General features: G+C 69.1%; 33 protein-coding genes. 23 read left to right on the forward strand and 10 right to left on the reverse strand.

The window, feature by feature from the left end:
- The first annotated feature begins 132 nt into the window (after window positions 1-132).
- Window positions 133-684 carry an isochorismatase family protein gene (locus ACFVJX_RS19900; protein ID WP_384126406.1) on the forward strand — a complete coding sequence of 184 codons (552 nt, stop codon included), beginning with the start codon at window positions 133-135 and terminating at the stop codon, window positions 682-684.
- Between the two features lie 141 nt (window positions 685-825).
- On the opposite strand, the gene ACFVJX_RS19905 is transcribed toward ACFVJX_RS19900, so the two are convergent.
- From ACFVJX_RS19905 to ACFVJX_RS19920, 4 genes are read right to left on the reverse strand one after another with little or no spacing between them, the layout of a single operon-like run.
- Entirely contained in the window at window positions 826-1602 is a 777-nt protein-coding gene (locus ACFVJX_RS19905; protein ID WP_384126404.1) for a succinate dehydrogenase/fumarate reductase iron-sulfur subunit, read from the reverse strand.
- Window positions 1599-3512 (reverse strand): fumarate reductase/succinate dehydrogenase flavoprotein subunit, encoded by a 1914-nt coding sequence (locus tag ACFVJX_RS19910; protein ID WP_384126403.1) that lies wholly within the window; start codon window positions 3510-3512, stop codon window positions 1599-1601. The genes ACFVJX_RS19905 and ACFVJX_RS19910 overlap by 4 nt, the downstream gene beginning before the upstream one ends.
- A complete protein-coding gene (locus ACFVJX_RS19915) occupies window positions 3513-4400 on the reverse strand; it encodes a hypothetical protein (protein WP_384126402.1) in 888 nt (295 codons plus the stop codon).
- Window positions 4401-4431: 31 nt separating this feature from the next.
- Window positions 4432-4680 (reverse strand): hypothetical protein, encoded by a 249-nt coding sequence (locus ACFVJX_RS19920; RefSeq protein ID WP_384126401.1) that lies wholly within the window; start codon window positions 4678-4680, stop codon window positions 4432-4434.
- Between the two features lie 328 nt (window positions 4681-5008).
- Between ACFVJX_RS19920 and ACFVJX_RS19925 the strand changes: the two genes are divergently transcribed.
- The 7 genes from ACFVJX_RS19925 (at window position 5009) to ACFVJX_RS19955 (ending at window position 16274) form a co-directional block, all read left to right on the forward strand.
- The gene (locus ACFVJX_RS19925) at window positions 5009-7432 is read left to right on the forward strand and encodes an ABC transporter family substrate-binding protein (protein ID WP_384126399.1); all 2424 of its coding nucleotides are present in this window, start codon (window positions 5009-5011) and stop codon (window positions 7430-7432) included.
- A 558-nt stretch (window positions 7433-7990) separates the two neighbouring features.
- Window positions 7991-9862: a translational GTPase TypA gene (gene typA, locus ACFVJX_RS19930; RefSeq protein ID WP_384126398.1), complete on the forward strand. Its 1872-nt coding sequence runs from the start codon at window positions 7991-7993 to the stop codon at window positions 9860-9862.
- 528 nt (window positions 9863-10390) lie between these two features.
- A complete protein-coding gene (locus ACFVJX_RS19935; protein WP_384126397.1) occupies window positions 10391-12034 on the forward strand; it encodes an ABC transporter substrate-binding protein in 1644 nt (547 codons plus the stop codon).
- Window positions 12035-12184: 150 nt separating this feature from the next.
- Window positions 12185-13111: an ABC transporter permease gene (locus ACFVJX_RS19940; RefSeq protein ID WP_384126395.1), complete on the forward strand. Its 927-nt coding sequence runs from the start codon at window positions 12185-12187 to the stop codon at window positions 13109-13111.
- A complete protein-coding gene (locus ACFVJX_RS19945) occupies window positions 13104-14054 on the forward strand; it encodes an ABC transporter permease (protein WP_384126394.1) in 951 nt (316 codons plus the stop codon). Before ACFVJX_RS19940 ends, ACFVJX_RS19945 begins: the two co-directional genes overlap by 8 nt.
- Window positions 14055-14068: 14 nt before the next feature.
- The gene (locus ACFVJX_RS19950; RefSeq protein WP_384126393.1) at window positions 14069-15127 is read left to right on the forward strand and encodes an ABC transporter ATP-binding protein; all 1059 of its coding nucleotides are present in this window, start codon (window positions 14069-14071) and stop codon (window positions 15125-15127) included.
- Complete coding sequence (locus ACFVJX_RS19955; RefSeq protein WP_384126392.1) at window positions 15120-16274, forward strand: ABC transporter ATP-binding protein; 1155 nt, start codon at window positions 15120-15122, stop codon at window positions 16272-16274. The genes ACFVJX_RS19950 and ACFVJX_RS19955 overlap by 8 nt, the downstream gene beginning before the upstream one ends.
- A 207-nt stretch (window positions 16275-16481) precedes the next feature.
- On the opposite strand, the gene ACFVJX_RS19960 is transcribed toward ACFVJX_RS19955, so the two are convergent.
- From ACFVJX_RS19960 to ACFVJX_RS19980, 5 genes are all read right to left on the reverse strand, one after another.
- Window positions 16482-17585, reverse strand: coding sequence for an ABC transporter ATP-binding protein (locus tag ACFVJX_RS19960; RefSeq protein WP_384126390.1), 1104 nt, complete (start codon window positions 17583-17585; stop codon window positions 16482-16484).
- A gap of 26 nt (window positions 17586-17611) precedes the next feature.
- On the reverse strand, window positions 17612-18637 hold the full coding sequence (locus tag ACFVJX_RS19965) for an ABC transporter ATP-binding protein (protein ID WP_384126389.1): 1026 nt from the start codon (window positions 18635-18637) through the stop codon (window positions 17612-17614).
- Between the two features lie 11 nt (window positions 18638-18648).
- On the reverse strand, window positions 18649-19629 hold the full coding sequence (locus ACFVJX_RS19970) for an ABC transporter permease (RefSeq protein ID WP_384126387.1): 981 nt from the start codon (window positions 19627-19629) through the stop codon (window positions 18649-18651).
- Between the two features lie 87 nt (window positions 19630-19716).
- On the reverse strand, window positions 19717-21504 hold the full coding sequence (locus ACFVJX_RS19975; protein ID WP_384126385.1) for an ABC transporter substrate-binding protein: 1788 nt from the start codon (window positions 21502-21504) through the stop codon (window positions 19717-19719).
- 71 nt (window positions 21505-21575) lie between these two features.
- Window positions 21576-22601 (reverse strand): ABC transporter permease, encoded by a 1026-nt coding sequence (locus ACFVJX_RS19980; RefSeq protein ID WP_384126384.1) that lies wholly within the window; start codon window positions 22599-22601, stop codon window positions 21576-21578.
- A 506-nt stretch (window positions 22602-23107) separates the two neighbouring features.
- Between ACFVJX_RS19980 and ACFVJX_RS19985 the strand changes: the two genes are divergently transcribed.
- From ACFVJX_RS19985 to ACFVJX_RS20010, 6 genes are all read left to right on the forward strand, one after another.
- Window positions 23108-24739, forward strand: a complete 1632-nt coding sequence (locus ACFVJX_RS19985; protein WP_384126383.1) for an ABC transporter substrate-binding protein — start codon at window positions 23108-23110, stop codon at window positions 24737-24739.
- 275 nt (window positions 24740-25014) lie between these two features.
- Complete coding sequence (locus tag ACFVJX_RS19990; protein ID WP_384126381.1) at window positions 25015-25938, forward strand: ABC transporter permease; 924 nt, start codon at window positions 25015-25017, stop codon at window positions 25936-25938.
- The gene (locus ACFVJX_RS19995) at window positions 25931-26911 is read left to right on the forward strand and encodes an ABC transporter permease (protein ID WP_384126380.1); all 981 of its coding nucleotides are present in this window, start codon (window positions 25931-25933) and stop codon (window positions 26909-26911) included. Before ACFVJX_RS19990 ends, ACFVJX_RS19995 begins: the two co-directional genes overlap by 8 nt.
- 13 nt (window positions 26912-26924) lie before the next feature.
- On the forward strand, window positions 26925-27902 hold the full coding sequence (locus ACFVJX_RS20000; RefSeq protein ID WP_384126378.1) for an ABC transporter ATP-binding protein: 978 nt from the start codon (window positions 26925-26927) through the stop codon (window positions 27900-27902).
- Entirely contained in the window at window positions 27892-29280 is a 1389-nt protein-coding gene (locus ACFVJX_RS20005; protein WP_384126376.1) for an ABC transporter ATP-binding protein, read from the forward strand. Before ACFVJX_RS20000 ends, ACFVJX_RS20005 begins: the two co-directional genes overlap by 11 nt.
- 197 nt (window positions 29281-29477) lie before the next feature.
- The gene (locus ACFVJX_RS20010; RefSeq protein ID WP_384126375.1) at window positions 29478-30599 is read left to right on the forward strand and encodes a hypothetical protein; all 1122 of its coding nucleotides are present in this window, start codon (window positions 29478-29480) and stop codon (window positions 30597-30599) included.
- Between the two features lie 31 nt (window positions 30600-30630).
- Here the strand turns inward: ACFVJX_RS20010 and ACFVJX_RS20015 are convergent, their stop codons facing one another.
- Window positions 30631-32721, reverse strand: a complete 2091-nt coding sequence (locus ACFVJX_RS20015) for an alpha/beta fold hydrolase (RefSeq protein WP_384126513.1) — start codon at window positions 32719-32721, stop codon at window positions 30631-30633.
- Window positions 32722-32930: 209 nt separating this feature from the next.
- Between ACFVJX_RS20015 and ACFVJX_RS20020 the strand changes: the two genes are divergently transcribed.
- The 9 genes from ACFVJX_RS20020 to ACFVJX_RS20060 all read left to right on the forward strand — a co-directional run bounded on the left by ACFVJX_RS20020 (window position 32931) and on the right by ACFVJX_RS20060 (window position 42264).
- Window positions 32931-33125 (forward strand): hypothetical protein, encoded by a 195-nt coding sequence (locus tag ACFVJX_RS20020; RefSeq protein ID WP_384126373.1) that lies wholly within the window; start codon window positions 32931-32933, stop codon window positions 33123-33125.
- Window positions 33126-33209: 84 nt separating this feature from the next.
- On the forward strand, window positions 33210-34109 hold the full coding sequence (gene mshB / locus ACFVJX_RS20025) for an N-acetyl-1-D-myo-inositol-2-amino-2-deoxy-alpha-D-glucopyranoside deacetylase (RefSeq protein WP_384126371.1): 900 nt from the start codon (window positions 33210-33212) through the stop codon (window positions 34107-34109).
- A complete protein-coding gene (locus tag ACFVJX_RS20030; protein ID WP_384126369.1) occupies window positions 34106-34552 on the forward strand; it encodes a DUF6113 family protein in 447 nt (148 codons plus the stop codon). The genes mshB and ACFVJX_RS20030 overlap by 4 nt, the downstream gene beginning before the upstream one ends.
- 416 nt (window positions 34553-34968) lie before the next feature.
- Window positions 34969-36894, forward strand: a complete 1926-nt coding sequence (locus ACFVJX_RS20035; RefSeq protein WP_384126368.1) for a hypothetical protein — start codon at window positions 34969-34971, stop codon at window positions 36892-36894.
- 172 nt (window positions 36895-37066) lie between these two features.
- Complete coding sequence (locus ACFVJX_RS20040) at window positions 37067-38002, forward strand: ABC transporter ATP-binding protein (RefSeq protein ID WP_384126367.1); 936 nt, start codon at window positions 37067-37069, stop codon at window positions 38000-38002.
- Complete coding sequence (locus tag ACFVJX_RS20045) at window positions 37999-38739, forward strand: ABC transporter permease (protein WP_384126365.1); 741 nt, start codon at window positions 37999-38001, stop codon at window positions 38737-38739. The genes ACFVJX_RS20040 and ACFVJX_RS20045 overlap by 4 nt, the downstream gene beginning before the upstream one ends.
- Window positions 38740-38753: 14 nt before the next feature.
- Window positions 38754-39917: a sensor histidine kinase gene (locus ACFVJX_RS20050; RefSeq protein ID WP_384126363.1), complete on the forward strand. Its 1164-nt coding sequence runs from the start codon at window positions 38754-38756 to the stop codon at window positions 39915-39917.
- Window positions 39914-40525 (forward strand): response regulator transcription factor, encoded by a 612-nt coding sequence (locus tag ACFVJX_RS20055; RefSeq protein WP_384126362.1) that lies wholly within the window; start codon window positions 39914-39916, stop codon window positions 40523-40525. Before ACFVJX_RS20050 ends, ACFVJX_RS20055 begins: the two co-directional genes overlap by 4 nt.
- Window positions 40526-40887: 362 nt before the next feature.
- On the forward strand, window positions 40888-42264 hold the full coding sequence (locus ACFVJX_RS20060; protein ID WP_384126361.1) for an alpha-amylase family protein: 1377 nt from the start codon (window positions 40888-40890) through the stop codon (window positions 42262-42264).
- Window positions 42265-42310: the final 46 nt, after the last annotated feature.

A 42310-nucleotide genomic window follows, 5' to 3' on the forward strand; every position in this document is an offset into this window, starting at 1 on the left:
CACCGCGCCCTGCGCGGTCGCACCTGAGAACCACCACCCCCAGGGAAACGCCCCCGGAGAAACGTCCCCGGAGAAACGCCCCCAGAGAATCGCCCGCCGAAGAACCAAGCCGAAGAACCAAGGAGCCCCACCATGAGCGCCACCACCCTCGACCCGAAGACCGCACTGGTCGTCGTCGACCTCCAGAAGGGCATCACCGGCCTGCCCACCGCCCACCCCAGCGCCGACGTGATCGCGCACTCCGCGACGCTCGCCGACGCGTTCCGGGCCAAGGGCCTCCCGGTCGTCCTGGTCCGCGTCACCGGCGGTGCCCCCGGCCGCACCGAGGGCCCCGCCCGTTCCGGGAAGCCGGCCGCCGACTGGGCCGAGATCGTCCCCGAGCTCGGCCCGAAGGACGGCGACATCGTCGTCACCAAGCAGCAGTGGGGCGCCTTCTACGGCACCGACCTCGACCTCCAGCTGCGCCGTCGCGGTGTGACCCAGGTCGTGGTGACCGGGATCGCGACCAGCATCGGCGTCGAGTCCACCGCCCGCTCGGCGTACGAGCACGGCTACCACGTCACGATCGCCACGGACGCGGTGACCGACATGAGTGCCGAGGCCCACGACAACAGCGTCGAGCGGATCTTCCCGCGCCTCGGCGAGACCGACACCACCGACGCGATCATCAAGCTGCTGGGCTGACCGCCCGTCGCGGCGGGATCCCAAGGGCTGCCCCCCAATCCCGGGGCCGCCCCCCCCCAATTCAAGGGCTGTCCCCCAATCCCGGGGCCGCCCCCAGTTCAAGGGCTGTCCCCCCAATCCCTGGCGGGACAGCCCGTGGGCTCAGGAGGACGGATCCCGCCGCCGGATCTTGTTCCCCAGCCACACCAGCGGGTCGTACTTGCGGTCCACGGCCCGCTCCTTCAGCGGGATCAGCGCGTTGTCGGTGATCTTGATGTGTTCGGGGCACACCTCCGTACAGCACTTCGTGATGTTGCAGTAGCCGAGTCCGTGCTCCTCCTGGGCCGTGGCCTTCCGGTCGAGCCCGGATTCGGCGGCGGCGTCCAGCGGGTGCATGTCCAGCTCCGCGACCCGCATCAGGAAGCGCGGTCCGGCGAAGGCGGCCTTGTTCTCCTCGTGGTCGCGCACCACATGGCAGGTGTCCTGGCACAGGAAGCACTCGATGCACTTGCGGAACTCCTGCGAGCGGTCCACATCGACCTGCTGCATCCGGTAGTCGCCCGCCTTCACCCCCTCCGGCGGCACGAACGCGGGCACCTCGCGTGCCTTGGCGTAGTTGAACGACACATCGGTCACCAGATCGCGTACCACCGGGAAGGCCCGCAGCGGGGTGACGGTGATCGTCTCCTCGCGGTCGAACACCGACATGCGCGTCATGCACATCAGCCGAGGGCGCCCGTTGATCTCCGCGCTGCACGAACCGCACTTGCCGGCCTTGCAGTTCCACCGCACCGCGAGATCGCCCGCCTGGGTGGACTGGATACGGTGGATGATGTCGAGGACGACCTCGCCGTCGTTGACCTCGACCGCGTAGTCCTCCAGAGCGCCGCCGTCGGTGTCCCCGCGCCACACCCTGAACCGTGCGTTGTAGCTGCTCACTCGTACAGCTCCTCTTCGGCGAGGTACTTGACCAGCTCCTCCTTCTCGAAGAGGGAGAGCAGATCCGGACGGATGGGTTCGGTGACCTTGCGTACGAGGTCGATCCGGCCCTCCAGCGGCGCGGCGGAGACATCGGCCGGCCGGCACAGCAGATTGACCGGGCGCCAGGACCGCTCCATCGCCGGGCAGTCCTCGCGGGTGTGGCCGCCGCGGCTCTCGGTGCGTTCCAGCGCGGCCCGTGCGATGCACTCGCTGACCAGCAGCATGTTGCGCAGGTCCAGGGAGAGGTGCCAGCCGGGGTTGAACTGGCGGTGCCCCTCGACCCCCGCCCGCCTTGCCCGTTCCCGCAGCCCGGCCAGCTTCTCCAGGGCCTGCTCCATCTCGGGGGCCCGCCGGATGATGCCGACCAGGTCGTTCATCGTCCGCTGGAGTTCCTGGTGCAGGGTGTACGGATTCTCCGTCGGCGAGCCGTCGGTGAGTTCCTCCGCACTGAACGGCCGCAGCGCCTCCGCCGCCGCGGCGTCGATCTGCGCCTCGTCCACCACGGGCAGGGCGTCGGCGGATCCGGCGTACTCGGCGGCGTGCAGTCCGGCCCGGCGGCCGAAGACCAGCAGGTCGGAGAGGGAGTTCCCGCCGAGCCGGTTGGAGCCGTGCATGCCGCCCGCGACCTCCCCCGCCGCGTACAGCCCCGGCACGTCGAGGGTGGCCGCGGTGTCGGAGTCGACGGCTATGCCGCCCATCACGTAGTGGCAGGTCGGGCCGACCTCCATCGCCTCGGCCGTGATGTCGACATCCGCCAGCTCCTTGAACTGGTGGTACATCGACGGCAGCCGGCGCCGGATGCGTTCCGCGGACATCCGGGTCGACACGTCCAGGAACACCCCGCCGTGCGGTGACCCGCGGCCCGCCTTCACCTCGGAGTTGATGGCGCGGGCGACCTCGTCGCGGGGCAGCAGCTCGGGAGGCCGGCGGTTGTTGTCCGCGTCCTCGTACCAGCGGTCGCCCTCCTCCTCCGACTGCGCGTACTTCTCCTTGAACACGTCGGGGACGTAGTCGAACATGAAGCGCCTGCCCTCGGAGTTCCGCAGCACCCCGCCGTCGCCGCGCACCGACTCGGTGACGAGGATGCCCTTGACGGAGGGTGGCCAGACCATGCCGGTCGGATGGAACTGCACGAACTCCATGTTCAGCAGGGGCGCGCCCGCCAGCAGGGCCAGTGCGTGGCCGTCGCCGGTGTACTCCCAGGAGTTCGACGTCACCTTGAAGGACTTGCCGATGCCGCCGGTGGCGAGGACGACCGCGGGCGCCTCCAGGACGAAGAACCTGCCGGTCTCGCGCTCGTAGCAGAAGGTGCCGGAGACCTTCTCGCCGTCCTTCAGGACGCGGGTGACCGTGCACTCCTGGAAGACCTTCAGCCGGGCCTCGTAGTCACCGAACTCCCGGTGGTCCTCCTGCTGGAGCGAGACGATCTTCTGCTGGAGGGTACGGATCAGTTCGAGGCCGGTACGGTCCCCGACGTGCGCCAGGCGGGGATACTCGTGACCGCCGAAGTTGCGCTGGGAGATCTTGCCCTCGGGGGTGCGGTCGAAGAGCGCGCCCCAGGTCTCCAGCTCCCAGACCCGGTCGGGCGCCTCCTTCGCGTGCAGTTCCGCCATCCGCCACTGGTTGAGGAACTTCCCGCCGCGCATGGTGTCGCGGAAGTGCACCTGCCAGCTGTCCCCGGAGTTCACGTTGCCCATGGAGGCGGCGATCCCGCCCTCCGCCATCACCGTGTGCGCCTTGCCGAAGAGCGATTTACAGATGACGGCGGTACGGGCTCCGCGCTCCCGGGCCTCGATCGCGGCGCGCAGCCCGGCACCTCCGGCACCGACCACGACGACGTCCCACTGCTGCCGTTCGAGCTCAGTCATTCAGAAAAACCTCGGATCGTCGAAGGCGCCGGAGGCGACGAGATACACGTAGAAGTCGGCGAGCGCCACGCTGATCAGCGAGGCCCAGGCCAGCAGCATGTGATGGGCGTTGAGCCGCCCCACCCAGCCCCACAGCCGGTAGCGCACGGGATGTTCGGAGAAGTGCCGCAGCCGGCCGCCGATGATGTGCCGGCAGGAGTGGCACGAGAGCGTGTACGCCCAGATCAGGGCGATGTTGACGACGAAGACCAGCGAGCCGAGCCCCATGTGGCCCCAGGCGTAGTGCTCGTCGCGGAAGGAGAGCACGGTGTCGTACGTGAGGATCCCGGCGACCGGCAGCGCGGCGTAGAAGAAGTACCGGTGGATGTTCTGCATGATCAGCGGGAAGCGGGTCTCGCCGCTGTACGCCTTGTGCGGTTCGGCGACCGCGCAGGCCGGGGGCGACGCCCAGAAGCCCCGGTAGTAGGCCTTGCGGTAGTAGTAGCAGGTCAGCCGGAAGCCGAGCGGGAAGATCAGGATCAGCAGGGCGGGGGACAGGCCCCACCAGCTGCCGAAGAGTTCCCAGTTCGGCCCGTGCCGCATCGGGGCGCAGCTGTCCGCCAGGCACGGGGAGTAGAACGGCGAGACGTAGGGGGCTGCGTAGTAGTCGGCGTTCGAGAACGCCCGCCAGGTCGAGTAGACGATGAAGGCGAGCAGCCCGCCCGCCGTCACGGCGGGCGCCAGCCACCAGCGGTCGGTCCGCAGATGGCGGGCGGCGATGGCAGCCCGCGAGGCGTGGTGCACCCCCGCCGTCCGGGTCGCTGCTGCGCCACGTGGAGGCGGCTCCGTGCCCGGGGCCGTACCCGGGTCCTTGCCTGAATCCGTGCCTGTTTCCGTACCGGTGGCCAAGGAACTCTCCTAGGGAGTGCCGGACACCCCGCTAGGGGGCGTGCCTGCCGCGGACGCCCAGACCCTCGTCGTCCGAGTCCGTCCACAGAGCGGTGTCGTACGGCGCCTCGGTGATCGTGATGACGCCGTCGTCGGGGTCGGCGTGGCCGTCCGGGGCGAGCGGGTCCGGCGCGGAACCAGCCTCACGCAGCTGCGCGAGGCTCCGCTCCAGCCGCCCGACGGTGCGGACCAGGTCGTCGAGGCAGTGCTGAACTGCCGTCAATTCGTCCTGTAGTGACATGACTTGATCTCACTTCCGCAGTCGCGGGTGGCCATGCTCATGCGCATGCGAGTGTCGCGCGTCACATCCTGTTTGGGAAGGGAGCGGGTCGGCCCGGCTTTCCCGGCCGTGCCCGGCGGGTCCCTGGAACGGCGCATTCCGGCCGGGGCGGGGATCCGCCGCACGGGTGAGGTTTCGGGCTGTTGCGCCGTGTCTGCGCCGCCCCTCGCGCGGGGGCACCTTCAGTGGATGGGCGGAACCAGTGTGATCAACTGCATATGCCACCAAACACGCATAATCCGGTCCATCCGGTTACGGGTGGTCCGGGCCGTCTCCGGAGGTATCAGCCATGGCCCACGTCGGCGTCCCGCGCGGGGCAGCCCGAAAGCGCCGCTCGCTCGCGCTCTTCACCACGGGTGTGCTCACGCTCCCCGCACTGGCCGGCTGCAGCTCGGGCAACGAGGAGGCCGCCAGCGCCGTCGTCCCGCAGGACGTCGCGCCGGCGGCCCGCGCCCAGGTCGCCGACGGGGGCACGCTCAACTGGGCGATCGACGCGATGCCCGCCACCCTCAACGCCTTCCAGGCGGACGCCGACAGTGCCACCACCCGGATCACCGGCGCCCTCCTGCCGACCCTCTTCCCACTGGACGCCAAGGGCCGGCCCCAGCTCAACCCGGACTACCTGGAGTCCGCGAAGGTGGTCGAGCACGAGCCCAGGCAGGTCGTGCTCTACCGGCTCAACCAGCAGGCGGTGTGGAGCGACGGCCGGGAGATCGGGGCGCCGGACTTCGTCGCCCAGTGGCGGGCGCTGAGCGGCAAGGACTCCGCGTTCTGGACCGCCCGCAACGCCGGGTACGAGCGCATCGAGAAGATCGAGCGGGGCGCGGACGACCTCGAGGTCAAGGTCACCTTCGCCAAGCCGTACGCGGACTGGCGCTCCCTCTTCTCCCCGCTGTACCCGAAGCAGGTGACGGGCTCCCCGGACGCCTTCAACGACGGCGCGCGCTCCACCATCAAGGCGACCGCCGGACCGTTTCGCCTGCGTGGCGTGGACAAGGACACGGGCTCCGTCACACTGGCCCGGAACCCGCGCTGGTGGGGCAGTCCGGCCAAGCTCGACTCGCTGGTCTTCAAGGCGGTCAAGCCGCAGGACCGCACCGAGGCGCTGACCCAGGGCAAGATCGATGTCGCCGACATCGACACGGCCTCCGCCGACCGCATCGCCCAGGCAGCCCGGGAAGCCGGCAACAGCGGGGCTCCTGCCAGCGGCCCCGGCTCCGAGCTCACCCCGGCCGCGGCCCTGCGGTCCTGGGCACTGGCCCACGGCTCCGACGAGGAGGTGGCCGCCGAGGCGCAGAAGGCCAGGGACGACAAGGCCCGGGCCGCCAAGGCGTACGCCGCCGCGCAGAGCGATCTGCGCGGCTACGTGGTCCGCAAGTCCCTGGAGCCCGCCTACACCCAGCTCGCGCTGAACGGCGAGACCGGGCCGCTCGCCGACGACCGGGTGCGCCGGGCGGTGGCCCGCGCGCTCGACCGCCAGGAGCTCGTCGACGCCGTACTCAAGCCGCTCGGCCTGCCCGCGACCCCGCTCGGCAGCCATCTGGCGCTGGCCGGACAGCCCGGTTACAAGGACAGCAGCGGTGCGCTGGGCGGCCAGGACACCAACGAGGCGCAGGCGCTCCTGGCCGACGCGGGCTGGACGCGGGAGGGCGCCCTCCAGAGGACGGACGGCACCAAGGCGGGCAGCGAGGGCGAGAAGCAGAAGGACGGCGCGGAGAAGAAGGGAACGGCCGACAAGGAGAAGGCCGACAAGGAATCGGCCGACAAGGCGGACGCGGACAAGTCGGGGGAGAAGACGGCAGCGGAGAAGAAGGCCGCCGAGGAGAAGAAGAAGGACGACGGCAAGTCCGACAGCGCCGCCCGTCGCGAGCCCTCGAAGGACGACGGCCTCTACATCGTCGGCGACGACAGCAAGCCCGGCGAGGCCGAGGGAGCCGTCACCCACATCATCGCCCCGGCCCCCGCCGCCGCCGTGCAGAGCGCCGCCCTGCTGCGCCAGGCCGGCCGACTGGGGGAGACGGGTACATCCGAGGACGCCCCCGCCAGGCTCACCGCCCCGGACCGGCAGCCCGGTGGCGCGGCCGGTGCCTACGCGCCGGCCGGTACCGCGGCCCCCGCCCAGGCCCCGGACGCCGCGCGTGGCCCCCTCGGCAAGAACGGCAAACCGCTGACGCTGCGCTTCGTCCTGCCGTCCGGTCCGGGTTCCGAGTCGCTGCGCGGTGTGGGGGACAAGATCGCGTCGATGCTGGACACGATCGGGATCCGTACCGAGATCACCAAGGTCTCCGACGACAGCTACTTCCAGGACCACGTCGCCTCCGGTGACTACGACCTGGCGCTCTACTCCTGGCCCGCGACCGCCTACCCGGCCACCGACGACCGCCCGATCTTCGCGAAGCCGGTGCCCGCGACCGACGGTTCGCTGCTCGTCGAGCAGAACTACACGCGCGTCGGTACCGACCACATCGACCAGCTCTTCGACCGGGCGGTCTCGGAGCTGGACGAGGGCTCGGCGAGGGACCTGATGAAGCAGGCGGACGCCCGGATCTGGGCCGCCGCAGGATCGATTCCGCTCTTCCAGCGCCCGCAGCTCGTCGCGACCGACAAGAAGCTCGTGAACGTCGGTGCCTTCGGCTTCGGGGTGCCGCACTACCAGGACATCGGTTTCAAGAAGCCGCAGGCCGCCGGAGCCCCGGCCAACCCGAAGAAGTAGCAGGTCAGAGCGGAATCGAAAGCTCAGAACTGGCTCAATTCCCTTGCCCGCCGTCCCTGACGGCGGGCAAGGTTGCGTGCACCTGCTGACCCGGGCAGCCGCTCAGCCTCCCCGGTCCCCGAGGCCCCCGCCTCGGGCACCACCATGGAGGCCACCCGCCGAGCCCCAACTCGGCGCCGTTCGGTTTCGGAGCCCCACCTCCGGAGCCGCTCAGGTCCCGTGTCCGCGCCTTCCGCCGGGGTGCCACGGCCGTGATCACCGGTGAAATGCGCCGGAAGAACCGGCCACGGATGCGGAAAATCGGAGCGGACGCGGGCCTCATCACCACGCCGGCCCGGTGGGCCGGACCGGATATGCGCCGCTCACCGCACCCGTCACGGCTGCCGGCGCGGCGGTCGCCGCGCCTTCTCCCGGCCGGTAAGAGCCGCCCGGGAAGCCCGGGACGCATCGGGCCCGTACCATGGGACTAGCCGTGGCGCGTCCGCCCGGCGGGCGTACGAGGACTCAAGACCGACTAAGACGCCTGAATCCCCGATCCGAGAGAAGCGCAAGCCACCCATGCCCACGCGCCACGACATCCGTAACGTAGCCATCGTCGCCCACGTCGACCACGGCAAGACCACGCTGGTCGACGCCATGCTCAGGCAGGCCGGCGCCTTCGCCGCGCACGCCGCCGAGAACCTCGACGAACGCATGATGGACTCGAACGACCTGGAGCGTGAGAAGGGCATCACGATCCTGGCCAAGAACACGGCCGTCAAGTACCACCCCAAGGATGGCGGCGACGTCATCACCATCAACATCATCGACACCCCCGGCCACGCCGACTTCGGTGGTGAGGTCGAGCGCGGCCTGTCGATGGTGGACGCCGTCGTGCTCCTGGTCGACGCCTCCGAGGGTCCGCTCCCGCAGACCCGCTTCGTGCTCCGCAAGGCGCTGACGGCCAAGCTGCCGGTCATCCTCTGCATCAACAAGACGGACCGTCCGGACTCCCGGATCGCCGAGGTCATCGACGAGACGTACGACCTCTTCCTGGACCTGGACGCCGACGAGGACCAGATCGAGTTCCCGATCGTCTACGCCTGCGCCCGTGACGGCGTCGCCTCGCTGACCAAGCCGGAGGACGGCACCGTCCCGCCGGACAGCGACAGCCTGGAGCCGTTCTTCAGCACGATCCTCTCCGCGGTCCCGGCCCCGGAGTACGACGAGGACGCGCCCCTCCAGGCCCACGTCACCAACCTCGACGCCGACAACTTCCTCGGCCGTATCGCGCTCTGCCGTGTCGAGCAGGGCGAGCTGCGCAAGGGCCAGACCGTCGCGTGGATCAAGCGCGACGGCACGATGTCCAACGTGCGCATCACCGAGCTGCTGATGACCGAGGCGCTCACCCGCAAGCCCGCCGAGAAGGCCGGCCCGGGCGACATCTGCGCGATCGCCGGTATCCCGGACATCATGATCGGCGAGACCCTGGCCGACCCCGAGAACCCGATCGCGCTGCCGCTGATCACGGTCGACGAGCCCGCCATCTCGATGACCATCGGTGCGAACACCTCGCCGCTGGTCGGCAAGGGCGGCAAGGGCCACAAGGTCACCGCCCGCCAGATCAAGGACCGTCTGGACCGCGAGCTGGTCGGTAACGTCTCGCTCCGCGTGCTGGACACCGAGCGCCCCGACGCCTGGGAGGTCCAGGGCCGCGGTGAGCTCGCCCTGGCCATCCTCATCGAGACCATGCGCCGCGAGGGCTTCGAGCTGACGGTCGGCAAGCCGCAGGTCGTCACCAAGCAGGTCGAGGGCAAGACGTACGAGCCCATCGAGCGCATGACGATCGACTCGCCGGAGGAGCACCTCGGCGCCATCACGCAGCTCATGGCGACCCGCAAGGGCCGCATGGAGACGATGACGAACCACGGTTCGGGCTGGGTCCGCATGGAGTGGATCGTGCCGTCCCGCGGCCTCATCGGCTTCCGTACGGAGTTCCTCACCCAGACCCGTGGCACGGGCATCGCGCACTCCCTCTTCGAGGGCCACGAGCCGTGGTTCGGTGACCTGCGCACCCGTCACAACGGTTCGCTGGTCGCGGACCGCGCGGGCGTCGTGACGCCGTTCGCGATGGTCAACCTCCAGGAGCGCGGTGTCATCTTCACCGAGGCCACCACGGAGGTCTACGAGGGCATGATCATCGGTGAGAACTCGCGCTCCGACGACATGGACGTGAACATCACCAAGGAGAAGAAGCTCACCAACATGCGTGCGGCCTCCGCGGACACCACGGAGAACGTGGTGCCCGCCCGCAAGCTGTCGCTGGAGCAGTCGCTCGAGTTCTGCCGCGACGACGAGTGCATCGAGGTGACCCCGGAGACGGTCCGTATCCGCAAGGTCGTCCTGGACCAGAAGGAGCGCGGCCGCTCCGCGTCGCGCGCCAAGCGCTGATCCCTCCGCCGCACGGCAACGGGGCCCTGTACCGCGTACCAAGCGGTGCGGGGCCCCTTGCCGTGCGCTGGCAGGTTCCCAACAGCCCTGCTGCGCCCCGGCATTGGTTAGGGTTGGGCGGTCCGCGGCGGCGGCCCCGCCCGGTGGTGCCCGGCCGGTGCGCGGGAGGGCTCAGGAGGCCTCGCAGGTCAACCCGATTTTGGGAACGAAGCGTCCGGATATCGGGCGTCGCTCTCCGGAACATGTGTTAACAGTCCGTTTCGGGGGTGTCTGTCTGGGATCACTTTGTCCGGATTTTGGTCCGCACGAGTGACGGATGTTGTCAAACCGAGACCCTTTAAGTGTGGTTTACAGCCCAGTCGTACTTAATAGTTGGCTCCATTGAGCTCGGGTCAATGGGTCACGCACTGTGGGGAGTGCCGACTCACGAGCACACTCAGGGCACTGAAACGATCACCGTCAGGGGTGTCGGTGTATCAATCCAGTGCCCTTCTTGTAGTCAAAAGTGGACTCATGAGGAGGAAACCCATGCGTGGTGCCAAGAGCGCCAAGTGGGTCGCGGGAGCGGCCATCATCGCCCTGGCCGCGACCGCTTGCGGTGGCAGCGACGATGACAGCAGCAAGGGCATGAACTCGGGCAAGGCGAACCCGAAGGGGATCCTTACCGCTCAGCTCGGTGAGCCGCAGAACCCGCTGCAGCCGGCGAACGCCAAGGAGAGCCAGGGCAGCCGCGTCCTGCGCACCATCTTCTCCGGCCTTGTCGACTACCAGCCCGGTACCGGCAAGCTCGAGTACATCAACGCCGAGTCCGTCGAGCCCAACGCGGACTCGTCCGTGTGGACCGTCAAGCTCAAGCCGGGCTGGAAGTTCCACGACGGCACCACGGTCACCTCCAAGTCCTTCGTGGACTCCTGGAACTGGTCGGCCAACGTCAAGAACAACCAGACCAACTCCAGCTGGTTCCAGGACATCAAGGGCTACGCCGACGTCCACCCCGACAAGGGTGACCCCAAGGCGGACAAGATGTCCGGCCTGAAGATCGTCGACGACAACACCTTCACGATCTCCCTGACCAGCTCGGTCTCGTACTTCGCGTACAAGCTGGGTTACGACGTCTGGGCGCCGCTGCCCGAGTCCTTCTTCAAGGACCCGAAGGCCGCCGGTCAGCACCCGATCGGCAACGGCCCCTACAAGTTCGTCTCGTGGGACCACAAGAAGCTGATCAAGGTCCGCAAGTTCGACGGTTACAAGGGTCCGAACGCTGCCAAGAACGGCGGCATCGACTTCAAGAACTACACCACCGCCGACGCCGCCTACTCGGACCTGCGGTCCAACAACCTCGACTGGATCGAGCAGATCCCGACGACGTCGCTGACCAGCTACAAGCAGGACCTCGGCGACCGCGCCATCGACGCCGAGTACTCCGCGGTCCAGTCGATCGTGCCCGCGTTCTACACGGACCAGTTCAAGGGCATCGACAACAAGGTCATCCAGGGCCTGTCGATGGCGATCGACCGTGACACGATCACCAAGACCGTGCTGCACGGCACCCGTACCCCGGCCGACTCCTTCGTCGCCCGCGGTGTGCTCGGCTACAAGGCCGGCGCCCTCGGTGACGTCACGAAGTACGACCCGGCCAAGGCGAAGGCCCTCATCAAGGAGGGTGGCGGCGTCCCGGGCAACAAGATCTCGATCCAGTTCAACGCCGACCAGGACCACAAGCCCTGGGTCGACGCGGTCTGCAACAGCATCCGCAAGGCCACCGGTGTCGAGTGCACCGGCGACTCCAAGCCGGACTTCCAGGCCGACCTGAACGCCCGTGACAACCACCAGGTCAAGTCCATGTACCGCGGTGGCTGGGTGCTCGACTACCCCGTCAACTCGAACTTCATGCGTGACCTGTACGGCTCCACGGCCGCCGGTAACACCTCGGGTTACTCCAACAAGAAGTTCGACGCCCTCGCCTCGAAGGCCGACAAGGCCAAGACGCTGGACGAGACCGTCAAGCTCTACCAGGACGCCGAGCAGCTCCTGAAGAACGACATGCCGGCCATCCCGCTGTGGTTCTACAAGGTCAACTCGGGCCAGTCGGAGAACGTCTTCGGCAAGATCGTCTACGGCCAGGACGGCGACCCCATCTTCACCGACGTCCAGGTGAAGGCCAAGAACTAAGTATCGGGACCCGAAGGCCGGTTTCGCCGCTCCTTTCCGGGAGCGGCGGAACCGGCCCCTAGGCGTAGGCCCCGGGGCTCTCCCCCCACACCCCGCGGCGGAGACAACTTCGAGTAGGCCATCGCCGACCCCTCACGGCATGGAGGCATGATGGGGCGTTACGTCGCAAGGCGACTGCTCCAGATGATCCCGGTATTCATCGGGACCACTCTGATTATTTTCCTCATGGTCCACATCCTTCCCGGTGACCCCATCCGGGCGATGTGGGGAGACAAGGCGGCGGACCCCGCACAGGTCGCGTCGCTGCGCCATGAGTTCGGACTCGACCAGCCCCTGTGGAAGCAGTACGTCGACTACATGGGCAATCTCTTCCAAGGTGACTTCGGAAAGACCTTCGGTGGTCGCGAGGTCATCGACGAGATGTCCGAGGCCTTCCCGGTGACGCTGCGGCTGACCGCCGTCGCCATGATCATCGAGATCATCGTCGGTATCGGCCTCGGCGCCTGGGCCGGTCTGCGGGCCGGCAAGGCCGCCGACACCGGCGTGCTGATCTTCACCCTGGTCGTCATCTCGATCCCGGTGTTCGTGCTCGGCTACCTCGCCCGCTTCGTCCTCGCGGACACGCTCGGCTGGGTGTCACCGAACGTCCAGGACTCCACGGACTACGCGCAGTTGCTCCTGCCGGGCTTCGTCCTCGCCATGCTCTCCATGGCGTACGTGGCACGGCTGACGCGTACGACGTTCGCGGAGAACCTGCGCGCCGACTACATGCGTACCGCGATGGCCAAGGGCCTCCCGCGGCGCCGCATCATCGGTGTCCACCTCCTGCGCAACTCGCTGATCCCGGTCGTCACCTTCCTCGGCACGGACGTCGGCGGCTTCATCGGCGGCGCGGTCGTGACCGAGGGCATCTTCAACGTCCAGGGCGTCGGAAACCTGCTCTACAAGGGGCTGCAGCAGCGCGAGGGCTCGACGATCGTCGGCATTGTGACGGTCTTCGTCCTCGTCATCCTTGTGATCAACCTGATCGTCGACCTGCTGTACGCGGTCCTGGACCCGAGGATCCGGTATGCCTGACGTGACCAAGACCAAGACCGAAGCAGCGGTGGACGCGATAGCCCCTCCCGCGGCCGACGAGGGCCACAAGGCCCAGGGCAAGCCGCGCAGCCTCTGGGGCGATGCCTGGTTCGACCTGCGGCACCGCCCGTTGTTCTGGATCTCCGCGGTCCTGCTGCTCCTCCTGCTCGTCATATCTGCGTTCCCCGGTCTGTTCACCGGTGCGGACCCGAAGGACGGCGACCTGACCAACCACTTCCTGACCAAGCCGGACCTGGAGCACTTCTTCCGGGCCGACTGGTTCGGTTACGACGGTCAGGGACGTTCGATCTACGCGCGTGTCATCTACGGCACCCGCGCCTCGATCATGGTCGGCGTCGGCGTCACCGCCGCGGTCACCCTGGTCGGCGGACTGCTGGGCATGCTCGCCGGCTACTTCGGCGGCTGGCTGGACTCGGTGATTTCCCGGATCACCGATGTCTTCTTCGGCATCCCCTTCCTGCTCGGCGCGATGGTCGTCCTGAACGCCTTCACCGACCGCACGGTGTACGTGGTGATCCTGGCCCTGGCCTTCCTGGGCTGGACCTCGATCTGCCGCGTGATGCGCGCCTCCGTCATCACCGCCAAGCAGGCGGACTACGTGACGGCGGCACGCGCACTGGGCGCCGGCACCACACGGATCCTGTTCCGGCACGTGCTGCCGAACGCGCTCGCCCCGACCATCGTCGTGGCCACCATCGCGCTCGGCGGTTACATCTCGGCGGAAGCGACGCTCTCGTTCCTCGGGCTCGGACTCGCGGACCCGACGATCTCGTGGGGCATCGACATCGCCGAGGGCAGCAAGGCCATCCGGGACAACCCGCATGCCCTGCTGTTCCCGGCCGGAATGCTCAGCCTCACGGTCTTCGCGTTCATCATGCTCGGCGACGCGGTACGCGACGCCCTCGACCCGAAGCTGCGCTGAGGAGGGCGTACGACGTGACCATCACAGACAAGACAGCACCCGTCCCGGCGCCCCGCGCCGGTGGCAACGACAACGCACCGCTCCTCGAAGTGCGCGACCTGCACGTGGAGTTCCACACCCGCGACGGTGTCGCCAAGGCCGTCAACGGAGTGAACTACCGGGTCGACGCGGGCGAGACCCTCGCCGTGCTCGGTGAGTCCGGTTCCGGCAAGTCCGTGACCGCCCAGGCGATCATGGGCATTCTCGACATGCCGCCGGGCAAGATCCCCCAGGGCGAGATCCTCTTCCGCGGCCAGGACATGCTCACCATGGGCTACGAGGAGCGGCGGAAGATCCGCGGCCAGAAGATCGCGATGATCTTCCAGGACGCGCTCTCCTCGCTCAACCCCGTGCTCTCGGTCGGCTACCAGCTCGGCGAGATGTTCCGTGTCCACCAGGGACTCTCCCGGAAGCAGGCCAAGGCCAAGGCCATCGAGCTGATGGACCGGGTCAAGATCCCCGCGTCCAAGGAGCGGGTCAACGACTACCCGCACCAGTTCTCCGGCGGTATGCGCCAGCGCATCATGATCGCCATGGCGATGGCGCTGGAGCCGGACCTGATCATCGCGGACGAGCCGACCACCGCGCTCGACGTGACGGTCCAGGCCCAGGTGATGGACCTGCTCAAGGAACTGCAGACCGAGTTCAACATGGGCCTGATCCTGATCACCCACGACCTCGGCGTGGTCGCCGACGTCGCGGACAAGATCGCGGTCATGTACGCGGGCCGGATCGTCGAGACGGCGCCCGTGCACGAGCTGTACAAGCGCCCCGCGCATCCGTACACCAGGGGTCTGCTCGACTCGATCCCGCGCCTGGACCAGAAGGGCCAGGAGCTGTACGCGATCAAGGGCCTGCCGCCCAACCTGCTCAAGATTCCGTCCGGCTGCGCCTTCAACCCCCGCTGCCCCAAGGCGGAGGACATCTGCCGCACGGAGATCCCGGCCCTGGTGCCGGTCTCCGAGCAGGACGGCAGTGAGCTGCCCGGACGCGGCAGCGCCTGCCACTTCTGGAAGGAGACGATCCATGGCTGAGCTGGACAAGACGGACGGCCCCGTGGACGCCACCCCGAACGTCACCGACATCGTGGGCGCCGAGGCGACCGACGAGAGCGCGGCGGTCGCGGCGATCGAGGCCCCCGTGGAACGCGGTGAGCCGATTCTCCAGGTGCGCAATCTGGTCAAGCACTTCCCGCTGAGCCAGGGCATCCTGTTCAAGCGCCAGGTCGGCGCCGTCAAGGCGGTCGACGGGGTCTCCTTCGACCTCTACCAGGGCGAGACGCTCGGCATCGTCGGCGAGTCCGGCTGTGGCAAGTCCACCGTCGCGCGCCTGCTGATGGCGCTGGAGACGGCCACGTCCGGCGAGGTCTTCTACAAGGGCCAGGACATCACCCGGCTGAGCGGACGGGCCCTCAAGGCCGTCCGCCGCAACATCCAGATGGTGTTCCAGGACCCGTACACCTCGCTGAACCCGCGTATGACGGTCGGCGACATCATCGGGGAGCCCTTCGACATCCACCCCGAGGTGGCCCCGAAGGGCGACCGGCGCCGCAAGGTGCAGGAGCTCCTGGACGTCGTCGGTCTCAACCCGGAGTACATCAACCGCTATCCGCACCAGTTCTCCGGCGGACAGCGCCAGCGCATCGGCATCGCCCGCGGCCTCGCGCTCAACCCCGAGATCATCATCTGCGACGAGCCGGTCTCCGCGCTCGACGTGTCGGTGCAGGCACAGGTCATCAACCTGATGGAGAAGCTCCAGGACGAGTTCAACCTCTCCTACCTCTTCATCGCGCACGACCTGTCGATCGTCCGGCACATCTCCGACCGGGTCGGCGTCATGTACCTCGGCAAGATGGCCGAGATCGGTACGGACACGCAGATCTACGACCACCCGACGCACCCCTACACCCAGGCGCTGCTGTCGGCGGTCCCGGTTCCGGACCCCGAGGCCCGTAACCGCGGCGAGCGGATCATCCTCGTCGGTGACGTCCCGTCGCCGGCCAACCCGCCGTCGGGCTGCCGCTTCCGCACCCGCTGCTGGAAGGCCGAGGCCAAGTGTGCCGAGGAGGTGCCGCTGCTGGCGGTCCCCGAGCGCTTCAAGACCTCGGAGACGCCGGCCGCGCACGAGTCGGCCTGCCACTTCGCGGAGGAGAAGGACGTGGTGGGCGCGGCGGCCTCGTAACCGCCCCTCCACCGCCCTCCAGGGCAACAGAAGGCGCCCGGAACCGATCGGTTCCGGGCGCCTTTCCCGTATCCGGGAACCGGGCGCGCAGGTGGCTCGGGTCAATGGGCCGACGTGCTCGGTTCCCTGGGCCGGAGGAGCCCCGCGGAACCCGGACCGGTCAGGTCCGTGTCCCACGGGGCTTCCCCGGGGCCGCGGCGAGGGGTGTCAGCCTTGGGCCTTGGGGTCTTCGGTGGTCTTCTTGTCGAGCGTGGCGGCCCCCGCGGACCTGCGTGCCTGCGGGACGGAGGAGCCGGACGCGATGTCCTCGGCCCTGGAGTCCTCGGGGTAGTGGCAGGCCGTCAGATGGCCGTCCCGGCTCCCGCCGATCTGCACCAGCGGCGGCGTCTCGCTCGCGCACTTGTCCGTCGCCTTCCAGCAGCGGGTGCGGAAGCGGCAGCCCGACGGCGGATTGACCGGCGAGGGGACATCGCCGGTGAGGCGGATGCGCTCGCGGGCCGGTACGTCGTCCGCGGTGGCCTCGGGGACGGCGGAGAGGAGCGCCTTGGTGTACGGGTGGCGCGGATTGCCGTACAGGTCGTCGCGGTCGGCGATCTCCACGATCCGGCCCAGGTACATGACGGCGACGCGCTGCGAGAAGTGGCGCACGATCGCCAGGTCGTGGGCGATGAAGAGGAACGCGATGCCCAGCTCCCGCTGCAGCTTCTGCAGCAGGTTCACCACCTGGGCCTGGATCGACACGTCCAGCGCGGAGACGGGCTCGTCGGCCACGATCAGCTTCGGCTCCAGGGCCAGCGCGCGGGCCACCCCGATGCGCTGGCGCTGACCGCCGGAGAACTCGTGCGGGAAGCGGTTGAAGTGCTCCGGGTTGAGCCCGACGGTCTCCAGCAGCTCCCGGACGCGGCTCTCGAATCCGCCGGCCGGCCTGATCCCGTTGATCTCCATCGGCGCCGAGATGATCTTGCCGACCGTCTGGCGGGGGTTCAGCGAGGCGTAGGGGTCCTGGAAGATCATCTGGATCTCGGAGCGGATCGGCTCCAGCTCCTTGCGCGAGGCATGACTGATGTCCTGCCCGCGGTAGGAGATCCGGCCGCCGGTCGGCTCCAGGAGCCGGGTGATCAGCCGGCCCGTCGTCGACTTGCCGCAGCCGGACTCGCCGACCAGGCCGAGGCTCTCGCCCTCGGAGACCGTGAAGTCCAGCCCGTCCACGGCCTGGACCGCGCCGATCGTCCGCCGGATGGGGAAGCCGCCCTTGATCGGGAAGTGCTTGGTCAGCCCGGAGACGTCAAGGAGGGGATCGGTGCTGCTCATAGTAGGGAAGTCCCGTCTCTTGTACGTCAGTTGGGCCGGGTGCCGGCGAAGTCGGCGAAGAACTCTTGGCGCTGCTCCGCGGTCAGGTGACAGGCGGCCCCGCGCCCGCCCGACAGGTCCAGCAGCGGCAGCTCGGTCGCACAGCGGGTGCCACCGACCTGCTCGGTGAAGGAGCACCGGGGGTGGAAGCAGCAGCCCGACGGCGGGTTGAGGAGGCTCGGCGGGGTGCCGGGGATCGGCGACAGCGGTACGTCGACCGGCCCCTCCAGGGTCGGCATGGACCCCAGCAGACCCCAGGTGTAGGGGTGCTGGGGCGAGCGCAGCACCTCCTTCTTGGTGCCGCGCTCCACACACCGGCCGCCGTACATCACCAGCACGTCGTCCGCGATGTCGGCGATGACGCCGAGATCGTGCGTGATGAAGATGATCGAGGTGCCGGTCTCCTGCTGGAGGTCCTTGAGCAGGTCCATGATCTGGGCCTGCACGGTGACGTCCAGCGCCGTCGTCGGCTCGTCCGCCACCAGCAGCGCCGGGTCGCAGACCAGCGCCATGGCGATCATCGCGCGCTGGCGCATACCGCCGGAGAACTGGTGCGGATAGTCGTCGACCCGCAGATCGGGCTGCGGGATGCCCACCTTGGTGAGCATCTCCACGGCCCGCGCCCGCGCCTCGCGCTTGGAGGCGCCGGTGTGCTTGCGGTACGTCTCACCGATCTGCACGCCGATGGTGTGGTACGGCGAGAGCGAGGCCAGTGCGTCCTGGAAGATCATGGACATCTTGTTGCCGCGCAGCCGCTCCAGCTCCCGCTCCGAGGCGGTGAGCAGATCCTGCCCGTCGAGCAGGATCTCCCCCTCGATGCTGGTGTGGTCGGGGTGGTGCAGGCCGAGGATGGTCAGGTTGGTGACCGACTTGCCGGAGCCGGACTCGCCGACGATGCCGAGCGTCTTGCCCCGCTCGACGTCGAAGGACAGCCCGTCGACGGCCTTGACCGTGCCGTCTTCGGTGGAGAAGTGCACGCGCAGATCGCGTACGGAGAGGAAGGGGGTGCTCACTGGATCTCTCCCTAGGCGAGGCGGACGCGTGGGTCGATGAGGGCGTACACGGCGTCGACGACGATGTTGAGGACGACGATGGCTCCGGCCGCCACGAGTACGACACCGAGCAGCAGCGGGAGGTCGTTGTCTGTCACGGCCTTGATGGAGAGGGCCCCGATGCCGTGCAGTCCGAAGATCTTCTCGGTGATGATCGCGCCGCCGAAGAGCACGCCGAGGTCCAGGCCGAAGATGGTGACGATCGGGCCCATGGCCCCGCGCCAGGCGAATCTGAAGAAGACCGTGCGCCGGGAGAGCCCCTTGGCGCGTGCGGTGCGGACGTAGTCCTCGTTCAGGGTCTCGACGAGCTGGGAGCGCGCCATACGGGTGTAGTTGGCGGTGAAGATCAGCGCCAGCACCAGCCAGGGCAGCAGCAGTCCGTTGAACCAGGCTCCCGGGCTCTCGGTGAAGGGGACGTCCTTGGGGCGGCTCAGGATGTGCCACTGGTCGGCGAGGTAGTACATGGCGACGACGCCGACGATGTAGATCTGCATCGAGGAGCCGATCAGGGACGCCGATGACGCCACCTTGTCCAGCGTCTTGCCCTGCTTGACCGCGGCCAGCATCCCGGTGCCCACACCGAAGACCACGAAGACGATCGCGCTGCCGATGGAGAGGGAGAGCGTCGTCGGGAAGCGGTCCAGGATGGTGCCGAGAACGGGCTCACGGTTGTGGAAGGAGTAGCCCAGGCACGGTGCTGGGCAGTGCCCGAAGGAGCTGTAGTCCCGGCCGACGAACACGGCCTGGAGCCAGTGCCAGTACTGCACGGGCAGCGGGTCGGAGATGCCGAGGTTGCGTTTGACCAGCGCCAGCGTCTCCGGTGTGCACACCTTGCCGCAGGCCACACGAGCGGGGTCGCGGGGCGCGACGTAGAAGAGGACGAAGGTGATGGCACTGATGATCAGCAGGATGACCAGTGCGCCGATTGCCCGGCGGATGAGGAAGCGGAACATGGCGATGGATTTCCCTGGCAGACGCCGACGAGGGGGAGGGGAGCGGGCGGGGCGCCGCAGGGGCGCCCCGCCTCAGGAGTGTCGGCGTCAGGCCTTCACGAACAGCTTGTAGAAGACGGCCGAGGAGTACTGCGGGTGGAACATGGCCCCGCCGACCTTCTCGCCGTACAGGTAGAAGCGGCGCTGGAACGTCTCGGGGATGATCGGCGCCTCCTCCGTCATGATCCGCTTGTCGAGGGCGGCCCAGGCCTTGCCGGCCTCCTCCGGGTCGGCGATGACGACGTTCTTCTTGATCGCCGCGTCGACCCAGTCGACCTTCAGCTGCGAGATGTTGTTGGCGCCGTTGGCGATCGTGCCACCGTCGAACAGCGGCTGCATCAGCGTGTAGCCGGTCGGCCAGTCCGGGGCCCAGCCGAACCACATCACGTCGAACTTGTTGTCGATCTGCTGGATCTGGTCGTAGTAGCTGGTGGCGTCCAGCGGCTTGATGACCGGGTCGAAGCCGGCCGCCTTGAGGGCGTTCTCGATGACGACCTTGGTCTTGTCGTAGTTGGCGCCGTTCGGGAACGCGTAGACGATCTTCTGGCCGGTCTTGCCGGCCTCCTTCAGCAGCTTCTTGGCCGCCTCCGGGTCACCCTGCGGCTTCTTCGCCTTGCCGTAGACGTCGTCCTTGGCGTAGCCCAGGATGTCGGGGCTGAGGATCGACGTCGCGTAGTCACCGGCCGACGGGCCGCCGTAGATCTTGCGGATCTGCTCCAGCGGCCAGGCGTGGATGAGCGCCTGGCGCACCTTCAGGTCGGTGATCCGCTTGGTGTTGATGGCGTAGTAGTAGATGCCGGTCAGCAGACCGTTGAAGGTGCGCTTCTTCAGCTCCGGGTCGGTGAGGACCTTCTGGATGCGCTCGGCGGGGACACCGCTGTACGCCATGACGGCGTACTTGTCGTCGCCGTCGTCGGCGATCAGACGGTCCGAGGCCTGCAGGGACTCGGGGCCGAACTCGTAGACGAAGCTGTCCGGGTAGGCGTTGCGGATCGAGTCCGTCTGCGGGTCCCAGTGCGGGTTGCGTACCAGCGTCATCGACTTGTCGACGGAGTGCGCCTTGATCCGGTACGGACCGCAGGAGACGGGGTCCTTGTCGTACTTCTCCTTGCTGTCGCCCTTGACCGGGACGGCACCGTAGGAGCTCATCGCCAGCGTGAAGTTGAAGTCCGGGCGGGACTCGGCGAGCTTGAAGGTGATGGTCTTCGCGGCCTTGTCGGTCTCGACCGAGGCGAGGTGCTTACCGCTGAACGGGCCCTTGTACTTCGAGCGGAAGTCGGTGGAGCCGGTCAGTGCCTGCTGGGCGTAGCCGGCTCCCTCCGTGGTGAAGCTGGCGAAGCCGCGCTCGATGCCGTGGCGCACGTCCTCGACGGTGAGCTCCTTGCCGTCCTCCCACTTGAGGCCGTCCTTCAGCGTGAAGGACCAGGTCTTGCCGGCGTCGCTCATGGTGCCCGCGTCGGTGGCGAGGTCGCCGACCAGCTTCATCGAGCCGTCGGGGGCGATCTTGTAACCGGTCAGGCAGCGGAGGAAGAGGTCACCGACCGCGGAGTTCCACGAGAAGTACATGCGCTGCGGGTCGAGGTGCGAGAAGTCGTTTGGGGCGATGCCGCGGATCGTGCCGCCCTTCTTCGCCCCCGCTATCTCGGCCGCGGGGCCGGTGGAGTCGGCCTTGGTGCCGACGACGACCGAGCCGGTGTACTTGTCGGCGCCACCGTGACCGCTGTCCTTGCCACCCTTGTCGGTGTTGGAGCTGCCGCTGCTGCAGGCGGAGAGGACCATCGAACCGCCGGCTGCGACCGACGTGGCGATGACGAAGTTTCTGCGGGAGAGGGACATGGCTTCCTGCTCTGGTCGAGGGAGAACGAACGATCCGGTGGGCCCCGTCGCCCGGCCGGAGGAAGTGCGTTTCAGCGCTTGGTCTTCGGGTCCAGTGCGTCACGGACCGAGTCACCCAGCAGGTTGAAGGCGATCACGAAGATCACCATCGTCACGCCGGGGAAGAGCATGAACGTGATGTCGCTCTGGTAGACGTTCGATCCGCGCTGGATCATCACGCCCCAGTCGGGTGTCGGGTCGGTGAGTCCGACACCGAGGAAGGAGAGACCGGCCTCCGCCGTGACAAAGGCGGGCAGCGCGAGCGTGGCCTGGATGAGGATCGGCGTCCAGAGGTTGGGCAGCAGTTCCTTGAAGATGATCCTGGCCGGCGAGGCGCCGGTGACCCGGGCCGCCTCGATGAACTCGCGTTCGCGCAGGGCGAGTACCTCGCCGCGCAGCAGGCGGGCGATCGACGCCCAGCCGAAAGCGGTCATGATGATGATGAGGCTGATGACGGTCAGCCAGACCGGGGTGGACTCCTCGGGGGAGACCAGGATCGAAATCAGCACCGGCCAGAAGGCGATGAAGAAGAGCGTGGACGGGAAGGCCAACAGGATGTCGATGACCCGGCCGACCAGGTAGTCCGTCTTCCCTCCGAGGTAGCCCGCGGTGATGCCGACGGCGATACCGATCACGGCCACCAGCAGGGTCGTGGCCGTGGCGATGAGCAGGGAGTTGCGGATGCCGTAGAGCAGGAAGGTGAAGACGTCCCGGCCGAGGCCGGGCTCGACCCCGAACCAGTATTCGCCGCTCATGCCACCGTTGGGCAGCACAGGCGAGCCGAAATCGTCCAGCAGACTGGTGTCGTTCGCTCCGTACGTCGTGTACGGATCCTTCCCGTACAGCTTGGCGATCAACGGCGCGCAGATACCGACGACAAAGAAAAAAATGACTACATAAGCCGAAATGACACCGGTACGGTCACGCTTGAACCGTCGCCAGGCCATTTTTCCCGGGGACCGGCCGTCACTGCCCTTGGGCGCCGGGGATCCGGATGGATCAAGCGCCTTCGCCGCCACCTCAAGAGGGGCTGCCGCGTTCGAGGTTGGAATCGTCATGGTGCTCCTGGCCCGGAGGGTCGAAGGACTCCGCAGGGCACACCTACGGGCTACCCGGACTTTTTCAACGCAATTCATGCAGGGTCAATGAATGTCGGACCGGCTTGAGCCGCTCTTTGGAAGCTTGACCTATACATGACCTTATGCCGGCCGTGTCTTTACTGTTCCTTTACTCGATCCAGGCGAAATTCCTGGGCAAATCGATGGAACTGCGGCATTGTGTTCGATATCCGGGCGGTAATGTCTCGGAATTCGTGCATCCGGTCAGGCGCATGCCGGGTAGATGCGCGTTCGTTGTTTCGCCGTTACCGCTTCGTCGCTCGTCAGGCCGGTTGCGGTCCCGCCGTCGAGGTGACGTGCCCCTGTCAAAAGTGTCCGCCCAGTGCCCTCCGGCCGGATCCGGGCGACCTCCGTCGCGCCCGGATGGCGGGAGTAAATATGCGCAAGTCCTGCTGTGAGGTGATATTTGACTTCAAGTGAGACGGAGCACTATGAGGAGGCACTCCATGCGCGGAGCCACACAGGTCAAGTGGGCCGCATGCGCGGTCGCCGTCGCCCTGGCGGCGACCGCCTGCGGCGGCGGGGGCGACAGTGGTGGTGGTGGAGGCGCCGATGGGGTCGTGAGCTCCTCGTGGGGTGACCCGCAGAACCCGCTGGAGCCGGCCAACACCAACGAGGTGCAGGGCGGCAAGGTCCTCGACATGGTCTTCCGGGGGCTCAAGCGGTACAACCCCAAGACCGGTGCGGCCGAGGACATGCTGGCGGAGAAGATCGACACCTCCGACTCGAAGACCTTCAACATCACCGTGAAGGACGGATGGACGTTCTCCAACGGGGAGAAGGTCACCGCCAAGTCCTTCGTGGACGCGTGGAACTACGGCGCGAGCCTCAAGAACAACCAGAAGAACGCCTACTTCTTCGCCCAGATCGACGGCTACGGCAAGGTGCACCCGGATTCCGGCTCCCAGGCCGCCGGTGCGATGTCGGGGCTGAAGGTCACCGGCGCCAGGACCTTCACCGTCAAGCTCAGCCAGAAGTTCTCGCTGTGGCCGGACACGCTGGGCTACGCGGCGTTCGCCCCGCTGCCCCAGTCCTTCTTCAAGAACCACGCGGCCTGGCTGAAGAAGCCCGTCGGCAACGGGCCCTACACCATTGACTCGTACACCAAGGGCTCGCAGATGTCCCTGCGCAAGTGGGACAAGTACCCCGGCCCGGACAAGGCGCAGAACGGCGGCATCGACCTCAAGGTCTACACCGACAACAACACCGCCTACACCGACCTGGTGGCCGGCAACCTCGACCTGGTGGACGACGTCCCGGCCTCGCAGCTGAAGAACGTCAAGTCCGACCTCGGCGACCGCTACATCAACACCCCGGCCGGCATCATCCAGACCCTCGCCTTCCCGTTCTACGACAAGGGCTGGGACACGGCCGACAGCGACAAGGTCCGCAAGGGTCTCTCCATGGCCATCAACCGCAAGCAGATCACCGAAACGATCTTCAACAAGACCCGGACCCCGGCCACGGACTGGACCTCGCCGGTGCTGGGCGCCGCGGGCGGATACCAGGCGGGCTTCTGCGGCACGCTCTGCGACTACAACCCCGCGGAGGCCAAGAAGATGATCTCGGACGGCGGCGGCATCCCGGGCGGCCAGGTCAAGATCGGCTACAACGCCGACACCGGCAGCCACAAGGACTGGGTGGACGCGGTCTGCAACAGCATCAACAACGCGCTGGGCAACGACAAGGCGTGCGTGGGCAGCCCGACCGGCACGTTCGCCGACTTCCGGAACAAGATCACGCAGAAGAAGATGACGGGCCCGTTCCGTGCCGGCTGGCAGATGGACTACCCGCTCATCCAGAACTTCCTGCAGCCGCTCTACTACACCAACGCCTCGTCCAACGACGGAAAGTGGTCGGACGAGAAGTTCGACAAGCTGGTCGACAAGGCCAACGCCGAGTCCGACAAGGCCAAGGCGGTCAAGACCTTCAAGGAGGCCGAGGCGGTGGTCCGGGACACCATGGCGGCCATTCCCCTCTGGTACCAGAACGGCAGCGCCGGCTACTCCACGAACGTCTCGAACGTCGCGCTGAACCCCTTCAGCGTGCCGGTCTACAGCGAGATCAAGGTCAAGTGATCCCGTAACGACCGCGGTGGCCCGGCACCCCTCGAAGGGTGCCGGGCCACGGTGCCTTCTGCGGGCCCCGGCGCCCGTCACACGTTTGGCCCCTTCCGGCGTACCCGTGCTCCCGCGAGGGTGCACAGAAGGTGCTATTCGGTACGAAATGGGATGTTATTTGGTTCACGGCAACAGGGAGGTGGCTGCGCGATGCAGTCGTTCATCAGATCCCGATCCGCCGCGGAGCGAGCGCCGGCCGGAGTCCGCTGCCCGATCGATGTGCGGAGGGTGACATGGGGCGTTATGTGATCCGTCGTCTGCTCCAGATGATTCCGGTCTTCATCGGGGCCACGCTGCTGCTCTTCCTGATGGTGAACGTGATGGGCGACCCGATCGCCGGACTCTGCGGCGACCGGCAGTGCGACCCGACGACCGCCGCCCAGCTCCAGAAGGAGTTCGGCCTCGACAAGCCCGTCTGGCAGCAATACCTGACCTACATGGGCAATGTCTTCACCGGAGACTTCGGTACCGCCTTCAACGGGCAGAAGGTCACCGAGCTCATGGCGTCCGCCTATCCGGTCACCCTGCGGCTGACCGTCGTCGCGATCCTCTTCGAGATCATCGTGGGCGTGACGCTGGGCGTCATCAGCGGACTCAGGCGCGGCCGTGTCGTGGACAACTCGGTCCTGGTGGCGACGCTCGTCGTGATCGCGATCCCCACCTTCGTCACCGGCTACGTACTCCAGTACCTGCTCGGCGTGAGGTGGTCCGTCATCTCCCCGACGGTGTCCTCGGACGCGCCGTTCGACGAACTCATCCTCCCCGGGCTGGTGCTCGCCTCCGTGTCGCTCGCCTACGTCACCCGCCTCACCAGGACATCGATCGCCGAGAACTCCCGCGCCGACTACGTGCGCACGGCCGTGGCGAAGGGTCTGCCCAGACGCCGCGTCATCGTGCGCCACCTGTTGCGCAACTCGCTGATCCCCGTCGTCACCTTCATCGGTACGGACATCGGCGCGCTGATGGGCGGCGCGATCGTCACCGAGCGGATCTTCAACATCCATGGCGTCGGATACCAGATCTACCAGGGCATCCTGCGGCAGAACACCCAGACCGTGGTCGGCTTCGCCACGATCCTCGTGCTGGTCTTCCTCGTCGCCAACCTGGTCGTCGACCTCCTGTACTCCGTACTCGACCCGAGGATCCGTTATGCCTGAACCTCAGCCCGAGCCCCAGAACGCCATTGCCGGGACCGGTGCCGGCGGAGCGGCGGACCTGGCCACGAGCGAGGGCACCACACTGGAGGAGACGCCGGACGGCCCGGAAGGGGGCGGGGCCCAGGAGCGGGCGGGGAGCCTGTGGGCCGACGCCTGGCGCGACCTGCGGCGCAACCCCGTCTTCATCATCTCGGCCCTGATCATCCTCTTCCTGATCATCATCTCGATCTGGCCCTCGCTCATCGCCTCCGGCAACCCGCTCAAGTGCGACCTGGCCAAGGCCCAGCAGGGCTCACAGCCCGGCCACCCCATGGGATTCAACGCCCAGGGCTGCGACGTCTACACCCGGGTCGTCTACGGCGCCAGGGCGTCCGTCACCGTCGGCGTCTGCGCCACCCTGGGAGTCGCGCTCCTCGGCGGCCTCCTCGGAGGGCTCGCGGGCTTCTTCGGCGGGGCCTGGGACGCCATCCTCTCCCGTGTCACGGACATCTTCTTCGCCATTCCCGTGGTGCTGGGCGGTCTGGTCCTGCTCTCCGTGGTCACCAGCAGCACCGTCTGGCCGGTCATCGGATTCATGGTGCTGCTCGGCTGGCCGCAGATCTCCAGGATCGCCCGCGGCGCGGTGATCACGGCGAAGCAGCACGACTACGTCCAGGCCGCGCGCGCCCTCGGAGCGTCCAACTCCCGCATGCTGCTGCGGCACGTCGCACCCAACGCGGTGGCCCCCGTCATCGTGGTGGCCACCATCGCGCTGGGCACGTACATCGCGCTTGAGGCGACGCTCTCCTACCTCGGCGTGGGCCTGAAGCCGCCCACGGTCAGCTGGGGCATCGACATCTCGTCGGCCTCGCAGAACATCCGCAACGCCCCGCACATGCTCCTCTGGCCCGCCGGCGCGCTGGCGATCACCGTGCTCGCGTTCATCATGCTCGGCGACGCGGTGCGCGACGCCCTCGACCCCAAGCTGCGCTGAGGAGTCCGCTGCCATGTTGCTCGAAGTGCGCGATCTGCAGGTGGAGTTCCACACCCGGGACGGGGTCGTCAGGGCCGTCAACGGGGTCAACTACTCGGTGGCCGAGGGCGAGACGCTCGCCGTGCTCGGCGAGTCCGGCTCCGGGAAGTCGGTCACCGCACAGGCGATCATGGGCATCCTCGACATGCCGCCGGGAAAGATCAGCGGCGGCGAGATCCTCTTCAAGGACCGCGACCTGCTGAAGCTCAAGAGGGAGGAGCGCCGGAAGATCCGCGGCCAGGAGATGGCCATGATCTTCCAGGACGCGCTCTCCTCCCTGAATCCCGTGCTGACGGTCGGGGAGCAGCTCGGCGAGATGTTCGTCGTGCACCGCGGGCTCTCCCGCAAGGACGCGAAGGCGAAGGCCGTCGAGCTGATGGACCGGGTCCGCATCCCGGCCGCCAAGGAACGGGTCGGCAACTACCCGCACCAGTTCTCCGGCGGTATGCGCCAGCGCATCATGATCGCGATGGCGCTGGCCCTGGAGCCCTCGCTGATCATCGCGGACGAACCCACCACCGCCCTCGACGTCACCGTCCAGGCCCAGGTGATGGACCTGCTCGCCGAGCTCCAGCGCGAGCTGAACATGGGCCTGATCCTGATCACCCACGACCTGGGGGTCGTCGCCGACGTCGCCGACAAGATCGCCGTGATGTACGCGGGCCGGATCGTCGAGACCTCACCGGTCCACGACATCTACCGGGCCCCCGCGCACCCCTACACCCAGGGCCTCCTCCGCTCCATCCCGCGCCTGGACCAGAAGGGACGGGAGCTGTACGCGATCAAGGGGCTGCCGCCCAACCTGCTGCACATCCCGCCCGGCTGCGCCTTCAACCCGCGCTGCCCGATGGCCCAGGACGTCTGCCGCACCGACGTACCGCCGCTGTTCGACGTGGCCCGGAACCGTCAGAGCGCCTGCTACTTCTGGAAGGAGACGCTCGATGCACGCTGATCACTCGGGGCGCAGGGAAGCGCGCCAGGAGGGCGAGGTGGCTCGGGCCCTGCTGGCCAAGTCACGCGAGACGAGCGCCCAGGCGGGCAGGGAACCGATTCTGGAGGTGCGCGACCTCGTCAAGCACTACCCGCTCACCCGCGGCATCGTGATCAAGAAGCAGATCGGGGCGGTCAAGGCGGTCGACGGGGTCTCCTTCGACCTGTCGGCGGGCGAGACGCTCGGCATCGTGGGGGAGTCCGGCTGCGGCAAGTCCACCGTCGCGCGGATGCTGGTGCACCTGGAACAGCCGACGGCCGGTGCGATCAGGTACAAGGGCGAGGACGTCACCAAGCTGTCCGGACGCGCGCTCAAGGCCGTCCGCCGCAACATCCAGATGGTGTTCCAGGACCCGTACACCTCGCTGAACCCGCGTATGACGGTCGGCGACATCATCGGGGAGCCGTACGAGATCCACCCCGAGGTGGCCCCGAAGGGCGACCGGCGCCGCAAGGTGCAGGAGCTCCTGGACGTCGTCGGTCTCAACCCGGAGTACATCAACCGCTATCCGCACCAGTTCTCCGGCGGACAGCGCCAGCGCATCGGCATCGCCCGCGGCCTCGCGCTCAACCCGGAGATCATCGTCGCCGACGAGCCGGTCTCCGCGCTCGACGTGTCGGTGCAGGCACAGGTCGTCAACCTGCTGGACCGGCTCCAGGCGGAGTTCCACCTGAGTTACGTGTTCATCGCCCACGACCTCTCCATCGTCCGGCACATCTCGGACCGGGTCGGCGTGATGTACCTGGGCCGGTTCATCGAGATCGGCACGGACGAGGAGATCTACGAGCACCCCACGCACCCGTACACCCAGGCGCTGCTCTCCGCGGTGCCGGTGCCGGACCCGATGGCGCGCGAGTACCGCGAGCGGATCATCCTGCACGGCGACGTGCCCTCGCCCGCGAACCCGCCCTCCGGCTGCCGCTTCCGCACCCGCTGCTGGAAGGCGCAGGAGCGGTGCGAGCTGGAGGTGCCGCTGCTGGCCGTGCCCGCGGTCTTCCGGCTGACCGAGACGCCCGCGAAGCACGATTCGGCCTGTCACTTCGCGGAGGAGAAGCGGGTGGTGCCGCCGGAGGGGACGCTGGAGCCGACGCCGGGGGAGGGCGGAAGCGGTCCGGACGTGGAGAAGGTGGACCGGGAGGCCCGGAAGCCACCGTCGTCCGGTGCCGAGGGCCCGGCTGCGGGGAACGGGTCGGAGGGCGCGGTGGCCGGCGACGGGCCCGGGGGCGCGACGCCTGGGGACGGATCCGGTGGTGCGGCGCCTGAGGACGGATTCGGTGGTGCGGCGGCCGGGGACGGGGACGAGGCGCCGCCACCCTCCGGGAGCAGCCGGGCCGGCTGACCGCCGGACCGTTAACGCGCGGGCAACTCACCTGTCGCACGTCCGATATACGGACCCGTCAGCATGGACGACGTACGGCCGTGCGGGTGCCGTGGACCGGCCGGGGGCCGTCAAGTCCCCCGGCCGGTCGCCCGACGGGGCCAGCGCGGTCGCGGCCCCCCTTGTCGGGAGGCCGGGCGCGGTGGAGTATCGCTCGGGTGATACTCACCCGCGGAGCAAGAGTCACCGGAGCCGTCCTGTGCGCGGTGCTCGCGGTGACCGTGGCGAGCTGGCTCGTACGCGACATCAGGGCCGCGGACTTCGACCAGCTGTGGCGGTACTGGGCCGGTCTCTACGACGCGCGACCGCACGCGTTGCCCGCGACCACGGCCACCGACGTCGCCCTGCTCGTTGTCTACGTGGCCGCCGCCGTCGCCGCGCTGCGCTCGTCGGTCGCCGCGACCGTGCTCGTCGCCACCGGAGTGATCACCCTCGCCGTACGGCTGCCCGGAATCTGGGACATCGGCAGCCGGGCCATGGAGTCCTCGTTCCCGGACGAGCTGCGCACCCGGGCGCTGATCAGCGCCTTCGTGGGCCTCGCGGCCGGCATCGCGCTGATCATCACCGCCGGGGCGGGCCGCCGGCCACCGGCCGACTCCTACGAGCGGACACCGTCCCGGCCGGGACCGGGCGCCTCCGTCACGGCGTTCCTCCTGCTGTGCGCGTCCGGAGCGGTGCTGATCGTCTGGGAGGTCCGCCAGATCGTGAAGTACCCGGACCTCTTTCCCGACTGGTACCTGGGCGGCGACCGTGGCGTGCACGGGCTGATCGATCCGCCCGCGGGCTGGGGCACCGTGGCACTGGCGCTGATGTGCCTGGTCGCCGGGGTGAGCGCGCTCTTCCACGCCGTCCACACGCGGCCGTTCGGCCTGGTCGCCGCCGCCCTGCTGCTGGTCGGCGGGGCGCTGGGCGTGTACCGGACCGTGCACTACGACCTGCTCGACCACTTCGGTTCGCTGCCGACCGAGACCCAGCTCATGCTGGCCAGCTGGTTCTTCGAGACGTTCGCCGCCGTGCTGGTGCTGATCGCGCTGGCGCCGCGAGGCTTCGCCGACATCCCCGGTCCGTACGGTCCGGGGTACGACTCCGGCTCCGGGTACGGCCCGCCGGGATACGGGCCTCCCGGTTACGGACCTTCGGGGTACGGCCCCGATCCGCATCCCGGACAGGACGCCGGCCCGTACCCGGGGCGGCAGCCGCCCGCCCCGGGATACGGATACCCGCAGGGTGGCGGCTTCGGCCCGCCCCCGCCGCCCTCCCAGCCGCCGCCGGGCTGGTGAGGGCTGTCCCGCAATCTCCGGCAGGCGGGCCTCAGGTGGCCGGGCCCGCCAGTGACCGCCGCAGGAAGTCGACCTGGAGCAGTAGCAGGTTCTCCGCCACCTTCTCCTGCGGGGTCATGTGCGTCACCCCGCTCAGCGGCAGCACCTCGTGCGGCCGCCCCGCCGCGAGCAGCGCCGACGAGAGCCGCAGGGTGTTCGCGACCACCACGTTGTCGTCCGCGAGGCCGTGAATGATCATCATCGGCCGCACCTGCTCGGCCGCGTGCGACAACCCCTCGTCGGTGAGCAGCGAGTTGAGCGCGTACACCTCGGGCTGCACCGCCGGGTCCCCGAGGTAGCGCTCGGTGTAGTGGGTGTCGTAGAGCCGCTGGTCGGTCACCGGGGCGCCGACGACGGCCGCGTGGAACACGTCGGGCCGCCGCAGCGCGGCCATGCCCGCCAGGAAGCCGCCGAACGACCAGCCCCGGATGGCCACCCGCCCCAGGTCGAGCGGGAACCGCCCGGCAAGCGCGTGCAGTGCCTCGACCTGGTCGTCGAGTGCGAGGGTGAAGTTGTCCTTCACCGCCTTCTCCCAGCCGGGTGAACGCCCCGGGGTGCCCCGGCCGTCCGCGACGATCACGGCGAAACCCTGGTCCGCGAACCACTGCGAGGTGAGATGCGTGTTGTGGGTGGCGACCACCCGGCGGCCGTGCGGCCCGCCGTACGGATCCATCAGAACCGGAAGCGGACCATCCGATTCCTTGTAGCCGGTGGGGAGCATCACGGCGCACGGAATCCGCCGTGCGCCCCCTTCGGTGAGCTGGACCCGTGTGGACAGGACCGGCTGCTCCGCGTGGTCCGCGACGGTCGCGACCGGCTTCCCGTCCCGGAACACCCGTGCGACCGCTCCCGGCCGGTCCGGCGAGGTGGAGACCAGTACCGTCACCCCGCCGGAGCGGACCGCAGAATGCACGCCCGCGCCCTCCGAGACCCGCTCCACGCCCAGCTCGTTGACCCGGTAGACATGGCTCTCGCCGATCTCCGGGGCTGCCGCCGACTCACCGGCGGACGCCGACACCAGGACGTCCGATCCGCCGATGTCCAGGACCGCCTTGATCTGCAACTGGGCCCCGGTCAGCGGCCGGTCGCCGACCGCGAGGACCCGCGCCCCGCCCTCGTCCGCGATCCGCACCAGCCGCCCGTCCGGCGCCCACGCGGGCACCCCCGGGAACAGGTCCAGCCAGACCGGGTCCTCGTCGACGTGCACCGTCCGGGTCGTACCGGTCTCCGGGTCCACCGCGAGATGGAGCTGACTGCGCTGGTCACGGGCCTGCACGAGCAACAGGGGCGCCCCGGCTGAAGACCAGTGCACCTGAGCCAGATACGGGAACCGGCCCCGGTCCCACAGCACTTCGGTGCGCTTCCCCGCGAGGTCCGTGACGAAGAGCCGAACCTCGGCGTTGGCCGTCCCCGCCGCCGGGTACGCGACCTCGGCGGGCTTGCGCCCGGGGTGCGCGGGATCGGCGATCCACCACCGCTGCACCGGGCTGTCGTCCACCCGGGCGACGAGCAGCCGGTCCGAATCCGGCGACCACCAGAAGCCCCGGAAGCGCTGCATCTCCTCGGCCGCGATGAACTCCGCGAGGCCGTAGGAGACCTGTGCGTCCTCCGGCTCCAGGAGCGCCCTGTCGTCCTCGCCGCCCGCCCCGACGACGCGCAGCGCACCCTTGGACACGTATGCGATGTGCCGCCCGTCGGGGGAGGGGCGCGGATCGATCACCGGTCCGGGCACGGGCAGCGCGCGCGCCCCTCCCGCCCGCAGATCCGCGACGTACACCTTCCCGGAGAGCGCGAACGCCGCCAACTCGGCTGCCGCGTCGACCGCGTACGCCACCACCCCGGACGAACCCTCGCGGCTCCGCTCGCGCCGGGCCCGCTCCTGCGCCGACAGCCGCTCCGCCGAACCGCCCAGCAGCGCCGCGGGATCGGCCACCACCCGCTCGCGCGGTGCGCCGTCGCCGGTCAGGTCCAGCACCCAGAGCCGCCCCGTCCGGTCCGTGCCGGAACCCGAGCGCAGGAAGATCACCCGCTCACCATCGGGTGACACCGTGAACGCGCGTGGTGCGCCGAGGGTGAATCGCATCGTCCGGGCCAACTGCAGCGGGAAGGTGATCTCTGACGAAGTCATGTGCCGAACCTATCGGCCGGGCTCCCGCCGTGCGCCCCTCGTGCTGCCGTGCCCCGATCAATGCCTTGCCACGGATAGTTATGATCCGTAGCGCTCGGTGGGTATGAACCTGCTGGCTCCATGCGTGCTGCCCGTCCCGACCGTACTGATGGAGGTGAACCGCCGTGGCACTCTCGATTTCGGCGGTGGTGCTGCTGGCGATCGTCGTCTTCCTGCTGGTCCGGAAGTCCGGACTGAAGGGCGGACATGCGGTGGTCTGCATGTTGCTCGGTTTCTATCTCGCCAGCTCGTCCGTCGCGCCCACCATCTCCGAGGTGACGACGAATGTGGCGGGCATGATCGGAGGACTCAAATTCTGAGAGCGGCAACCGTCCGCGGTTCGTCGGCGCCCGGTGCGTGGGCGCCGTCGGCCAGGGAGTCCGCGGGCTCGTAGGGTGGTCCCCATGACGGACCTCCCCGCCCGGCGTCTGCTCCTGGTGCACGCGCACCCCGACGACGAGTCGATCAACAACGGCGCCACGATGGCCCGATACGCCGCCGACGGCACCCTGGTCACCCTGGTGACCTGCACGCTCGGCGAGGAGGGCGAGGTCATCCCGCCCGCGCTCGCGCATCTGGCGGCCGACCGCGACGACGCGCTGGGCCCCTGGCGGCAGGGCGAACTCGCGGCGGCGATGAAGGAGCTGGGGGTCACCGACCACCGCTTCCTCGGCGGCCCCGGCCGGTTCCGGGACTCCGGAATGATGGGCGCCGAGCAGAACCACCGCCCCGGCGCCTTCTGGTCCGCCGACGTGGACGAGGCCGCCGGGTACCTCGTGGAGGTGATCCGCTCGGTCCGCCCCCAGGTCCTGGTCACCTACGACCCCGACGGGGGCTACGGGCACCCCGACCACATCCAGGCGCACCGGGTCGCGACGCGCGCCGCGGAACTGGCCGCCGACCCCGCGCACCGCACCGGCTCCGGAGCCCCGCACACCATCGCCAAGATCTACTGGAACCGGGTGCCGCGCACGGTCGCCGAGGACGCCTTCGCGGATCTGCGGGCCACCGCCCCGGACGCCTTCCCCGGAATCGCCGCCATCGACGACGTACCGGGTGTGGTGAACGACACCCTGATCACCACCGAGATCGACGGCACCGCCCACGCCGCGGCGAAGACCGCGGCGATGCGCGCGCACGCCACCCAGATCGCGCTGAGCGGCCCCTTCTTCGCCCTGTCGAACGACCTGGGCCAGCCCGTCCTCACCACCGAGTACTACGAGTTGGTGAGCGGAACCCCGGGCGCCGCCGCCGGTACCCGGGAACACGACCTCTTCGCCGGTGTGACAGGAGCGGACCAGTGAGCAGCGACAGGTCGCGGGCGGCACGGACGAACGCGCCTCCGAGGGACATTCCGGCCACCGGTCTGGCCGCCCCCCTCAACCCCCGCCGGATCCCCGCCCTGGTGGGCCTCGCGGTCCTCGGCGCGATCGTCGGGATCGCCGGAACACTGGTCCAAGCCGCCTGGTTCCCCGGCGGGTTGCTGCTCGCGCTGCTCGCTTCCGGCGGCCTCTTCTACGGCGGCCGGGTCCTCATGGGTACGCAGCCGGGCGCCCTGGCACCCGCTGCGGGGTGGCTGATTTCGGTCATTGTTCTGCTCGGTGGACGCCCGGAAGGCGACTACGTCTTCGGCGACGAACTGGGCCTGGCCCTCTTCATGCTGGGCGGGATGGCCGTGGCTGTGATCTGTGCCACCATGTCGCGGTCGCCCCGGCCGGGTGCCGACAGCGGCCGACCTGGCAAGTAATGTGCCACGTCCGATCCCGTAATGCCCCCTGTCCGTCCGGGGGGTGCGCAGTCGTTTCCCCCGGTCGCGGGGTGTCTGTCGGCCGCGGCCAGTAAGGTGGTTCGCGCGCCTCCGCCCCCTGGCCTGCGGCACGGGGGAAGTACGGGCGGCGGAGCCAATCGGGAGAACCTGCTTTGAGTCGTGAAACTGACAGTTCGTCCTCCGGGCCCCAGGGCCGCGGGGGAGCCGCGTACCCCTCGGGTACGCCGCCGTACGGATCCCGCCAGTATCCGTCGCTGCACCCTTCGCAGGATGCCCCGGAGGAGACTCCGGAGCCTGCGGATCCGCCTCAGCCCGAAGAGCCGAGGACCGAGACGACGCTGACGACGCGTATCCGGATCAACATCCCCGGCTCGCGTCCCATCCCGCCGGTCGTCATGCGTACGCCGATGAGCGACGCGGACGGCGGCCCGGGCAACGAGCGCACCGGCAGCACCCCGCGTCCGGGCGCGTCCGCGCCCGACGGCGGGCAGGGGACCCCGACGCCGGGCCCCGACGCCGGGGACGGGGCCGCCCCCGCGGCGGAGCCCGCCGCCGAGAAGCCGGCGAGGGAGAAGAGCGGCAGCGACTGGTTCGCGCCGCGCAAGGCCCCGACGCCGACCTCGGCGGACACGCCCATGGGCGCTTCGCCGGGCGGTCCGACGCCGGGTGTTCCGACGCCGGGCGGTGCGAACGGTGCGGGCGCGAGCGGAGCCGGTACGAACGGGGCGGGCTTCTTCGCCGCCGGTCCCGCCGGCCGGGCCGACGGCCCGCGACCCGACCGGGCCACCCCGCCCGGTGGACCGCGCGCCGATCTGCCGTACTTCTCGGACGCCCCGCAGCGTCCGGACGAGCCGGGTGCGCCGGGCTCCGACGAGTTCGGCTCCGACGGTCCCGGCGGGCCGCGCTCCACGCCGAACCTCGGCATCCGGCCGCCGGGCCCGTCCGGTCCCACCACGGGGCCGGCCTCAGGCACCTCCCCGCTCACCCCGAACCTCGACGGACCGGGCCCCTTCGGGCGCGGTCCCGGCGGACCGGGCGGGGCCAATGGACCCGGTGGACCCGGCGGTCCCGGCGGTGTGCCGCCGCGGATGTCCGACGACACCGCGATCCTCACGCCGCAGTTCCCGCCCGCCGGCTCCGGCCCCGGTGACAACGTCTCGGGTGACACGCTGAACAGCGGCATCCCCGTCGTGCCGTCCGAGCGCCGCTCGGGACAGCCGCCGTTCCCGGGCCCCGATCTCACACCGCGGGTCCCGGACAACCCGATGGGCACCGGACCGGCCGGCCCGGGAGGGTTCGCCGCCCAGGCGCCCGAGCCCGCCGCCCGTACCGCACCGGAGCCCGCGGCGGCGAAGGCCCCCGCGAAGAAGGGCCGTTCGAAGCTGGTCCTGCTCGGTGTGGCCGCCGTCTGCCTGCTCGGGCTCGCCTACGGCGCCGGGCTGCTGATGAACCACTCCGACGTCCCCAAGGGCACCACCGTCCTCGGCGTCGACATCGGCGGCGGCACCAAGGAGGACGGCGTCGAGAAGCTCGAAGCCGCTCTCGGCAGTCGGTCCAAGTCCCCGCTCCAGCTGAGCGTGGACGGCACGAAGACACAGCTCGCACCGGACAAGGCCGGGCTCTCCCTGGACAGCCAGGCGACCGTGCGCGCGGCGGCGGGCAGCGACTACAACCCGGTCTCCGTCATCGGCTCCCTCTTCGGTGGCAAGCGGGACATCGAACCCGTGATCCCGGTCGACCAGGAGAAGCTCGGAGTCGCGCTGACCGATCTGGCCGGCGCCTCGGGCTCGGCCAGCAACGGCACGATCAAGTTCGAGCCGGGCAAGGCCGTCGCCGTACCGGGCAAGGCGGGCAAGGCGCTCGACGTCAACCGGTCGATGGGATCGGTGCGCGACGCCTACCGGGCCCAGGTGGAGACGGGCAGGGCGGCCACCGTCGACCTGCCGGTCACCACCCGCGAGCCCACCATCAACCAGGCCGAGCTGGACCGGGCGATGAAGGCGTTCGCGCAGCCCGCGATGTCCGGTCTGATCACGATCAAGGCAGGGCCCAAGCAGATCCAGTTCGGGCCTGCCAAGTCGCTGCCGAAGATCCTCTCGATGGTGCCGGTCGACAACGGCACCAAGCTCTCCGACCACTACGACAAGAAGGCCATCGACACCCTCTGCGAAGGGGTGTTCGACGGCATCATGGTCACCAAGGGCGACGGGACGAAGCACCAGCTCAACGCCGACGACGTGGCCTTCGCCATGAGGGGCGCACTGCTCGGCAAGACCCCGGCCGAGCGGACCGTCACGATCGACCTCGACGGCAACGGCTGACACCGGCCCGCACCACCGCACGGCACCGCCCCCGACCGGACCCCCGGCCGGGGGCGGTGCCGTCCGCTCGTTCGGCCCCCGGCCCCGTCACGCGTCCTGCATGACATCTGTCATCCCGGATTCACGACCCGTGACCCTGCCGGGCGCGCTCCCCGTTTGCCAGGCTTGAGCCATGACAACGACAGCCCCCGAAGTCGCCGCGGCGAAAACCGCCGTGGTCAGCTTCGACCAGGTCAGCAAGGCATACGGTGACGTACGCGCCGTGGACGGGCTCACCCTCGATCTGCACCCCGGCGAGACCGTGGCGCTCCTCGGACCCAACGGCGCGGGCAAGTCCTCCGCCCTGGATCTCCTGCTCGGTCTGCGCACCGCGGACTCCGGGACGGTCCGGCTCTTCGGCATGACCCCGCAGGCGGCCATCGCGGCCGGCCGCGTCGGCGCGATGCTGCAGACCGGCGGCCTGATGGAGGAGGTCACGGTCGAGGAGCTGGTCCGCCTCGTCTGCGATCTGCACCCCAAGCCGTACCCGGTGGACGAGGTGCTGTCGCGGGCCGGTATCGCCTCGATCGCGGGCCGCATGGTCAACAAGCTCTCCGGCGGGCAGGAGCAGCGCGTACGGTTCGCGCTCGCCACCGCCGGTGCCAACGACCTGATCGTGCTCGACGAGCCGACCACCGGGATGGACGTCACCGCCCGCAAGGCCTTCTGGGCCACCATGCGCGAGCAGGCCGACCAGGGGCGCACCGTGCTGTTCGCCACGCACTACCTCGAAGAGGCCGACGCCATCGCCGACCGCGTCCTGGTCCTGCACAAGGGCCGGATCCTCGCCGACGGCAGCGCGGCCGAGATCAAGGCCATGGCCGGGGCCCGCCGGATCTCCTTCGAGCTGGAGGGACCGATCGACGAACAGGCCCTGCGCGCCCTGCCGTTCCTCTCCGCGCTCGACGTCACCGGCCGCCGCGTCCGTATCCAGTCGCACAACGCCGACGCGACCATGCACGCCGTCTACGGTCTCGGCCTCTACCCGCGCGAGCTCGAAGTCGCGGGGCTCGGACTGGAGCAGGCCTTCGTCGCCATCACCGAGGCCGAGGAGGCCAGGACCCCGTGAACACGCTCATCAAGCTCGAAGTGACCCGCACCCTGCGGAACAAGAAGTTCATGTTCTTCTCGATCATCTATCCGTCGGTGCTCTACGTACTGATCTCCGGTACCCAGAACACCACCGACAAGGTGCCGAACACCGATCTGACCCTGCAGTCCTTCTTCATGGTCTCCATGGCCTCCTTCGGCGCGCTGACCGCCGTCCTGATGGGCAACAGCGAGCGCATCGCCAAGGAGCGCGAGAAGGGCTGGGTCCGCCAGCTCCGGCTGACCGCGCTGCCCAGCCGCGGCTACGTCCTGGCGAAGATCGCCAGCGCCGCGATGGTCACCCTGCCCTGCATCGTGGTCGTCTTCCTCGTCGCCGCGTCCGCCAAGCACGTACGGTTCGAACTCTGGCAGTGGCTGGCGCTCGCCGGCCTCATCTGGGCCGGATCGCTGGTCTTCGCCGCCCTCGGGGTCGCGATCGGCTACCTCGCCAGCGGTGACGCCGTCCGCCCGATCACCATGATCATCTACTTCGGCCTCTCGATCCTGGGCGGCCTGTGGATGCCCACCACCACCTTCCCGCAGTGGATCCAGAACATCTCCGAATGGCTGCCCACGCACGCGTACGCTGCTCTCGGCCAGGCCGTCGAGCTGGGCGGAGCGCCGCACGGCAAGGACATCGCCATCCTCTGCGTCTACTTCCTGCTCTTCGCGGGCAGCGCGGCCTGGCTCTACCGGAAGGACACCCTGAAGGCGTGAAGGTGAGAGACGAGATGTCCGTGGGTATCGGGCTCCCGCCGGGGAACCGCAAGCAGGTCGGGATCAAGAGCCTCTGGATCGGCGTCTGGCTCGCCTTCATGAGCGCGCCGATCAAGGATCTCGTCGACGGCGCCCACACCCGGTGGGCGACCGCGCTCGGCACCGTCGGAATGTTCGTCTTCGTGGCCTGCTACCTGCTCCTCGTCTTCCGTCCCTCGCCGAGGATGCTCAGTCCGGTACAGGTCCGGATCGCGCTGGCCTTCCTCACCGCCCTGGCCGTCACGCTGTCCCTGACGCTCGGCAGTCCGTGGCTGGTCCTGTTCGTGTACGTCTCGGTCTGCGCGGGAGCCGCTCTGCCGCTGCGGACCGCCCGTTGGCTGATCCCCATAGCGGTCGCCCTGCTCATCGTCATCGGCCTGACGGGCGACCATCCCCGCGAGGTGATCACGGCGCTGGTCTTCCCGGCGCTGCTCGGCGGGTTCTCGATGACCGGTATCCGGCAGATGATCCTCACCACCATCCAGCTCCGTGAGGCCCGCGCCACCGTCGCCCAGCTCGCCGCGAACGAGGAACGGCTGCGCCTGGCCCGGGACCTGCACGACCTGCTCGGCCACTCCCTCTCGCTGATCACCCTCAAGAGCGAACTGGCCGGGCGGATGCTCCCCGACAACCCGGAGCAGGCGGCCGCGCAGGTCGCCGACATCGAACGGGTCGGCCGACAGGCCCTGGTGGACGTGCGCAGCGCCGTCACCGGCTACCGCAGGCCGACCCTCCCCGGCGAGCTCGCCGGGGCCAGGACCGCCCTCGCCGCGGCCGGGATCACCGCCGAGATCCCGGCCGAGGCGCCCGAGGACACCCCGGAGAAGGCGGAGGAGGTGCTCGCCTGGGCGCTGCGGGAGGCCGTCACCAACGTCGTACGCCACAGCGGTGCGAGCCGCTGCACGGTCACCCTCGCGCCCCGCCAGACCCTCGACGGACGCGTGCTGGAACTCACCGTCGCCGACGACGGCCGCGGCGTCTTCGGAACGACACCGGGCAACGGCCTCACCGGTATCGCCGAGCGCCTCGACGGTGTCGACGGGACGCTGATCACCCGGGCCACCAACTCCCGTTCCGGCAAAGGCTTCACCCTCGCCCTCGGCGTTCCGCTCGAATCCGGCCTAGGATCCGGGGAATGAGCATGATCAGACTCCTCCTCGCCGAGGACCAGTCCATGGTGCGCGAAGCCCTGGCGGCGCTCCTCGGCCTGGAGCCGGACATCGAGGTGGTCGCGCAGGTCGCCCGTGGCGACGAGGTGCTGGCCGCGGCCCGGGACCACCACATCGACGTGGCCCTCCTGGACATCGAGATGCCGGGTATGACGGGTATCGAGGCGGCGGCCGAGCTGCACCGCGAACTCCCGGACGTGAAGGTCGTCGTCGTCACCACCTTCGGCCGGCCCGGCTATCTGCGCCGTGCGATGGAGTCGGGGGCGGACGCGTTCCTGGTGAAGGACGCCCCGGCGGCCCAGCTCGCCGAAGCGGTACGCAAGGTGCTCACCGGCGAACGCGTCATCGACCCGGGCCTGGCCGCCGCCGCGCTCGCCGACGGGGCCAGTCCGCTGACCGACCGGGAGCGCGAGGTGCTGCGCACGGCGGCTGACGGGTCGACCAACGCGGAGATCGCCGCGGTGCTGCATCTGTCGCAGGGGACGGTCCGCAACTACCTCTCGACAGCCATTCAGAAGATGGCGGCGCGCAACCGGGCGGAGGCGGTCCGGATGGCTCGCGAGAAGGGGTGGCTGTAGCCGCCAGGGGTGCCCGCGGGGGGGCCGGGGCCGAGTGGTTCCCCCCGGCCCCGGCAGGAGGAGGGGGGCTCGCTGCGCCGCGCCGGCGACCTCTTCCCGTGGACTGCCTACGCTTTCCGGGCACTGGCCGCCGCCGTGGTGGCAGCGGTCGCGGTGCGCCGCAGAACCGGTGAGGCCGCCTGGCTCTCCCAACCCGCCTTCCCTGCAAATGATTTCAGAAACATGCTGGAAATTCTTGCGTGACCTCTTGACGTGTTCATCGCTGGAACGGCAGGCTCCGAACTCCCCCCACGGTGGCCAGGCGCGTGGCTGCCCACGACGAGTACGGGCTCCGTCCGTGCTCGCGACCGAAGGAGCCGCACATGAGTTCCCGCGCCGCTCGCGCGACACTGGCCGGCCTGCTCGCAGCCGCCGGTATCACCGCCCTCGCCCCCTGGACCTCCCAGGCGACCCCACCGGGCGACAAGACCGTCACCGCCACCCTGTTCGAGTGGAAGTACGACGCGGTGGCCCAGGCCTGCACCGACTCGCTCGGTCCGGCCGGCTACGGCTATGTGGAGGTCTCGCCCGCCTCCGAGCACATCCAGGGCGATCAGTGGTGGACCTCGTACCAGCCGGTCAGCTACAAGATCGCCGGTCGCCTCGGTGACCGTGACTCGTTCCGGTCGATGGTGGAGAGCTGTCACTCCGCCGGGGTGAAGGTCGTCGCGGACGCCGTCATCAACCACATGTCGTCCGGCTCCGGCACCGGCACCGGCGGCACCGAGTACACGAAGTACGACTATCCCGGGTTCTTCCAGGACCAGGACTTCCACGCCTGCCGCAAGGACATCAGCAACTACGGCGACCGCGACGACGTCCAGACCTGCGAACTCGTCGGTCTGGCCGACCTCGACACCGGCAGCGACGCCGTACGGACGACGATCGCCGCCTACCTCTCCGACCTGCGCACCCTGGGTGTCGACGGCTTCCGCATCGACGCCGCCAAGCACATGGCGGCCGACGACATCGCGGCCATCAAGGGCAAGATGGACGATCCGGGGTTCTGGGTCACCGAGGTCATCTACGGCGGTGGTGAGGCCGTGCAGCCCGACGAGTACACGGGCGTCGGGGACGTGGACGAGTTCCGCTACGGCGGCCACCTCAAGAGCGCCTTCCAGGGCGGCTCGCTCACCGGTCTGAAGAGCGTCGCCGACGGCAAGCTGGCGAGCGCGAACGCCCGTACCTTCGTGGACAACTGGGACACCGAGCGCAACGGCTCCACGCTGACGTACAAGGACGGCGACGCCTACACCCTGGCCAACGTCTTCATGCTGGCCTCGCCCTACGGTTCCCCGAACGTCTTCTCCGGCTACGAGTGGTCGGACAAGGACGCCGGCCCGCCCAACGGTGGCGCGGCCGCCTGCGGCAGCGACGGCTGGACGTGCGTGCACGCCCGGACGGCGATCACCGGCATGGTCGGCTTCCACAACGCCACCGAGGGCGCCGAGCTGACCGACTGGTGGGACAACGGCTCGTCGGCCATCGCCTTCGGCCGCGGTGACAAGGGCTTCGTGGCCATCAACAACGGTGACGACGCCCTCCAGGAGACGTTCACCACCTCGCTCCCGGCCGGCACCTACTGCAACGTGGCGGAGGCGTCCCCGGACGCCTGTGACGGCCACACCGTGGAGGTCGGTGACGGCGGCACCGTGACGGCGGCCGTTCCCGCGAAGGGCGCACTGGCGCTGCACGCCTGAGCCGACCGCGACAACGCGGACGCCCGGCGGGCGGGGTCCAGAACCC

The organism is Streptomyces sp. NPDC127177, from assembly GCF_042672475.1.
Classification (GTDB): domain Bacteria; phylum Actinomycetota; class Actinomycetes; order Streptomycetales; family Streptomycetaceae; genus Streptomyces.

Coding starts and splice junctions, on each gene's coding strand:
- ACFVJX_RS19990 (WP_384126381.1), top strand. CDS start 25,015: ATGGGGCGTTATGTGATCCGTCGTCTGCTCCAGATGATTCCGGTCTTC.
- ACFVJX_RS20015 (WP_384126513.1), bottom strand. CDS start 32,721: ATGCGATTCACCCTCGGCGCACCACGCGCGTTCACGGTGTCACCCGAT.
- ACFVJX_RS19975 (WP_384126385.1), bottom strand. CDS start 21,504: ATGTCCCTCTCCCGCAGAAACTTCGTCATCGCCACGTCGGTCGCAGCC.
- ACFVJX_RS19920 (WP_384126401.1), bottom strand. CDS start 4,680: ATGTCACTACAGGACGAATTGACGGCAGTTCAGCACTGCCTCGACGAC.
- ACFVJX_RS19980 (WP_384126384.1), bottom strand. CDS start 22,601: ATGACGATTCCAACCTCGAACGCGGCAGCCCCTCTTGAGGTGGCGGCG.
- ACFVJX_RS20000 (WP_384126378.1), top strand. CDS start 26,925: ATGTTGCTCGAAGTGCGCGATCTGCAGGTGGAGTTCCACACCCGGGAC.
- ACFVJX_RS19900 (WP_384126406.1), top strand. CDS start 133: ATGAGCGCCACCACCCTCGACCCGAAGACCGCACTGGTCGTCGTCGAC.
- ACFVJX_RS20040 (WP_384126367.1), top strand. CDS start 37,067: ATGACAACGACAGCCCCCGAAGTCGCCGCGGCGAAAACCGCCGTGGTC.
- ACFVJX_RS19910 (WP_384126403.1), bottom strand. CDS start 3,512: ATGACTGAGCTCGAACGGCAGCAGTGGGACGTCGTCGTGGTCGGTGCC.
- typA (WP_384126398.1), top strand. CDS start 7,991: ATGCCCACGCGCCACGACATCCGTAACGTAGCCATCGTCGCCCACGTC.
- ACFVJX_RS19995 (WP_384126380.1), top strand. CDS start 25,931: ATGCCTGAACCTCAGCCCGAGCCCCAGAACGCCATTGCCGGGACCGGT.
- ACFVJX_RS19955 (WP_384126392.1), top strand. CDS start 15,120: ATGGCTGAGCTGGACAAGACGGACGGCCCCGTGGACGCCACCCCGAAC.
- ACFVJX_RS20055 (WP_384126362.1), top strand. CDS start 39,914: ATGAGCATGATCAGACTCCTCCTCGCCGAGGACCAGTCCATGGTGCGC.
- ACFVJX_RS19985 (WP_384126383.1), top strand. CDS start 23,108: ATGCGCGGAGCCACACAGGTCAAGTGGGCCGCATGCGCGGTCGCCGTC.
- ACFVJX_RS19925 (WP_384126399.1), top strand. CDS start 5,009: ATGGCCCACGTCGGCGTCCCGCGCGGGGCAGCCCGAAAGCGCCGCTCG.
- ACFVJX_RS20005 (WP_384126376.1), top strand. CDS start 27,892: ATGCACGCTGATCACTCGGGGCGCAGGGAAGCGCGCCAGGAGGGCGAG.
- ACFVJX_RS19935 (WP_384126397.1), top strand. CDS start 10,391: ATGCGTGGTGCCAAGAGCGCCAAGTGGGTCGCGGGAGCGGCCATCATC.
- ACFVJX_RS19970 (WP_384126387.1), bottom strand. CDS start 19,629: ATGTTCCGCTTCCTCATCCGCCGGGCAATCGGCGCACTGGTCATCCTG.
- ACFVJX_RS20035 (WP_384126368.1), top strand. CDS start 34,969: ATGCGTACGCCGATGAGCGACGCGGACGGCGGCCCGGGCAACGAGCGC.
- mshB (WP_384126371.1), top strand. CDS start 33,210: ATGACGGACCTCCCCGCCCGGCGTCTGCTCCTGGTGCACGCGCACCCC.
- ACFVJX_RS19960 (WP_384126390.1), bottom strand. CDS start 17,585: ATGAGCAGCACCGATCCCCTCCTTGACGTCTCCGGGCTGACCAAGCAC.
- ACFVJX_RS20060 (WP_384126361.1), top strand. CDS start 40,888: ATGAGTTCCCGCGCCGCTCGCGCGACACTGGCCGGCCTGCTCGCAGCC.
- ACFVJX_RS19945 (WP_384126394.1), top strand. CDS start 13,104: ATGCCTGACGTGACCAAGACCAAGACCGAAGCAGCGGTGGACGCGATA.
- ACFVJX_RS20050 (WP_384126363.1), top strand. CDS start 38,754: ATGTCCGTGGGTATCGGGCTCCCGCCGGGGAACCGCAAGCAGGTCGGG.
- ACFVJX_RS19940 (WP_384126395.1), top strand. CDS start 12,185: ATGGGGCGTTACGTCGCAAGGCGACTGCTCCAGATGATCCCGGTATTC.